Annotated in this window: 60 protein-coding genes (2 of these 60 cut by a window edge); 36 read left to right on the top strand and 24 right to left on the bottom strand. The window is 65.4% G+C overall.

The genetic code is table 11. The features are described from left to right. On the bottom strand, positions 1–644 hold the 5' portion of the coding sequence (gene fabB, locus DRB17_RS02465) for a beta-ketoacyl-ACP synthase I (protein ID WP_114580584.1). The gene continues 577 nt to the left of window position 1, outside the view; 644 of the gene's 1,221 nt are visible here — the first part of the coding sequence; the start codon lies at positions 642–644; its stop codon lies off the left edge, out of view. Between the two features lie 25 nt (positions 645–669). Beyond that, a complete protein-coding gene (fabA, locus tag DRB17_RS02460; RefSeq protein WP_114580583.1) occupies positions 670–1,200 on the bottom strand; it encodes a 3-hydroxyacyl-[acyl-carrier-protein] dehydratase FabA in 531 nt (176 codons plus the stop codon). Positions 1,201–1,539: 339 nt separating this feature from the next. On the opposite strand from fabA, the gene irrA reads away from it, so the two are divergent. From irrA to DRB17_RS20110, 3 genes are all read left to right on the top strand, one after another. Then, the gene (gene irrA, locus DRB17_RS02455) at positions 1,540–1,959 is read left to right on the top strand and encodes an iron response transcriptional regulator IrrA (protein ID WP_114580839.1); all 420 of its coding nucleotides are present in this window, start codon (positions 1,540–1,542) and stop codon (positions 1,957–1,959) included. Positions 1,960–2,127: 168 nt separating this feature from the next. Beyond that, entirely contained in the window at positions 2,128–3,249 is a 1,122-nt protein-coding gene (locus DRB17_RS02450) for a polyamine ABC transporter substrate-binding protein (RefSeq protein WP_206607760.1), read from the top strand. A 146-nt stretch (positions 3,250–3,395) separates the two neighbouring features. Next, entirely contained in the window at positions 3,396–3,533 is a 138-nt protein-coding gene (locus DRB17_RS20110; protein WP_153242351.1) for a hypothetical protein, read from the top strand. 14 nt (positions 3,534–3,547) lie between these two features. On the opposite strand, the gene DRB17_RS02445 is transcribed toward DRB17_RS20110, so the two are convergent. Next, complete coding sequence (locus tag DRB17_RS02445; RefSeq protein WP_241503719.1) at positions 3,548–4,090, bottom strand: SH3 domain-containing protein; 543 nt, start codon at positions 4,088–4,090, stop codon at positions 3,548–3,550. A 237-nt stretch (positions 4,091–4,327) separates the two neighbouring features. Between DRB17_RS02445 and DRB17_RS02440 the strand changes: the two genes are divergently transcribed. The 3 genes from DRB17_RS02440 (at position 4,328) to DRB17_RS02425 (ending at position 7,757) form a co-directional block, all read left to right on the top strand. Beyond that, positions 4,328–5,317: a 2-hydroxyacid dehydrogenase gene (locus DRB17_RS02440; protein WP_114580582.1), complete on the top strand. Its 990-nt coding sequence runs from the start codon at positions 4,328–4,330 to the stop codon at positions 5,315–5,317. A gap of 359 nt (positions 5,318–5,676) precedes the next feature. Then, positions 5,677–6,453: a glycine zipper 2TM domain-containing protein gene (locus DRB17_RS20505; protein ID WP_206607759.1), complete on the top strand. Its 777-nt coding sequence runs from the start codon at positions 5,677–5,679 to the stop codon at positions 6,451–6,453. A 113-nt stretch (positions 6,454–6,566) separates the two neighbouring features. Continuing rightward, on the top strand, positions 6,567–7,757 hold the full coding sequence (locus tag DRB17_RS02425) for a YbfB/YjiJ family MFS transporter (protein WP_114580835.1): 1,191 nt from the start codon (positions 6,567–6,569) through the stop codon (positions 7,755–7,757). Here the strand turns inward: DRB17_RS02425 and dapB are convergent. The 3 genes from dapB to dnaK all read right to left on the bottom strand — a co-directional run bounded on the left by dapB (position 7,754) and on the right by dnaK (position 11,893). After that, positions 7,754–8,551 (bottom strand): 4-hydroxy-tetrahydrodipicolinate reductase, encoded by a 798-nt coding sequence (dapB, locus tag DRB17_RS02420; RefSeq protein ID WP_114580834.1) that lies wholly within the window; start codon positions 8,549–8,551, stop codon positions 7,754–7,756. The genes DRB17_RS02425 and dapB overlap by 4 nt on opposite strands. Before the next feature lie 164 nt (positions 8,552–8,715). Further along, positions 8,716–9,852 (bottom strand): molecular chaperone DnaJ, encoded by a 1,137-nt coding sequence (gene dnaJ / locus DRB17_RS02415; RefSeq protein ID WP_114580580.1) that lies wholly within the window; start codon positions 9,850–9,852, stop codon positions 8,716–8,718. Between the two features lie 103 nt (positions 9,853–9,955). Beyond that, positions 9,956–11,893 (bottom strand): molecular chaperone DnaK, encoded by a 1,938-nt coding sequence (gene dnaK / locus DRB17_RS02410; protein ID WP_114580579.1) that lies wholly within the window; start codon positions 11,891–11,893, stop codon positions 9,956–9,958. A 296-nt stretch (positions 11,894–12,189) separates the two neighbouring features. Between dnaK and DRB17_RS02405 the strand changes: the two genes are divergently transcribed. From DRB17_RS02405 to DRB17_RS02395, 3 genes are all read left to right on the top strand, one after another. Then, positions 12,190–12,528: a hypothetical protein gene (locus tag DRB17_RS02405; RefSeq protein ID WP_114580578.1), complete on the top strand. Its 339-nt coding sequence runs from the start codon at positions 12,190–12,192 to the stop codon at positions 12,526–12,528. Continuing rightward, positions 12,525–13,436, top strand: coding sequence for a DUF1848 domain-containing protein (locus DRB17_RS02400; protein ID WP_114580577.1), 912 nt, complete (start codon positions 12,525–12,527; stop codon positions 13,434–13,436). Before DRB17_RS02405 ends, DRB17_RS02400 begins: the two co-directional genes overlap by 4 nt. 323 nt (positions 13,437–13,759) lie before the next feature. Then, on the top strand, positions 13,760–14,026 hold the full coding sequence (locus DRB17_RS02395) for a hypothetical protein (RefSeq protein ID WP_147274779.1): 267 nt from the start codon (positions 13,760–13,762) through the stop codon (positions 14,024–14,026). A 111-nt stretch (positions 14,027–14,137) separates the two neighbouring features. Here the strand turns inward: DRB17_RS02395 and DRB17_RS02390 are convergent, their stop codons facing one another. Then, the gene (locus DRB17_RS02390; protein ID WP_114580575.1) at positions 14,138–15,433 is read right to left on the bottom strand and encodes an MFS transporter; all 1,296 of its coding nucleotides are present in this window, start codon (positions 15,431–15,433) and stop codon (positions 14,138–14,140) included. A gap of 572 nt (positions 15,434–16,005) precedes the next feature. On the opposite strand from DRB17_RS02390, the gene ccmA reads away from it, so the two are divergent. The 10 genes from ccmA (at position 16,006) to DRB17_RS02340 (ending at position 22,789) form a co-directional block, all read left to right on the top strand. Further along, entirely contained in the window at positions 16,006–16,671 is a 666-nt protein-coding gene (gene ccmA, locus DRB17_RS02385; protein ID WP_421778309.1) for a heme ABC exporter ATP-binding protein CcmA, read from the top strand. Positions 16,672–16,730: 59 nt separating this feature from the next. After that, a complete protein-coding gene (gene ccmB / locus DRB17_RS02380) occupies positions 16,731–17,408 on the top strand; it encodes a heme exporter protein CcmB (RefSeq protein WP_114580833.1) in 678 nt (225 codons plus the stop codon). Between the two features lie 100 nt (positions 17,409–17,508). After that, complete coding sequence (locus tag DRB17_RS02375) at positions 17,509–18,231, top strand: heme ABC transporter permease (protein WP_114580832.1); 723 nt, start codon at positions 17,509–17,511, stop codon at positions 18,229–18,231. A gap of 6 nt (positions 18,232–18,237) precedes the next feature. Continuing rightward, positions 18,238–18,438, top strand: coding sequence for a heme exporter protein CcmD (gene ccmD, locus DRB17_RS02370; protein ID WP_114580573.1), 201 nt, complete (start codon positions 18,238–18,240; stop codon positions 18,436–18,438). A 3-nt stretch (positions 18,439–18,441) separates the two neighbouring features. Beyond that, positions 18,442–18,909 carry a cytochrome c maturation protein CcmE gene (gene ccmE, locus DRB17_RS02365; RefSeq protein ID WP_114580572.1) on the top strand — a complete coding sequence of 156 codons (468 nt, stop codon included), beginning with the start codon at positions 18,442–18,444 and terminating at the stop codon, positions 18,907–18,909. Beyond that, on the top strand, positions 18,906–19,529 hold the full coding sequence (locus tag DRB17_RS02360; RefSeq protein ID WP_241503717.1) for a DsbE family thiol:disulfide interchange protein: 624 nt from the start codon (positions 18,906–18,908) through the stop codon (positions 19,527–19,529). Before ccmE ends, DRB17_RS02360 begins: the two co-directional genes overlap by 4 nt. Before the next feature lie 98 nt (positions 19,530–19,627). Beyond that, on the top strand, positions 19,628–20,395 hold the full coding sequence (locus tag DRB17_RS02355; protein WP_114580571.1) for an ABC transporter ATP-binding protein: 768 nt from the start codon (positions 19,628–19,630) through the stop codon (positions 20,393–20,395). A 73-nt stretch (positions 20,396–20,468) separates the two neighbouring features. Then, complete coding sequence (locus DRB17_RS02350) at positions 20,469–21,263, top strand: transporter substrate-binding domain-containing protein (RefSeq protein WP_114580570.1); 795 nt, start codon at positions 20,469–20,471, stop codon at positions 21,261–21,263. A gap of 94 nt (positions 21,264–21,357) precedes the next feature. Next, on the top strand, positions 21,358–22,047 hold the full coding sequence (locus DRB17_RS02345; protein ID WP_114580569.1) for an ABC transporter permease: 690 nt from the start codon (positions 21,358–21,360) through the stop codon (positions 22,045–22,047). A 4-nt stretch (positions 22,048–22,051) separates the two neighbouring features. Next, entirely contained in the window at positions 22,052–22,789 is a 738-nt protein-coding gene (locus DRB17_RS02340) for an ABC transporter permease (protein ID WP_114580568.1), read from the top strand. Positions 22,790–23,040: 251 nt separating this feature from the next. On the opposite strand, the gene rocD is transcribed toward DRB17_RS02340, so the two are convergent. Beyond that, positions 23,041–24,240, bottom strand: a complete 1,200-nt coding sequence (gene rocD, locus DRB17_RS02335; protein WP_147274778.1) for an ornithine--oxo-acid transaminase — start codon at positions 24,238–24,240, stop codon at positions 23,041–23,043. A 19-nt stretch (positions 24,241–24,259) separates the two neighbouring features. Further along, a complete protein-coding gene (gene rocF, locus DRB17_RS02330; protein ID WP_114580566.1) occupies positions 24,260–25,228 on the bottom strand; it encodes an arginase in 969 nt (322 codons plus the stop codon). A gap of 145 nt (positions 25,229–25,373) precedes the next feature. Between rocF and DRB17_RS02325 the strand changes: the two genes are divergently transcribed. The 5 genes from DRB17_RS02325 (at position 25,374) to DRB17_RS02305 (ending at position 30,485) form a co-directional block, all read left to right on the top strand. Continuing rightward, positions 25,374–25,937, top strand: coding sequence for an Lrp/AsnC family transcriptional regulator (locus tag DRB17_RS02325; protein WP_114580565.1), 564 nt, complete (start codon positions 25,374–25,376; stop codon positions 25,935–25,937). Continuing rightward, on the top strand, positions 25,934–26,731 hold the full coding sequence (locus tag DRB17_RS02320; RefSeq protein ID WP_114580564.1) for a hypothetical protein: 798 nt from the start codon (positions 25,934–25,936) through the stop codon (positions 26,729–26,731). The genes DRB17_RS02325 and DRB17_RS02320 overlap by 4 nt, the downstream gene beginning before the upstream one ends. Positions 26,732–26,799: 68 nt before the next feature. After that, positions 26,800–27,177 (top strand): response regulator, encoded by a 378-nt coding sequence (locus tag DRB17_RS02315; protein ID WP_114580563.1) that lies wholly within the window; start codon positions 26,800–26,802, stop codon positions 27,175–27,177. A gap of 63 nt (positions 27,178–27,240) precedes the next feature. After that, the gene (locus DRB17_RS02310) at positions 27,241–28,701 is read left to right on the top strand and encodes an RsmB/NOP family class I SAM-dependent RNA methyltransferase (RefSeq protein WP_114580562.1); all 1,461 of its coding nucleotides are present in this window, start codon (positions 27,241–27,243) and stop codon (positions 28,699–28,701) included. Between the two features lie 53 nt (positions 28,702–28,754). Then, complete coding sequence (locus DRB17_RS02305; RefSeq protein ID WP_114580561.1) at positions 28,755–30,485, top strand: ABC-ATPase domain-containing protein; 1,731 nt, start codon at positions 28,755–28,757, stop codon at positions 30,483–30,485. On the opposite strand, the gene DRB17_RS02300 is transcribed toward DRB17_RS02305, so the two are convergent. Beyond that, a complete protein-coding gene (locus tag DRB17_RS02300; protein ID WP_114580560.1) occupies positions 30,382–31,359 on the bottom strand; it encodes a DMT family transporter in 978 nt (325 codons plus the stop codon). The two genes, DRB17_RS02305 and DRB17_RS02300, sit on opposite strands and share 104 nt — an antisense overlap. Positions 31,360–31,559: 200 nt before the next feature. Between DRB17_RS02300 and DRB17_RS02295 the strand changes: the two genes are divergently transcribed. Beyond that, on the top strand, positions 31,560–33,089 hold the full coding sequence (locus DRB17_RS02295) for a YifB family Mg chelatase-like AAA ATPase (protein ID WP_114580559.1): 1,530 nt from the start codon (positions 31,560–31,562) through the stop codon (positions 33,087–33,089). A 3-nt stretch (positions 33,090–33,092) separates the two neighbouring features. Here the strand turns inward: DRB17_RS02295 and DRB17_RS02290 are convergent, their stop codons facing one another. From DRB17_RS02290 to DRB17_RS02280, 3 genes are read right to left on the bottom strand one after another with little or no spacing between them, the layout of a single operon-like run. Next, on the bottom strand, positions 33,093–34,538 hold the full coding sequence (locus DRB17_RS02290; RefSeq protein WP_114580558.1) for an SLC5/6 family protein: 1,446 nt from the start codon (positions 34,536–34,538) through the stop codon (positions 33,093–33,095). Positions 34,539–34,559: 21 nt separating this feature from the next. Then, positions 34,560–35,426 (bottom strand): metallophosphoesterase family protein, encoded by an 867-nt coding sequence (locus DRB17_RS02285; RefSeq protein WP_114580557.1) that lies wholly within the window; start codon positions 35,424–35,426, stop codon positions 34,560–34,562. Between the two features lie 2 nt (positions 35,427–35,428). Then, positions 35,429–36,376 carry a radical SAM protein gene (locus tag DRB17_RS02280; RefSeq protein ID WP_114580556.1) on the bottom strand — a complete coding sequence of 316 codons (948 nt, stop codon included), beginning with the start codon at positions 36,374–36,376 and terminating at the stop codon, positions 35,429–35,431. Positions 36,377–36,594: 218 nt separating this feature from the next. On the opposite strand from DRB17_RS02280, the gene DRB17_RS02275 reads away from it, so the two are divergent. After that, positions 36,595–37,434, top strand: coding sequence for an ion transporter (locus DRB17_RS02275; protein WP_241503716.1), 840 nt, complete (start codon positions 36,595–36,597; stop codon positions 37,432–37,434). A gap of 95 nt (positions 37,435–37,529) precedes the next feature. Further along, positions 37,530–39,989, top strand: coding sequence for a DUF3772 domain-containing protein (locus tag DRB17_RS02270; RefSeq protein ID WP_147274777.1), 2,460 nt, complete (start codon positions 37,530–37,532; stop codon positions 39,987–39,989). 43 nt (positions 39,990–40,032) lie between these two features. Here the strand turns inward: DRB17_RS02270 and DRB17_RS02265 are convergent, their stop codons facing one another. The 8 genes from DRB17_RS02265 to hisB all read right to left on the bottom strand — a co-directional run bounded on the left by DRB17_RS02265 (position 40,033) and on the right by hisB (position 45,775). After that, on the bottom strand, positions 40,033–41,370 hold the full coding sequence (locus DRB17_RS02265) for an OmpP1/FadL family transporter (protein WP_161958670.1): 1,338 nt from the start codon (positions 41,368–41,370) through the stop codon (positions 40,033–40,035). Positions 41,371–41,578: 208 nt separating this feature from the next. After that, entirely contained in the window at positions 41,579–41,953 is a 375-nt protein-coding gene (locus DRB17_RS02260; protein WP_114580553.1) for a histidine triad nucleotide-binding protein, read from the bottom strand. A gap of 42 nt (positions 41,954–41,995) precedes the next feature. Continuing rightward, complete coding sequence (locus tag DRB17_RS02255) at positions 41,996–42,334, bottom strand: phosphoribosyl-ATP diphosphatase (protein WP_114580552.1); 339 nt, start codon at positions 42,332–42,334, stop codon at positions 41,996–41,998. Positions 42,335–42,387: 53 nt separating this feature from the next. Next, on the bottom strand, positions 42,388–43,161 hold the full coding sequence (hisF, locus tag DRB17_RS02250) for an imidazole glycerol phosphate synthase subunit HisF (RefSeq protein WP_114580551.1): 774 nt from the start codon (positions 43,159–43,161) through the stop codon (positions 42,388–42,390). 3 nt (positions 43,162–43,164) lie between these two features. After that, positions 43,165–43,896 carry a 1-(5-phosphoribosyl)-5-[(5-phosphoribosylamino)methylideneamino]imidazole-4-carboxamide isomerase gene (gene hisA / locus DRB17_RS02245; protein WP_114580550.1) on the bottom strand — a complete coding sequence of 244 codons (732 nt, stop codon included), beginning with the start codon at positions 43,894–43,896 and terminating at the stop codon, positions 43,165–43,167. Further along, positions 43,893–44,465 carry a GNAT family N-acetyltransferase gene (locus DRB17_RS02240; RefSeq protein WP_114580549.1) on the bottom strand — a complete coding sequence of 191 codons (573 nt, stop codon included), beginning with the start codon at positions 44,463–44,465 and terminating at the stop codon, positions 43,893–43,895. The genes hisA and DRB17_RS02240 overlap by 4 nt, the downstream gene beginning before the upstream one ends. A gap of 1 nt (position 44,466) precedes the next feature. Then, positions 44,467–45,114, bottom strand: coding sequence for an imidazole glycerol phosphate synthase subunit HisH (gene hisH, locus DRB17_RS02235; RefSeq protein ID WP_114580548.1), 648 nt, complete (start codon positions 45,112–45,114; stop codon positions 44,467–44,469). A 73-nt stretch (positions 45,115–45,187) separates the two neighbouring features. Then, complete coding sequence (gene hisB, locus DRB17_RS02230; RefSeq protein WP_114580547.1) at positions 45,188–45,775, bottom strand: imidazoleglycerol-phosphate dehydratase HisB; 588 nt, start codon at positions 45,773–45,775, stop codon at positions 45,188–45,190. A gap of 164 nt (positions 45,776–45,939) precedes the next feature. Between hisB and DRB17_RS02225 the strand changes: the two genes are divergently transcribed. The 5 genes from DRB17_RS02225 (at position 45,940) to DRB17_RS02210 (ending at position 51,342) form a co-directional block, all read left to right on the top strand. Next, positions 45,940–47,283: a S1C family serine protease gene (locus tag DRB17_RS02225; protein ID WP_114580546.1), complete on the top strand. Its 1,344-nt coding sequence runs from the start codon at positions 45,940–45,942 to the stop codon at positions 47,281–47,283. Positions 47,284–47,314: 31 nt separating this feature from the next. Continuing rightward, positions 47,315–47,875 (top strand): ATP-dependent protease subunit HslV, encoded by a 561-nt coding sequence (gene hslV, locus DRB17_RS02220; protein WP_114580545.1) that lies wholly within the window; start codon positions 47,315–47,317, stop codon positions 47,873–47,875. 19 nt (positions 47,876–47,894) lie between these two features. Next, positions 47,895–49,241, top strand: coding sequence for an ATP-dependent protease ATPase subunit HslU (gene hslU, locus DRB17_RS02215; RefSeq protein ID WP_114580829.1), 1,347 nt, complete (start codon positions 47,895–47,897; stop codon positions 49,239–49,241). Positions 49,242–49,636: 395 nt separating this feature from the next. Beyond that, positions 49,637–49,996: a 4-fold beta flower protein gene (locus DRB17_RS20925; RefSeq protein WP_421778299.1), complete on the top strand. Its 360-nt coding sequence runs from the start codon at positions 49,637–49,639 to the stop codon at positions 49,994–49,996. 218 nt (positions 49,997–50,214) lie between these two features. Continuing rightward, a complete protein-coding gene (locus tag DRB17_RS02210; RefSeq protein WP_161958669.1) occupies positions 50,215–51,342 on the top strand; it encodes a protein kinase family protein in 1,128 nt (375 codons plus the stop codon). Between the two features lie 30 nt (positions 51,343–51,372). Here DRB17_RS02210 and DRB17_RS02205 read toward each other — a convergent pair whose 3' ends face one another. Then, the gene (locus tag DRB17_RS02205; protein ID WP_277738560.1) at positions 51,373–51,579 is read right to left on the bottom strand and encodes a helix-turn-helix domain-containing protein; all 207 of its coding nucleotides are present in this window, start codon (positions 51,577–51,579) and stop codon (positions 51,373–51,375) included. Positions 51,580–51,736: 157 nt separating this feature from the next. Between DRB17_RS02205 and DRB17_RS02200 the strand changes: the two genes are divergently transcribed. The 4 genes from DRB17_RS02200 (at position 51,737) to DRB17_RS02185 (ending at position 54,904) form a co-directional block, all read left to right on the top strand. Further along, complete coding sequence (locus tag DRB17_RS02200) at positions 51,737–52,153, top strand: hypothetical protein (RefSeq protein WP_114580543.1); 417 nt, start codon at positions 51,737–51,739, stop codon at positions 52,151–52,153. Between the two features lie 214 nt (positions 52,154–52,367). Continuing rightward, on the top strand, positions 52,368–52,781 hold the full coding sequence (locus DRB17_RS02195) for a rubrerythrin family protein (RefSeq protein ID WP_114580542.1): 414 nt from the start codon (positions 52,368–52,370) through the stop codon (positions 52,779–52,781). A gap of 120 nt (positions 52,782–52,901) precedes the next feature. Beyond that, the gene (locus DRB17_RS02190) at positions 52,902–54,245 is read left to right on the top strand and encodes a (Fe-S)-binding protein (protein WP_114580541.1); all 1,344 of its coding nucleotides are present in this window, start codon (positions 52,902–52,904) and stop codon (positions 54,243–54,245) included. Positions 54,246–54,313: 68 nt separating this feature from the next. Continuing rightward, positions 54,314–54,904: a DUF3501 family protein gene (locus DRB17_RS02185; protein WP_114580540.1), complete on the top strand. Its 591-nt coding sequence runs from the start codon at positions 54,314–54,316 to the stop codon at positions 54,902–54,904. A 7-nt stretch (positions 54,905–54,911) separates the two neighbouring features. Here the strand turns inward: DRB17_RS02185 and DRB17_RS02180 are convergent, their stop codons facing one another. Together DRB17_RS02180 and DRB17_RS02175 are read right to left on the bottom strand one after the other, a co-directional pair. Continuing rightward, a complete protein-coding gene (locus DRB17_RS02180) occupies positions 54,912–55,322 on the bottom strand; it encodes a helix-turn-helix domain-containing protein (RefSeq protein WP_114580539.1) in 411 nt (136 codons plus the stop codon). Between the two features lie 65 nt (positions 55,323–55,387). Further along, positions 55,388–55,535: the final stretch of a GFA family protein gene (locus DRB17_RS02175; RefSeq protein WP_114580538.1), read on the bottom strand. It continues 344 nt past the right edge of the window; 148 of the gene's 492 nt are visible here — the last part of the coding sequence; the start codon falls outside the window, past its right edge — the gene reads right to left on this strand; it ends in the stop codon at positions 55,388–55,390.

Genomic DNA, 55,535 nt, shown 5'->3' with positions numbered 1-55,535 from the left:
TTCTCCGGCTGGTCGTTATAGTGGCTGGAAAGCGCGCCCATCGCGTCGAACAGCATCGACAGCGTCCAGTGCAATTCCTCCCCGCCGCCGGCAAACATCACGTCCTGCTTGCCAAGCTGGATCGCCTCGGCGGCGTTGCCGATGCAATGCGCGCTGGTCGAGCAGGCAGAGGAGATCGAGTAGCTCATCCCCTTGATGTGGAACGCCGTCGAGAGGTTGGCCGAGTTCGTCGAGGACATGCAGCGCGGCACCATGTAGGGGCCGATGCGCTTCACCCCCTTCTCCCGCGCGATGTCGGCGGCCTGCACCTGGTTCGACGTGGACGGCCCGCCCGAACCCATGATGAGGCCCGTGCGCTCGTTGGAGATGTCGCCCGGCTCCAGGCCGGCGTCGGCGATGGCCTCGGTCATCGCGACATAGTTGAAGCCGGCGCCGTCGCCCATGAAGCGACGCAGCTTGCGGTCGATGTGGGCGTCCAGGTCGAGATTGATCGAGCCGTGAACGTGGCTGCGGAAGCCACGCTCGGCATAATCGCCGCAGTGCTCGACGCCGGAGCGCCCCGCCTTGAGGGACTCGACGACTTCCTGCTTGTTGTTACCGATACTGGAAACGACACCCAGGCCGGTTACCACGACGCGTCGCATATCTGGCCTCGTTCTCTAACTTGCGTCAGGCGCCCTGCACCTGCGCTTCGGGCGCCGTGAACAGGCCGACGCGCAGGTCCTTGGCCTCGTAGGCGGTGGTCCCGTCGACCTCCATCGTCCCATCTGCGATGCCCAGCACCAACTTACGCATGATGACGCGCCGGAGGTTGAGACGGTAGACGACGTTCTTCGCGGTGGGGAGGACCTGATCCTTCATCTTGACCTCGCCCACGCCGAGCGCCCGACCGCGCCCGGGTGCACCCATCCAGCCCAGGAAAAACCCCAGCAACTGCCACATCGCATCCAGGCCCAGGGCACCTGGCATCACCGGATCGCTCTCGAAATGGCAGTCGAAGAACCAGAGGTCCGGCTTGATGTCGAGCGTGGCGACGACCTCGCCCTTGCCGTTCGCACCGCCTTCCTCCGCGATGTGATCTATTCGATCGAACATCAGCATCGGCGGCAGCGGCAGGCGCGCGTTGCCGGGCCCGAACAGCTCGCCGTGCGCGCATCGAAGCAGATCGTCGTAACCGTAGCTGGTCTTGCGTTCGGACACCTATGCCCTCATCACCGACGTCATATAGTAAAGAATCCCACCAGTCAGGGCGCGCTCGCCCACCGGACAAGCCGCAAAGCGCGCCCGGGCGCGGGACTATAACACAGCCGCCGCGCAGCGAAACTACCGCCTACACCATCGTCCGGCTCTCGGCAAGCGGCAGAGCGGTTCCGGGGACCGGCGAATGGGGCCGCGCCTGACCCTGCGCGTTTTTGAAGCAGTTCCAAAGAGGGCGGCACGACCCTGTTAACCCTTTATTTCACCCTCCCGTACGTTATATACAGGGTCGAGTTGTTGTAATGGCCGGACGGCTGGATGGGAAAGGATCCGACTCCGCAGATGACGCAATCGCGCCCCTTCAGCGAGGTGATAGAACGTGTGCGCCGCGCGGGACTCCGCCCGACGCGCCAGCGCCTTGCGCTCGCGCGCCTGCTTTTCCAGGGCGGCGACCGCCACGTCACAGCCGAGCAGTTGCACGGCGAGGCGAAGTCGGCCGACATCCCGGTTTCGCTGGCAACGGTCTACAACACCCTGCACCAGTTCACCGGCGCCGGCCTGCTGCGCGAGGTGGTGGTGGAACCCGGTCGCTCCTATTTCGACACCAACATCGACGACCACCATCACTTTTACTACGAGGACAGCGGCCAGTTGCAGGACATCCCCGGTGAGGAGATCCGTCTGGCCGAGCTCCCCAACGCGCCCGAGGGCACGCACGTCGACCGGGTGGACGTCATCATCCGCGTCCGCGACGACGGGTGACGCAGTCGTTTCCCCGAGACTTCCCTGACAATTGATGGCGCAAGGCCATCGTGGCTTGGCGCGATGCCAGTCTTTTGCGCTCTGGTTGCCGAACTCCCTGCCACAAGGCATCATTCGTGGCAGGGGTGATCCAGGGGGCGTAAGCGCATCAGCAGTGGGAGGTCTTTCATGATTGGACCGATGCGGCATCGCCTTGCCGTGGCAGCCGTCGCGGCGTTTACCGCGGTCGGCCTTCGCCCGGACGCCGCCGAGGCGCAGCAGGCGCCGCTGACAATCGTAAGCTGGGGTGGCAGCTACACCGCCAGCCAGATGATCGCATACGTGAATCCTTACCGCGAACGCACGGACCGCTGGGTGCGCGTCGTCGACTACAACGGCGGGCTGAGCGAGATCGAAGCACAGGTTACCGCCCTGAACGTCACCTGGGACGTCGTCGATCTTGGCCTGTCGGATGCAGTCCGCGGCTGCGAGCAGGGGCTTCTCGAAGAGATCGATCCGGCCATCCTGGAGCCGGCGCCGGACGGCACGCCCGCGACCGAGGATTTCCTGGAAGAGGGGCTGCGCACCTGCGCCATCGGCCAGAACGTCTTCTCGACCGTCGTCGGCTACGATAAGGGTCGCTACGCGAGCCCGCCCCAATCCATCGCCGGTTTCTTCAACCTTGAGCGCTATCCGGGTAAGCGGGGCCTGCGCAAGAACCCGCGGGTCATCCTGGAATGGGCGCTAATGGCCGACGGCGTCGCGCCGGCCGAGGTTTATGACGTACTGTCCACCGGGGAAGGGGTCAACCGCGCCTTCGCCAAGCTGGACACGATCAAGCGCCAGATCGTCTGGTGGGACAACGCCGCAACGCCGCCGAAGCTGCTGGCCGAGGGCGCGGTGGCCATGACCCAGACCTACAACGGCCGCATCCAGGATGCCATCGACGGCGGTGCCGATCAGGCCATCCTCTGGGACGGCCAGGTGCGCGATATCGAGCTTTGGGGCATCCCCAAGGGCACGCGAAACAAGGCGGCGGCGCTCGACTTCATATCCTTTGCCACCCAGAGCGAGCGGATGGCCGAGCAGTCGCGCCATATAGCCTATGGCCCGGCACGGAAGTCAGCGCTGGCGATGCTGTCGGACGAGGTAACGGCCAAGCTACCGACGGCCGAGGCGAATTCGCAAAACGCGATCTGGAGCAACCATGGCTGGTGGGCGGAAAACCAGGAGCGGCTGAATGCCCGCTTCACGGCGTGGCGGACGTCGGAGGCCGGGCAGAAAGCCCCGACCGAGGGCACGGCCCGCTGACCCTGGCGTTTCCCGGCGTGCGGCGGGCCGTCGCCGCGCGCCGGATCCGCCACGGACCGCTCACAGCCATTACGATTGCGAAACGGCTGGGGCGACCGTATCTGGCCAGTCGGTTTGGGATTGAATGCAATCGAGGGTGTTTCGTCGTGAAGAGAGTGATCGCCGCCCTGCTCGCCGCTGCCCTGCTTGGCACAAGCGGCTGTGCCGTCGTTGTCGGCGCGGCGGCGGGCGGCGCCGTGGGCTATACCGCCGCCGCTTCCAGCAAGGACAATAACGAGGACTGAGGTTCCGGCCGCGTCTAATCCAGCGTCTCGCCCGGCAGCACGCCATAGAAAGCCTTGCGCTGCAGCCAGCCGATCAGGCCGGCGAACTCGATCCGGCACCAATCGCGCTTGCAGCGGTCGAGCTTCCCGATCGCGCCGGGCTCAAGCATCGCCACGGGATCGCCGTCCGGGTTGGCGCGGGCCCGCAAGAGGCGGATATCCGAGCCCGTCACGCGCGCCGTGCGCTTGCTTTGCAGCATCACGCCGTGCACCCAGCCGACCGTGCCGTCCCAACCGCGGATGCGCCGCCAGGCCTCGAATTCCTCGATCACCTCGACGGGCAGGTCCTGGCGCCTGTAGACCCATTCAATGGGATAGCGCAGGCCGGGTCCGGTGCGCAGGTTCACTTCGTCCGCGCGCAGCGATACGAAGCGGGGAATCGGCAGTCCGGTGCTTCGCCCCGTCTGCTGCGCCAGGGCAGCGCCCGACATCGAGAGCAGCAGGCAAGCCACCGCCAGCACGAGCGCTGGCCGAAAGACGGCGAGTCTCCCACTTTCCTTCGCCTGAAACGTCATCATCGCCGGCTTTGCCCCGCCCCCATGCACCGCATCGCCGCGTTCGCGACTCCGATACGATTTGTTGCGTCCCGGTACTAGCTAAGCCGTGCGATGACAGGCGGTCAAGGCGCCGCGAAGAAGCGCGTCACACGGGGGCCGGCGGCTCTGGACAACCAATCACCGGGCTGGTATGGCAACCCGCGCAGCGCGCTCCGGAGGGCGCCATGATTCACCCGCCCATCCGATAAGGAGTCGTGGATGGCGCAGAAGAAAAAGCCCGTCGTCGTCGTAACCCGCCGGCTCCCCGACGTCATCGAGACGCGGATGATGGAGCTGTTCGATACCCGCCTCAACGTGGACGACCGCCCGATGTCGCAGCAGGAGCTGATCGAGGCGGCAAAAACGGCGGACGTTCTGGTGCCCACGGTCGTCGACCGCATCGATTCCGGCGTGCTGTCGCAGGCCGGCCCGAACCTGCGCCTGATCGCGTCGTTCGGGACGGGTGTCGACCACATCGACATCAAGACGGCGCGACAGCGCGGCATCACCGTCACCAACACCCCCGGCGTCCTCACCGAGGACACGGCGGACATGACGGTTGCGCTGATCCTCGCGGTCGCCCGCCGCCTTGTCGAAGGCGAGCGCATGGTCCGCGCCGGCGAGTGGGGCGGGTGGAGCCCGACCCACATGCTGGGCCACAGGCTGTGGGGCAAGCGTCTCGGCATCATCGGCATGGGCCGTATCGGCCAGGCGGTGGCGCGTCGGGCCCGTGGATTCGGCCTGTCGGTGCACTATCACAACCGTCGCCGCGTCCACGAGGACATCGAAACCGAGCTGGAGGCCACCTACTGGGACAGCCTGGACCAGATGCTCGCGCGCATGGACATCATCTCGGTCAACTGTCCGCACACGCCGGCGACCTTCCACCTGCTGAACGCCCGCCGCCTGAAGCTGCTGCAGCCCCACTGCATGATCGTCAACACCTCCCGCGGGGAGGTTATCGACGAGAACGCGATGGCCCGCATGATCGAAAAGGGCGAGCTGGCGGGCGCCGGTCTCGACGTCTTCGAGCACGAGCCCGCCGTCAACCCGAAGCTGTTGAAGCTGAACAACGTCGTCCTGATTCCGCACATGGGCTCGGCGACGATCGAGGGCCGCATCGCGATGGGCGAGAAGGTCATTATCAACGTAAAGACCTTCGTCGACGGCCACACGCCGCCCGACCGCGTGCTGGAAACGATGTTCTAAAGCATCTTCAGACGAAGTGGAGACCGGTTCGTCCTCCGAAAGAACTTTAACGGCCAAGCCTATCCACGGATGAGATAGGCGCCCGGCGGCACCTGATATTCCAGGTAATGGCAGGGGCCGGGCGGAGGCTGCTGTCCCGGCGGACGGTCGGGGAACCAGATCCTGCATTCGCCCGGCGGCGGCATATGGCCGGGCGGAACCTTAGGGGCGTGCGGCCGATAAGGTGCGCCGTAAACCGCGCAGCCGGCAAGGCCACATGCCGCACCCAGTGTGACAAGTGTGTGCAGTGTTTGCCGAATCTTCAAACCTGGCCTCCAGTCTGCGATGTCATGGTCTTCGGTCAGGACAGGAGCAGCCCGATGTTCGATGCGAGACACATCCTAGCATGCCTTGCCATGGCGACGATGTTCGTCTCGCCAGCGACCGGGTTAGCCGATCCCTGGAAGGACGAGTCCGGTCATGGCCGCGGCCACGGCAAAAAGGGCGGCTATGAATACGAGGAGAATTACGAACACGGGGGCCGGGTCAAACGCGAGTGGAAATCCGGCGACTGTAAGTACGAATACAAGGCTGGTCCGGACGGTGTGAAAGAGGAGTACAAGTGCGGCGGCCCGGGCCATCGCGCGGGCCCGCCTGCCCATGCCGGTCCGCCCCCCTGGGCGCCGCCCGGCCGCGGGGGTCATACCTACGCGACAAGCCTTCCCCAGGCTCCCCTCGATCTGGATGTCGGCCGCTGCAATCGCGAGCTGATCGGCCAGGTGCTTGGCGGGGCGGCCGGGGCTGCCGCGGGTTCGCAGATCGGTGACGGGCGCGGACGGATCGCCGCGATCATCGGCGGTGCCGTCGCGGGCGTGTTCCTGGGTGGCGAAGTCGGACGCACGATGGACCAGGCCGATCACCTCTGCCTCGATCAGGCGCTGGAGCACGCCCCGGATGGACGAACCATCGAATGGCGGAATCCCGATAACGTCGGCGGCCATCAGGTGACGCCACGGGACACTTACCGCACGGGCGACGGAAGCTATTGCCGGGAGTACACGGCCACGTCCACGGTCCGCGGGGACAAGGTGCAGACGTACGGCACCGCCTGCCGGCAGCCCGACGGTTCCTGGAAGATCGTCAGCCAGGACTCATGACTGGTCTGCGTTAAACCGGCACGACAAAAGGCTCCATCTGGGCTATTCCGAGGAGAAACCGGGGCGCGTTGCGTAACCGGTCAATGGGGGATATCCGGGTCGGGGAGCCCTGCATGGACGCGTCGGATCGCGTTTCCGCGTACAGAATTTTCGCCGGCACGGCCAGCGTCCTGATCGGAATCGGCCTTGCCCGCTTCGCGTACACGCCGCTAATCCCTGGCCTGGTCGAGAATGGCTGGTTCACCGGGACGCAGGCAGCCTATCTGGGTGCCGCGAACCTGTTCGGCTATCTACTTGGCGCCTTCGCGGCCCATCGCCTTTCCGTCATGGCCGGAGCGGGCCGCGTCGTACGGGCCGGTCTGTTCGTTGCCATCCTGAGCTTCGTGGCCTGTGCCTGGCCGCTTCCCTTCGTCTGGTTCTTCTTCTGGCGCTTGCTGGCCGGTATCGCGGGCGCCGCGCTGATGGTCGTCGGGCCGTCGACGATCCTGAGCCAAGCCCCGCCGAGACAGCGGGCGGCGGCAGGGGCCTATGTTTTCACGGGCGTCGGCCTGGGTATCCTTCTCTCGGCTACCATCGTCCCGGCGCTGGCGGCCACCGGGCTGACAGCAACCTGGCTTTCGCTGGCCGGGACCAGCCTGCTCCTGACAGCGGCCACATGGCGAGCATGGCGGCCGACAGCGGGTGGAAGCGACAACGATCAAGGCAGCCGCGCGCCGCGCGCGCACGTGCAGGTTCCACTTGCCGCGATTCCCGTCATCCTGGCTTACGGCTTCGATGCCATCGGCTTCGTGCCGCACACTGTCTTTTGGGTCGATTTCCTCGCGCGCGAGCGGGAACTCGGAATCGAAGCGGCGAGCATACAATGGGCCGTTTTCGGTACGGGCGCGGCGCTGGGACCGTTCCTGGCCGGCAGGGTGGTGGCGCGCCTGGGCTGGCACGTCAGCCTGAGCCTTGCCTACCTGCTGAAGGCCATGGCGGTCGGGCTGCCGCTGGTCGCGGTCTCGATGACGGCGACGACGATTTCATCCTTTGTCGTTGGCGCGCTGGTGCCCGCGCTTGTGGTGCTCACCTCGGGACGGCTCGTCGAGTTGGTCGGCCCGCACCTGCAGACCCGGATATGGGGCTGGGCGACCGGCGTCTTCGCCGCGGCGCAGGCGGCTGCCGGTTATGGCCTTGCGGGGCTGTTCGGCCTTTGGGGCAGCTACCGGCCGCTTTACGAGATCGCCACGGTCGCGCTGGCCGTCGCACTGGCGCTTGCACTGGTCTCGCCCCGCCTCGCCGGCCAGCGGACCTTCTCTGGCTAAAGTCCCAGTACGTCCTTCATCGAATAGAGACCCGGATCCTGCCTGTTCGCCCACACGGCCGCCTTGACCGCGCCCTGGGCAAAGATGGCGCGGCTGCCAGCCTTGTGCGTCAACTCGATCCGCTCGCCGGCACCCGCGAAGACGACCGTGTGCTCGCCCGCGACATCGCCGCCACGCAGGACGGCGAAGCCGATATCGCCTTCCCGGCGTGCGCCGGTGTGGCCGTCGCGACCCCGGTCCGCGACCTCGTCCAGGTCGACGCCACGGCCCGCCGCCGCTGCCTTGCCAAGCGCCAGCGCGGTCCCGGAGGGCGCGTCCACCTTGTGGCGGTGGTGCATTTCCGCGATCTCGATGTCGAAGCCGGGGTCCAGGGCCCGCGCAACCTGCTCCACGAGGTCGAGAAGCAGGTTCACGCCCAGGCTCATGTTCGGGGCCTGCACGACCTGCGTATGCCGCGCGGCGCGGTTCAGCGCCTCCTGCTCCGCCTCGCCGAGGCCCGTGGTCCCCATAATCAGCGCGACCTTCGACTGTGCCGCAAGATCGGCATGGCGGGCGGCAAGTTCCGGCTTCGTGAAGTCGATCACGGCATCCGACGCTGCGAACAACTCCACCGGGTCCGTCAACACCTTCGCGCCCGTCTCCCCCAGGGCGAACAGCGTTCCGATGTCTTCTCCCGCCGCCGGGTCGCCTTCGCGCACGGTTCCACCAGCCAATTCACAGTCGGGATTCTCCACGACCGCCTGCACCAGCATCTTGCCCATCCGGCCCTTGCAGCCGGCAATCCCGATCCGCAGCGCGCTCATGACTGTCCTCCCCAGGCTTGCAACCGCTGCCGTTTACCACGCCGTCGCCGCCGCGTGAATGCGCGATGGGAAGAGGCCGCGCGCGCCCGACGGCCGGCGCCGGGCGCGTGAATGAAACCTGAAATATGCCGCGGTAAGAAGCCCTGGCGACCTCCCTACTCCGTCAAGTCTTCCCAGAACTCCTTGATCTTCTTCAGGAAGCCCTCGGACTCGGGGTGGGTTCCGCCATTCTTGCTTTCCTCGTCGAACTCCCGCAGCAGTTCCTTCTGGCGCTTGGAGAGGTTCTTCGGCGTCTCCACCTGAACCTCGACATACATGTCGCCGCGGGCGTTGGAACGGACAACGCTCATGCCCTTGCCCTTGAGGCGGAACTGCTGGCCGGTCTGCGTGCCCTCGGGCACGGTAATCCGGGCGCGAGAGCCGTCGATCACCGGTACCTCGACCTGACCGCCAAGCGCGGCGGTGCTCATCTTGATCGGCACCTGGCAGAAGATATTGGCGCCGTCGCGCTGGAACAGGCGATGCGGCTGCACCGTCAAGAAAATGTAAAGGTCGCCCGCGGGCGCGCCGCGCATCCCCGCCTCGCCCTCGCCGGCAAGGCGGATACGCGTGCCGTCCTCGACGCCGGCGGGAATGTTCACCTGCAGCGTGCGTTCCTTGTGCTGCCGGCCGGTGCCGTCGCAGGCCTTGCAGGGATCCTTGATCATCTGGCCGACACCGCCGCAGTGGGGACAGGTGCGCTCGATGGTGAAGAAGCCCTGCTGCTGGCGCACGCGGCCGTCACCGCCGCAGGTGGTGCAGGTGGTGGGCTTGGTCCCCGGCTCCGCGCCGCTGCCCTGGCATGTTTCGCAGTTAACGGCCGTGGGGACGCGGATCTGCTCTTGCTTGCCCTGGAAGGCTTCTTCCAGGGTGATGTCCATGTCGAAGCGCAGGTCGGCGCCGCGACCGGTCGGGCCGCGCCGGCGGCCGCCCATCATGTCGCCGAACATCTCGTCGAAGATGTCGGCGAAACCGCCGCCGCCGAAGCCGCCGAAGCCACCGGGACCGCCGGCACCGCCGCCCGCGCCGTCGAAGGCGCCGTGGCCGAAGCGGTCATAGGCGGCGCGCTTCTGCTCGTCGCTGAGGACTTCGTAGGCCTCGCCGATTTCCTTGAATTTATGCTCGGCCTCGGGATCGTCCGGATTGCGATCCGGGTGGTATTGCATCGCCAGCTTGCGATAGGCCTTCTTGATCTCGTCCTTGCTGGCGCTCCGCGACACCCCGAGTGCTTCGTAGTAGTCCTGTTTGGCCATTGCGTACGTCGGCCTTTATCGTTCGGGTCTTAAAACGTCCAAGGGACGGAACGAAGCGGGCGGGAGCTCCCCTTGCCCCCGCCCGCTTGCCGTTCATACGGTATCAGGACGACGATTGACCGCCGCGCTTCTGGTCGTCGTCGACTTCCTCGAAGTCGGCATCGACGACGCCTTCCTCGGCGGACTGGCCGCCGGCGGCCTCGCCAGCCTCCGCGCCGCCATCGCCGGCACCCTCCTGCTGGGCCTTGTAAAGGGCCTCGCCCAGCTTCGAGGACGCCTGAGAGAGCTGCTCGGTCTTCTGCTTGATGTCTTCGAGGTCTTCGCCCTCGTTCGCAGTGCGCAACTGGGCAACAGCATCCTCGACGGCCTTCTTGTCCTCGTCGGAGACCTTGTCGCCGACCTCGCCGAGCGTCTTCTCGGTGGTGTGGATCAGAGCCTCGGCCTGGTTCTTGGCGTCGACAAGCTCACGCCGCTTCTTGTCCTCCTCGGCGTGCGCCTCGGCGTCCTTCACCATCTGCTCGATGTCCTCCTCGGACAGTCCGCCCGAGGCCTCGATACGGATGGCCTGCTCTTTGCCGGTGGCCTTGTCCTTCGCCGAAACGTTGACGATGCCGTTCGCGTCGATGTCGAAGGTCACCTCGATCTGCGGCACGCCGCGCGGTGCGCCCGGAATGCCGACAAGGTCGAACTGGCCCAGCATCTTGTTGTCCGCGGCCATCTCGCGCTCGCCCTGGAAGACGCGGATGGTGACGGCCGTCTGGTTGTCCTCGGCGGTGGAGAACACCTGCGACTTCTTCGTCGGGATCGTGGTATTGCGGTCGATCAGCTTGGTCATCACGCCGCCAAGCGTCTCGATACCAAGCGACAGCGGCGTGACGTCGAGCAGGAGCACGTCCTTGACGTCGCCCTGCAGCACGCCGGCCTGGATGGCGGCGCCGATGGCGACGACCTCGTCCGGGTTGACGCCCTTGTGCGGCTCCTTGCCGAAGAAGTTCTTCACCGTCTCGGCGATCTTGGGCATGCGGGTCATGCCGCCCACCAGGATCACCTCGTCGATCTCGCCGGCGGACAGGCCCGCATCCTTCAGCGCCTGCTTGCAGGGGCCGACGGTCTTCTGCACCAAGTCGTCGACCAGCGCCTCCAGCTTGGCGCGGGTCAGCTTGATGTTCAGGTGCTTCGGACCGTGCTGGTCGGCGGTGATGAACGGCAGGTTCACCTCGGTCTGCTGCGCGCCGGACAGCTCGATCTTGGCCTTCTCCGCGGCCTCCTTCAGGCGCTGGAGGGCCAGCTTGTCCTTGCGCAGGTCGATGCCGTTCTCTTTTTTGAACTCGTCGGCGAGGTAGCCGATGATCTTCTGGTCGAAATCCTCGCCGCCCAGGAAGGTGTCGCCGTTCGTCGCCTTCACCTCGAAGACGCCGTCACCGATCTCCAGGACCGAGATGTCGAACGTACCGCCGCCGAGGTCGTAGACCGCGACCGTGCCGGTCTTCTTCTTGTCCAGGCCATAGGCCAGCGAGGCCGCCGTGGGCTCGTTGATGATGCGCAGTACCTCAAGACCCGCGATGCGGCCGGCATCCTTGGTGGCCTGGCGTTGCGAGTCGTTGAAGTACGCGGGAACGGTGATGACCGCCTTCTCGACCGTCTCGCCAAGATAGGCCTCGGCCGTTTCCTTCATCTTCTGCAGGATGAAGGCGGAAACCTGCGACGGGCTGTACTTCTCGCCGTGCGCCTCGACCCAGGCGTCCCCGTTATCGGCCTTGACGATGTTGTAGGGGACCTGCTCCATGTCCTTCTTCGTCATCGGGTCGTCGAAGCGACGGCCGATCAGACGCTTGATGGCGAAGAGCGTATTTTCCGGGTTGGTGACGGCCTGGCGCTTGGCGGACTGGCCGACAAGCCGCTCATTATCCTCGCCGAAAGCCACCATCGAGGGCGTGGTGCGCGTGCCCTCGGCGTTCTCGATGACCTTCGCCTGCTTGCCTTCCATGACCGCGACGCACGAGTTCGTCGTGCCGAGATCGATTCCGATAACCTTGCTCATTACCCCTCTCTCCTTTCAGCAGACCTGCCGGCGGCCTCATGAAGCGCCGCCAGGGTCCCTGGTGCGTGGAGACATCCAATGCGTGGCGTTCCGCGGGATATATAAGTACACCTCAAACACCATCAAGCCATTGAAATGCCCGATTGCGGACCGTTCGTGGCCTTGACCGCGATATTTTCCGGCGCCCGGCCGGCGAGGCAGCTTCGCGAAACGCAACGCCAAGGCTTGCTCCCGTGGCGCGTGAGCCACCACATAGGTGTTTTCGCCCGGACAACAATGCATGGACCCGCAAAACGATGAAGCAATCCGACAGGCCCGGCTGGGCGCACGATGACCCGCGCAACGACCGGGTCTACCTCGGCATCCTGATCGCCCTGATGGCCACCGTCGCGATCGGCGCCGCGGTGGCGATCGCCGGCGAGATGTTCTTCGCAAGCACGGCGATGAAGGATGTCGGCTTCGGCGCGGCGGTGGTGGCCGGCGTGCTGTATTTCGCCTTCCGCTTCTGGGGCCGCTTGCGCGCGCAGCGCTACATGCAGGAGAAGCGGCGGCGGGAGCTGACGCGCGGGTTCGACGACACGGACGACGATGACGATGGCGGCAACGGCGGCGGCAACGGCGGCGGGGCGCGATGATCGTCTCCGCCAGCTATAAAACGGATATTCCGGCCTTCTACGCCGAGTGGTTCCGCCGCCGGCTGCGGGCCGGCTTCGCGCGCATGACCAATCCGTATAGCGGCCAGGTGCACGAGGTCGACCTGTCGCCGGCCGGATGTGACGGCTTCGTCTTCTGGACGCGCAACGCGCTCCCGTTCCTCGATACGCTGGCGGAGGCGCAGGCGCGCGGCTTTCCTTTCATCGTGCAGTACACGGTCACCGGCTATCCCCGCGCCCTGGAGGCTTCCGTCGTCGCGGCCGAACACTCCCTGAAGGCAATGCACGAGCTCGCGCGAACCTACGGCCAGGAAGCCGTTGTCTGGCGCTATGACCCGGTGATGCTCACCAGCCTGACGCCGCCCGACTGGCACCGGGTAAACTTCGCGCGGTTGGCGCGGGAACTTCGCGGCGCGTGCGACGAGGTCGTGTTCTCCTTCGCCCACATCTATGACAAGACCCGCCGGAACACCGACCGCGCCGCCGCCCGGCACGGCTTTTCCTGGTGGAACCCGGCGGACGGCGAGAAGATCGGGCTGCTGGAGGAACTGGCCGGCATCGCCGCCGAAGAGGGCTTCACGCCGACGCTGTGCGCCCAGCCCCAGCTTCTGCGCGAGCCGCTGTTCACCCCGCTCTCCGCCGCCCGCTGCATCGACGCCGGACGGCTGTCGCGCGTGGCGGGGCGGGAGATCGCCGCGCCGACCAAGGGCAACCGTCCCGGCTGCCTCTGTGCCCGCGCCCGCGACATCGGCGCCTACGACACCTGCCCGCACGGCTGCGTCTACTGCTATGCCGTCCAGCGCCCGGACACGGCCAAGCACCGCTACCGGAAGCACGACCCCGAAAGCGAGTTCCTGGTAACGCCAGGGCGTGGCGTCGAAAAGGCGTAGCGCAGCCTCCAAGGGTGCCGCGATTCCGGCTTTGCCGCTTGCAAAGCTCGCCGATCTTTCCCGTTTTGGTCAATCCGCCTTCAGACCTCGCCGATACCACTTCCTATCGTGTAATACTGCCCTCCATTCTCTACAAATAGCATAACCAATAGTGTTATAATAATAATCAATATTTTAACATTATTATATTTATGCGAACGTTTGACTTACCCAAATTGACGTCGATCAAGGCACCACAGTTTCTGTGCTGTTGTTTTTGAGATCTCGGTTCGAAAACGGCTTCGTCGGCATGGCGGGCCGAATGACAAGGGAGAACTGGTCTCATGAGTAAATCGGTGGGAATTGCAGTCGCGGTGATGCTCGGTATGGCCTCCGCGACGGCCTTGGCTCAGAACGGCGGCTACAAGGCTGAATACTGCGAGCAGGTCATGACCGAGCAGGAAATGAAGGCTCTCCAGGAGCAGCTTGCCGAAGCGCAAAGCGACGAGGAAAAGACGAGGATCCTCTGGGAAAACATGGATAAGGCCATTCAGCGCGCACAGGAGATGCCCGAGGGTACGGGCGGCAAGGCCTGCGAGTTCGGCAAGTAGCCACGGCTTCTCATGCATAGCGGGGGATCACCCCGTCGTGCCGCGTGAGGCCGAAGAGCGGACTCGGGTCAAGTCTGGAGCGGTGTGGCCCCCAGGATGGGGCCGCACCGTTTATCTTGCGGCCTCGTCCCCGCCTCCTTTCGGCGCCGGAACAGGCAGAAGCAGAAGCAGCCCCACCAGGAAGAACACCAGGATCGTCGCCATCCCGGCGCGCTGGCTGCCGGCGGCGAGGCTGACCCAACCCACGATGGCCGGGCCGATGAAGGCGGTCATCTTGCCGCTCAGTGCATAAAGGCCAAACATCTCGGTCTTGACCTCTTCCGGCGCCAAACGCGCCATCAGGGACCGGCTGGCCGCCTGGGCGGGGCCGATGAAGATGCCAAGCGCGCAGCCGGCGATGTAAAGGCCGGTCTTGGTTTCCACCAGCAGCGCCACGACGCCGAATACGATCAGGGAAACCAGTGAGATCACAATGGTCGGTTTTGGCCCCAGCCAGTCGTCGACCCACGCGAACAGGAGCGCCCCCAGCCCGGCGGCGATGTTGAGCGCGATCCCGAACAGCAGGATCTCCCGGAAGCCCATGCCGAAGGTCCCGGCTGCATAGATGCCGCCGAAGGCGAAGAGCGTGTTCAGCCCGTCGGTGTAGATCATCCGGGCCAGCAGGTAGCGGGCGATCGTGCGGTAACGCGGCAGCAGGTCGCGAAGGGATTGCACAAGCTGCCGCGCGCCTGCCCTCGCCGCCGCCCGCAACGACAGCCCGGTTGGCGGATTATCCGGAGTCAGCAGGAAGAACGGCAAGGCGAACAGCGCGAACCACAGCGCCACAACGATGCTGGTCGCGCGCACGGGCTCGGCCGCGGCTGCGTCGAGGGACAGCAGCGGCGGGTCCGGCAGCACAAAGAGCGCCAGACTGGTCGTCAGGCACATCAGCCCGCCGGCATAGCCCAGCGCCCAGGCCCACCCCGAAACGCGCCCCAGCATGCGCGGCGGCGCCACGTCCGAGAGCATGGCGTTATAGAAAACCTGGCTGAACTCGAAAGCGGCACTGCCCAGGGCGGTCAGCACGGTCGCGCGCAACAGATGGTCGGTGCGCGGCTCCACGCTCCACAGCGCCAGGCTGATCGCGACAGTGAGCAGCGTGAAGACTCCGACCCACGGCTTCTTCCGCCCGGACCTGTCGGCAATGGCGCCGAAAAGCGGGCTGAAGAGCGCGATCGTAATGCCGGCGGCGGCCGTGCCGGCGCCCCACCATGCGGTGCCGATCTCTGGCGTGGGCGCCACCTCGCGCGTGATATAAGCGGCGAAGACGAAGCTCGTGATCACGGTGGGCCAGGCATTGCTCGCCCAGTCGAAAAGGCACCACGCGGCCACCGCGAGACGGCCGGGAAACGGTGGGCGTGGGTCCATGCGGCGGCTTACCCGTGCCGGTGCAGGCGATGGCAAGAGGATACGGCGCTGGCCGGGCCATTGAAAGAGCCGTTCGACACGATGACGAAATCACATTTCCGCCCGATTTCCAACGCCAACACACCACATTCCGCCGCAAAATATGGAAAGTACGGAGATCCCCCTCTCTGTCCGAGGCCAACCAGCCGGCCTCGATATGCCCCCATTTAGGCTGGTGGGTGGCGCCGGCTCCCGACCCCGGCGCCACCGCCTTTCCTTTGCGCAACGCAAACGGAAAAGTACCCGCGGCCTGCTCCCCCCGCAGGCCGCGGGGACAATCCCGCACGAAATCCGCCACCACCGCGTTGACGCCGCTGAATGCGGCATGCTTTCTCCCGTCCGCCGCTGGAGGAAGATGACGCGAATGTGGGAGCTTGCGCTCGGGGCTGGAGGACGGAGCGGTTTCCTGGCACCAACGACGGGAAAACGGCTCGATGAGACAGGTTAGACTCCGCCGCCGACGACCGGCCTTGGGTCAGGGGGGAGGCTGTGCTACAGCGCTTACGGCACGCGAAAAGCGGGAACGGGACATCTTGGCACCCTTGGCCAGCAACGGCGCATTCGAGGGACGCGGACTTGGCTGCATCCGGGGCGAGCGGCCGGTCTTCGCGGCGCTGGATTTCCGTCTGGAGCCCGGCGGCGCCCTGGTGCTGACGGGACCGAACGGCAGCGGCAAATCGTCGCTGCTGCGCGTGATGGCGGGACTGCTGCCGGCGGCGGCGGGAACGCTGGCCTGGAACGGAACGCCTGTGGACGACGCCCCGGAACTGCACCGGCAAAGGGTGCATTACCTTGGACATCACGACGCCTTGAAGCCGGTGCTCACGGTCGCCGAGAACCTGGGCTTCTGGGCCAGCCTGCGCGGGGCGAACGACGATGGCGTGGCCGCCGCCCTGGCAAGGGTCGGTCTGGATCACCTGGCCGAAACGCCGGGACACCTGTTGTCGGCCGGGCAGCGTCGGCGGCTGTCGCTGGCCCGCGTGCTGGCCGCGCAAGCGCCGCTGTGGCTTCTGGACGAGCCCAGCGTCGGCCTCGACGCCGCCTCGGTTCGCACGCTGGCCGAGGTGATCGCCGAACACCGCGCCAATGGCGGGCTGGTGGTGGTCGCGACGCATCAGGCGCTCGACCTGCCGGACGCGGCATGCCTCGCGGTCGACGATTACCCGCCAGCCAGACCGGACCCGGAGGATGTCTGGTGAGCACCGTGCACGAACGAATGCCCGAGGCGAAGACCCTGGGTGGGTCGCAAGCGCCGGCGATGCCCGGCGTGCTGGCAGGTTTCCGGCGGATCGTGCTGCGCGACCTGCGGCTTGCGATGCGCCAGCGCGGCGACGCGGCCCTGGCGGTGCTGTTCTTCGTCCTGACGGCAATGCTGTTTCCCTTCGGCGTCGGGCCGGAGCCCAACCTGCTGGCCCGGATCGCGCCGGGCGTCGTCTGGGTGACGGCGCTTCTGGCGGTGCTGCTGTCGCTGGAGCGGATGTTCCTGACGGATTACGAGGATGGCTCGCTGGAGCTTCTGACGCTGTCGCCGGTTCCGCTGTCGGTGATCGTGTTGGCGAAGGTGACGGCGCACTGGCTGACCACCGGGTTGCCGCTACTAATCGCCGCACCGGTGATCGCCGGAATGTACGGTTTGCCGGCGGATGGCTATAAGATGCTTCTGGCGGCCATGATCCTGGGAACGCCGACGCTGAGCCTGCTTGGCGCGGTGGGAGCGGCATTGACGCTTGGCGCCCGGCGTGGGGGCGTATTGATCCCGCTGCTGGTGCTGCCGCTTTACATCCCCGTGCTGATTTTCGGCGTCTCGGTGATCGACGCGACGCTGGCAGGGCTGCCGGCGCGGCCCCATCTGCTGTTCCTGGGCGCCCTGCTGCTGGCTGCCCTGCCGCTGGCGCCGTGGGCCGCCGCCGCGGCGTTGCGTCAGGCCGTGCAGTGAGGAATCTTATGCGACGCGACGAGACCACATCACGCGCCTTCGAGAAGGACCCGCAGCCGTGACCAGCCAGGCCGCCAGCAACCCACCGGGCAGCCGCAGCCTGCACCGATTCGCCAATCCGGGCCGCTTCCTGCGGCTGGCCGATGCCGTGCTGCCGTGGTGCGCGGGGCTCACCGCCATCGCCCTGGCCGTGGGGCTGGCGGCGGCCCTGTTCGTCGCGCCGGCGGACTACCAGCAGGGCGAGAGCGTGCGGATCATGTACGTCCACGTGCCTGCCGCGTGGATGGCGCTGTTCGCCTACACCTGCATCGCCGTGGCGAGCGCGGCCGCGCTGATCTGGCGTCATCCGGTCGCGGACCTGGCGGCGCGCTCCGCCTCACCGCTGGGTGCGGCGTTCACCTTCCTGGCGCTGGCGACCGGCTCGCTGTGGGGCAAGCCGATGTGGGGCACCTGGTGGGTCTGGGACGCGCGGTTGACGTCGGTCCTGGTGCTGTTCTTCCTCTACCTGGGTCACATGGCGATCTCGAATGCGTTCGAGGATCCCGGGCGCGGGCGCAAGGCGGCGGCGATCCTGGCACTGGTCGGCTTCGTCAACGTGCCTATCATCAAATTCTCGGTGGACTGGTGGAACACCCTGCATCAGCCCGCCAGCGTGACCCGGATCGGGGTGCCGACGATCCACCCGAGCATGCTTTGGCCGCTGCTCTTGATGGGTGTCGGCTTCACCCTGTTCTTCTTCACCGTGCTGCTGCTGCGCATGAAGAGCGAGCTGCTGGCGGCGCGGCTGCGCAATCTGCGGATGTTGAGCGTCGAAGGAAGATAGACCGCGATGCAGGCTGTCTCGGAATTCCTGACGATGGGCGGCTACGGCGTCTATGTCTGGCCGTCGTACGTGCTTGCGGTCCTGATCATGGGCGGGATGTTGGGCCTCACGCTGGCCCGCCTGCGGGTCACGAAGCGGGAGCTGAAGGGCTATGAACAGGTCCATGCCGCCCACCGCAAGCGCCGCGGCCGCGGCGGGGAGGATTAGGCGATGACCTCGCGCAAGAAGCGGCGGATGACGCTGATCGGTCTCGGCATGCTGGCGCTGGCCGGGGCGACGGCGATGGTCCTGACGGCGTTCCAGGAGAATGTCACCTTCTTCTACTCGCCCAGCGACCTGCAGAACAAGGACGTGCCGAAAGGCCGCAACTTCCGCGTCGGCGGACTGGTCGCCGAGGGGTCGGTGGAGAAGATCGGCGACGGCGCCACGGTGCAGTTCGTGGTGACCGACGGCGGCGGCACGGTCCCGGTGCGCTATCGCGGCCTGCTGCCCGATCTGTTCCGCGAGGGTCAGGGCATCGTGGCCGAGGGCAAGCTGAACGGCCAGGGTGTGTTCGTCGCGAACGAGGTGCTGGCCAAGCACGACGAGAACTACATGCCGCCCGAGGTCGCCGACGCCCTGAAGCGCAGCGGCGAGTGGCAGAAGGGCCAGGCAACGGCGGACGGCGCCGTGCAATGAGCAGCGATGGCGACAAGATGCAGCGGGAAACCGCCGAGGGAGAGCGCAGCGGCGGCGGCCTGGGCAAGCGCCTCATCTTCCTGTTGCCGGCCCTGATCTTCCTGGTGATCGCGGCCTACTTCCTCTGGGGCCTGCAGCCCGAGCGCGATCCACGCAAGGTGCCGACCGCCCTGATCGACAAGCCGGTGCCGCAATTCCAGCTTCCGGCCATCCCGGGGCTCGACCTGCCGGGGGTCGCAACGGCGGACCTGACGGGCGCGGGAGAGCCGGTCCTGTTGAACGTCTTCGCGTCGTGGTGCGTGCCGTGCCGGGTGGAACACCCCATCCTGATGCGCCTTGCCAAGGAAGAGGGCGTGGCGATCTACGGCGTCAACTACAAGGACCGCCCGGCCGACGCGCGCCAGTGGCTGGCAAACTTCGGCAACCCGTATTCGCGCATCGGCCGGCTGTCGCAGGAGCGCGCCGAGGTCGGCATCGAGCTTGGCGTCTATGGGGTGCCGGAGACCTATGTCGTCGGGCCGGACGGGCGCATCCGCTACAAGCACGTCGGACCGATCCAGCCGAAGTCCCTGCGCGAGGATATTCTACCCTTGCTGGAGGAGCTGCGCGGTCGGATTTGACGTGGTTTTGTTTTGCATGGAGACAAAAAGCCGTCTAGCCTCCGCCAAAAGGTTCGTGCACGAACGAAAAACAAGCGCCGGGGAGGCGCCGCTGCGCGGTGGGGCAGGACGCACTCAACATCAAGGACATCCATAAGAGCTTCGGAACGCTGGAAGTTCTCAAGGGCATTTCGCTCAAGGCCCAAACGGGCGACGTGATCGCGCTCATCGGCTCCTCGGGCTCGGGAAAGAGTACGTTCCTGCGGTGCATCAACCTGCTGGAAATCCCCGATTCCGGCACGATTACCGTCGGCGACGAGGAAATCAAGCTGACCCGCAACCGGCGCGGAGAAAGCGTGCCGGCGAACCTGCGCCAGGTGGACCGCATCCGCACGCGTCTCGGCATGGTCTTCCAGAACTTCAACCTGTGGACCCACATGACGATCCTCGAGAACGTCATCGAGGCGCCCGTGCACGTCCAGAAGGTGCCGCGGAAAGAGGCGGTGGAGCTGGCGAAGGAACTGCTGGACAAGGTGGGCATTGCCGACAAGGCGGATGCCTTTCCCATCCACCTTTCCGGCGGACAGCAGCAACGCGCCGCCATCGCCCGTGCGCTGGCCATGCAGCCCGAGGTTCTCTTGTTCGACGAGCCGACCTCCGCTCTCGATCCGGAACTGGTGGGCGAAGTGCTGCGCGTCATGCGACAATTGGCCGAGGAAGGGCGGACGATGCTGATCGTCACGCACGAAATGGGTTTCGCACGGGAGGTCGCCAGCGAGGTGATCTTCCTGCATCAGGGGCGGGTCGAGGAGCAGGGCCCGCCCACGCAGGTGTTCGACAATCCGAGCTCGGAGCGGTGTCGGCAGTTCCTGCAAACCAACTATTGAGCCGGCCGGAAAGGCGGAAACGCAATTATCGGCGGCTGGCGAGACGGGGAAACGAGACAGGGAGACGACGGACATGAAGAAACAGTTCATGACGGCAATGCTCGCGGCGGCCACGCTGAGCTTCACCGCCACGGCATCGATGGCGGCGATCGAAGGCTGCCCGGACAGTATCGTGGTGGGCACCGAGGGCGCCTACCCGCCGTTCAACTACATCGACGAAGGCGGCAACCTGAAGGGCTTCGACGTCGACATCGCTAACGCGCTTTGCGACGAGATTGGCGCGGAGTGCACGTTCCAGACGCAGGACTGGGCCGGCATCATCCCCGGCCTGCTCGCCAACAAGTACGACGCGATCATCGCGTCCATGTCGATCACGGCCGAGCGCGAGGAGAAGGTCGACTTCACCAAGAAGTACTACCAGAGCCCCGCGCGCTTCGCCGGCCCGAAGGGCATGGACGTCGAGATCTCCGAGGACGGCCTCGACGGCATGATCGTCGGCACGCAGCGCGCGACGGTGTCCGAGAATTTCCTGCGCGACAACTTCGGCGACGTCATCGACATCAAGACCTACGACACCCAGGAAGAAGCCTCGCTCGACCTGATCAGCGGCCGGCTCGACCTGGTGTTCGCCGATGCCATCAAGCTGCAGGAGGGCTTCCTCGCCTCCGACGACGGCGAGAGCTACGAGTTCAAGGGCCCGAGCTTCAGCGATCCGGAATGGTTCGGCGAGGGCATCGGCATCGCGGTGCGCCCCGGCGAAGACACGCTGCGGCAGTGCTTCAACGAAGCCATCGATAACATCCTCGCCGATGGCACGTACGAGCGGATCAGCAACGAGCACTTCGGCATGAACATCTACGGCGAATAAGCCATCGGATGCTTGACGTGCCGGCACACGCCGCCGCCGCCCGACGGGTGGCGGCGGCCGCCCGCACCGGGAACCAGAGCGGGGAACCCAGGCAGTGATCGACCTGAAAGGATACGGTCCGTTCCTGCTCGACGGCTTCAGGCTGACAGTGATGGTGGGCGTCACCTCGATGGCGGTGGCGGTCCTCCTCGGCCTTCTCGGGGCCTGGGCGAAACTCAGCCACTCCCGAAGCGTGCGCGCCATTGCGGAGGTCTACACGACCGTGGTGCGCGGCGTGCCGGAACTGGTGCTGATCCTGCTGGTGTACTACGGGGTGCCGACGCTGGTGCAGGACCTGCTTGCCGGGTTTGGTTTCGAGGTTCGGGTCGATCTGAACCCGTTCCTGGCCGGCGTACTGACCATCGGCTTCATCTACGGGGCCTTCTCGACAGAGGTATTTCGCGGCGCCTACCTCGCCGTGCCCAAGGGCCAGATCGAGGCGGCGCGCGCCTGCGGCATGAGCCGCGCGTTGATGGTGCGCCGCGTGCTGCTGCCGCAGATGTGGCGCTATGCGTTGCCGGGTCTCGGCAACGTCTGGATGGTGCTGTTGAAGGCAACGGCGCTGATCTCGGTGATCGAGCTGCACGAGTTGATGCGCGCGGCGCAGGTGGCCGCGCAGGCAACGCGGCTACCCTTCACCTTCTTCTTCATCGCCGCGCTGATGTACCTGGCACTCACCATTGTCTCCATGCTGGTGCAGCAACGGCTGGAAACCTGGGCCAACCGCGGCGTCAGGAGGGCCTGAGGCGATGGATTTCTCGATCATCCTGAAGACCCTGCCCGACCTCATCGACGGCGCGTTCCTGACCATCCAGATCACAGCGCTTTCGGTAGTGATCGGCCTGTGTCTGGCGATGCCGCTGGCAATCCTGCGCCTCAGCCGCAATCCACTGATCCAGGCGCCGGTCTACAGCTTCATCTTCTTCTTCCGCGGCACGCCGCTTCTGGTGCAGCTTTTCCTGATCTACTACGGCAGCGGCCAGTTTGTGCAGGAGCTGCGCGCGGTCGGCCTGTGGGGCATGTTCCGCGAGGCCTATTTCTGCGGCGTGCTGACACTGACGCTGAACACCGCGGCGTATACGGCGGAAATCCTGCGCGGCGCCATCCAGGGCGTGCCACACGGCGAGGTGGAGGCCGCCCGCGCCTGCGGCATGCGCGGCTTCCTGCTCTACCGCCGGATCGTCATGCCCAAGGCCTTCCGGCTGGCCTGGCCGGCCTATACGAACGAGGTGATCTTCCTGCTGCAGGCGACCTCGCTCGTCTCCATCATCACGCTGATGGACATCACCGGGATCGCCAGCAAGGTCGCCGCCCGTTCCTTCGCCTTCTACGAGCTCTACCTGACGGCGGCGGTGATGTACCTGATCCTCGTCTACGCCCTCCTTTACGTCTTCAAGCGAATCGAATACCGCATCAGCGGCCACCTGCGCGAAGCAAAGAGCCAGTCCTCAAGCGCGATGATGCGCGATACGGCGGCAGCGGAGTAACGGGGCGACGGTCGTTTAGCCACGGGATGCCAGGGCCTAAGCCCCGACTCCCGGATTGCCAGAATTCACACCTTGGCGTGATGACCAGGATTGCCGGCATTGCCCTATCGTTATGCCTGCAAAAATTTTTCCGGGCATAACGACAGTGTTCCCGCCGCGTGGCTTGCGCCCCGTTGCGCCGGACCATCGCTCATCCAAGGGCAGGCCGCCCCCGGCGCAAAGCGATTGCCGGCTTTTGCGGAACCTGCCCTTTACAGGATCGCCGCCATCTGGTCGCCCAGCCAGTCGATCTCGCTTTCCTGGATCACCAGCGGCGGGGCCAGGCGGATGACCTGTTCGTGGGTTTCCTTGCACAGCACGCCGCGGCGCATCAGGGCCTCGCAGATCGGACGCGCCGGACCATGCGCCTTGTCGATCTCGACGCCGATCATCAGGCCACGCCCGCGCACTTCCTTGATGCGGGGGCTGTTCAGGCTGCGCAGACGCTCGTACAGGCGCGCGCCAAGATAGCGGGAACGCTCGGCCAGCCCCTCGTCCAGAATGACGCGCAGGGACGCCCGCGCCACCTCGCACGCCAGCGGATTGCCGCCGAAGGTGCTGCCGTGGTCGCCGGGCTGGAACACGCCCAGGATTTCCCGCGAGGACACCACGGCCGAGACCGGATAGACACCGCCGCCCAGCGCCTTGCCCAGGATCATCATGTCCGGGTCGGCGCCGTCCTCGTGCTGGTGGCAGAACAGCGCGCCGGTGCGGCCCAGTCCCGTCTGGATCTCGTCCACGACGAACAGGGCATTGTGCCGGTCGCAGATCCGCCGGCACTCGCGCAGATAGCCGTCGGGTGGCACGTTGATGCCGGCCTCGCCCTGGATCGGCTCCAGGATCAGGGCCACGGTGTTCTCGGTCATGGCCTCGGCCAGCGCCGCGGCATCGCCGAAGGGAACCCACTTGAAGCCCGGCGTGAATGGGCCGAAGTCGCGGCGCGTGTCCGGATCGGACGAAAGGCTCACCGCCGTCGTCGTGCGGCCGTGGAAGTTCTCGTTGCAGACGATGATCTCCGCCTGGTCCTGCGGGACGCCCTTGCGGGTGTAGCCCCACTTGCGCGCCGCCTTGATCGCGGTTTCCACCGCCTCCGCGCCGGTGTTCATCGGCAGCGCCATTTCCATGCCGGCGGTCTTGCACAGCAATTGCAGGAACTTGCCCATGCGGTCGTTGTGGAATGCCCGGGAGGTCAGCGTGATCCGCCCCGCCTGCGCGGTCAGCGCATCGATGATCGCGGGATGGCGGTGGCCCTGGTTCAGGGCGGAATACGCCGAAAGGCAATCCAGATAGCGCCGTCCCTCGACGTCCCAGACCCAGACGCCCTCGCCCTTGGTCAGCACGACCGGCAGCGGATGGTAGTTGTGCGCGCTGTAGGTCTCCGTCAGGGAAATGATGGTGTCCTGCTGGTTCATCGCTCGTGCCTCCCTCATGTCAGAGAACGCGGGCGAGAATGCGCTCGCCGAACAGGCTCTTGACCAGGTCCACGGCCAGCTCGGCCGTGCTGTTCCGCCAGTCCAGCGCCGGGTTCACCTCGACGATGTCGAGCGATCCCAGCAGCCCGCTGTCGTAGATCATCTCCATGCAAAGCTGCGCTTCGCGGTAGTTCGGCCCGCCCGGGACCGGCGTCCCGACGCCGGGTGCCGCGCTGGGGTCGACGAAGTCGGCATCGAAGCTGACGTGCAGGTGCCCGCCGACCCGGCCGACCGCCTCCAGCGCCTCCTCCATCGCCGCGCGCATGCCGATCTCGTCGATGGTGCGCATGTCGAAGACACGCAGCCGCCGCTCCACCACCATCCGCTTCTCGACCATGTCGACGGAGCGCACGCCGACCTGCACCAGATGGTCGGGATCCAGCATCGGCCGCGCGTGCCCCAGGCTCAGCAGTTCCTCCGGCCCGTCGCCGCAGAGAACGGCGACCGGCATGCCATGAATGTTGCCCGACGGCGAGGTTTCGGCCGTGTTGAAATCGGCGTGCGCGTCCAGCCAAAGCACGGACAGCGGCTTTCCCGCTTCGTGACAATGCCTGGCCGCCGCCCCTATGGAGCCGATACTGAGCGAGTGGTCGCCGCCCATCAGGATCGGCAGTTCCTTCGCCGCCAGCGATGCGGCGACCTCGTCACGCACCAGCCGGACCCACTCGGTCGTCTCCGCCAGATGCCGATAGCCGTTGCCGCGCGGCCCGCCGGGGTTAACCGGGCCGGACAGGTTGCCACGATCATTGACGCTGTAGCCCAGCCCCGCCAGGACGTCGCCAAGGCCGGCGACGCGCAGCGCCTCGGGCCCCATGGTGGCGCCACGGCAGCCGGCGGCGACATCGCTGGGCGCACCGATAAGGCCGAGCGTCCGCGTCCCGGCCGCGCCCGGCTTGTCATGCTGCTGCGCCGCTGTCGTCACGTTCATGAATCGCCCCGTCCATCGCGGTTTTCCAGTGCGTTCAATAAGCTTTAGTGTGTCACGGACGACGCAAAATTTGCTGTGAAGTTGCCGGCCCTCGGCCGCAGACTATGCGTTTGAGGCGCGGCTTCGTGAAAAGGCGTGCGGTTGCATGGAGATGCGCCGGTACGCGGCGGCGGGAATCGGCGTCAACGGCGGGAGCGCGGGCGGAGACAGGATGGACGAGAAACTCAAGCTTGACCGGATCGACCTCAAGATCCTGACGACGCTCCAGGACGAAGCGCGTATCAGCAACCACGACCTGGCCGAACGCGTGGGGCTTTCGCCCTCGTCCTGCCTGCAGCGCGTGCGCAAGCTGGAAAGCCGGGGTGTTCTCGACGGCTACCGCGCCCGCATCGACCTCGACCGCATCTGCCGCAGCGTGACGGTGATCGCGACGGCGACGCTGGCCAACCACGACCAGAAATCGTTCAGCCGCTTCGAGCAGGCCGTCGCCGATATCCCTGAAGTTGTCGAGTGCCTGAAGGTCAGCGGCACCTTCGATTACATCCTGCGCTTCGTCTGTGCCGACATGGCACAGTACCACGCCCTGTCCGAACGCCTGCTCGACATCGGCCGCGGCGTGGCGCAGCTCAGCAGCCATGTCGTCCTGGCCTCGACGAAGCAGGCGGGCGGCTATCCCCTGGACCATCTCCTGCAAGGCGCGTCGGAGTGAGAGACGGCGACACCGATTCATACCCGGCCACGGTCGTCGTCCAGTCGTTCCACGCGAATCCGCCGGACTGGATCGGCCAGTGCATGGAGTCCGTCCGCGCCTGGTCGCAGCAGGCCGGTTTCGCGTACCGCTTCGTCGGCGACGAGTTGTTCGACACCCTTCCGGACTGGGTCCGCGCGAAAACGGTCGGCCGCCCGCAGGTCGCCAGCGACCTGGCGCGGCTGAACGTGCTGGCTGATCTGCTGGACGAGGGCTGGGAGAGCGCCGTATGGCTGGACGCCGATGTCCTGGTCTTCGATCCCGAGGGCCTGAGCGCGGCGCTGGACCTGTCCGACGGCTATCTGCTGGGACGCGAGGCGTGGGTGCAGACGGATGCCAAGGGGCGCCTGCGCGCGCCGCGCGGCATCCACAACGCGCTGTGCGCGATGCGTCGCGGCAATCCTTTCCTGGCTTTCTACCGGGATGCCGCCACGCGTATCCTGGCGCGCCACAATGGCCCCATGGTGCCCCAGCTCATCGGGCCGAAGTTCCTGAAGTCGCTGGACAACATGCTGGGCTTGCCGGCCACCTGGGCAGTGAACATGGCAAGTCCACGCCTGCTCAGCGACATTGCCGGAGGCCGGGGACCGGCGCTGCGGCTTTTCAACGCCCGCAGCGGGAACTCACCATCCGCTCTCAACCTCTGCCTGTCTTATACTGGCCGCGAGGTTGATGATATCGCCGTCGATACAAACCTGATTGATGTAGCAATCGACCGTTTACTAGCAGATTTTAACCGAACATTCCCCTGCTAGTAGCATTGCCACTCTTTGGACACGGAGCGGACGCATCATCGCCTTGTCCAAAGAGCAACATTGGTGTCATGAAACCTCGCATCCTGCTCGTTGAAGACGATTCGGACTTTGCGGAGTCGGTCGCCCTGAACCTGGAAGAGGCCGGTTTTCATATGATCGGCCCGGTCGCCGGGGGATTGGAGGCGTTCGCCGCCTGTGAACGTGAGCAGCCCGATGTCGCCCTCATCGACATCAGCCTCGAAGGCATGATCGACGGCATCTTCCTGGGCGAGCAGCTGGCCGAGCGCGGGGTGGCCGTCGTCTACCTGACCGGCCGATTCGAGCGTGCACTTCGCGAAGGCCGTTCCCACGCCGTCGCTCTTTTGGCGAAGCCGTGTGGCAGCGACGAGCTTATTGCCACACTGAACCAGGCGATGTCGGCCAAGCAGCCGGCAAAGACCGGCTAGGCAAGGCAGCTTTCCAACCTATTCTCGTCAGGGCGCGCCTGCTTGGTTATAACCGCGGGCGTGATGACGCATGCAAGCGCGACAGCACGGGCGACAGGCCAACCGGATCCGGCGACGGCACTCGCGCGCTACGCCTCGCTCGTCGGTGATTGGGATGACTTTACGGCGGCCATGCGGCGGCCCGCCCCGGCATGCGTCGTCGCCAACACAAGCCGGTTAACCGCCAGCGAACTCGCAGGCCTTCTGTGCGCCGAAAATCATGGAACCGTCCCCGTACCGTGGTCGCCCGGCGCCTTGCGATGCGCCGGCGAGGCCCGGCCGGGCCTCTGGTGGCCTTACCGGGCCGGTCTTTACAGCGTTCAGGAAGAAGCCTCGCTGCTGCCCGTGGCCCTGCTGGACCCACGGCCGGGCGAGCGTGTGCTGGACCTCTGCGCCGCACCCGGCGGCAAGACGGCACAGGTCTGCATGGCGTTGAGGAACCGCGGCACGGTCATCGCCAACGATCGCGACTCGCGGCGTCTGGCGGCCGTGCGCGACCGAATGAAGCGATTGGGCCTGCTGAACCTCACGACGACCGCGTTCGACGGCCGCGACTACCCGCTGGCAGCCGGACCTTTCGACCGTGTCCTGGTGGACGCGCCGTGCAGCGCCGAGGGAACGAACTTCCGCAAGGGTGCCACGTTTGACGGTTCAAGCGACGGCTTCCGGCGGCGTGTAACCGACCAGCAGCGCGCCCTCCTGCGCCGCGCCGTGGCGCTGACCCGGCCCGGCGGGCGGATCGTCTATTCGACCTGCAGCCTGGCGCCGGAAGAGAACGAGGCGGTTCTCGACGCCATTCTGCAGGAGGACGGGAGCAGAGTCCGGGTGGCCCCGCCGCCCGTCGATGACGCCGCCTTCTCGCCCGGAATCGCCGAATGGGAAGGCCGGGCGTTCCATCCCGACGTCCGCCACGCCATACGCCTGTGGCCGCACATCTCGGGGACCAGTGGCTTTTTCGCCGTCGTGCTGGAGCGTATCGGCCCCGCTGAAACATCGCAAAGCACGCCAGTGGCGGAATTGGGTTCGGCTCTCCGGCACAAGGAGGTATTGGCGGCCATCGGCAGGCGCTACGGCTTCCCGGACGACGCATTCGAGGGCTTGGCGTTCGCGCACCGTGGCGACCATGTCCAGGCCATCGCATCCGACCATTGCCCGCCCGCTTCGCCACCGCCGGTGGCCTCGGGCGTGCCGTTCCTGCGCGCGGAGGCACGGATTCCGAAGCCGACGACGGCGGCGGCCTTCCTGATCGGCCGGCAGGCCACGCGCAACGTCGTCGAGCTGGACCGGGCACAGCGCGACGCCTACCAGACCCGGCAGGGCTTCGCGCCGACACCCGGGCAGCTTGCGGCTTGCGACGGCCATGGTTATGTGATCCTGAGGTATCGGGGCCAGCCGCTCGGCGTCGGCCTGCTGCGGCCCGGCCCGCCGGCAAGAATCGACAGCCAGTTTCCCCGCGCCTGGGTTCCACGCGCTCACCGCACCTAGCCATTGCCCGAGAAACGCACCGAACCGCCGGACGACGACCGGAAGGAGCCGACATGCGAGCACCGCGCCCGCAGACCCGCAACGACCTTGCCGCCGCGCTGCGCCGGATCGATCGCAAGGGCTACAAGGCCTACAAGGACATTGCCGGCCGCTACGCCTTCGACGGCTTCGAGTTGCTGATCGACCATGTGCAGGGCGACCCCTTTGGAAGTCCCTCGCGCCTGCGCGTGCGTGTCCCGGCCGAGGTCGCGGCGTTTCCCGGCGACACTTACGCCGGTGACAGCCGGGCCATTGCCCTTCGCGACGCCCTGGCGCGGGCCTTCGCCCGCCGCGCCAAGCAGCTTTCCAAGCCGCGCGGCGTCGGCTCCAGTGGCCTCATCGCAATGGATATGCCGGGCCAGGAGATCCTGGAGCGCAGCGCCGTCCTGCTGACGGACGCCGGTGATGTGGAGGCGCGCTTCGTCGCCGGGCTACCGGCGCAGGGTCGCACCATCGACGGCGGGCAGGCCGAGCAGATGCTGTGCCGCGACGTGCCAACGCTTGCGGAAGAGACGCTGCGCTGGGCGACGGCCGACCGGGACAGCCTCCGACGTCATGTCCTGACGGCGGAGGACGCCGATGCCCTTCGCGGCCAGCTTGCCGCGAAGGGGCTGGTTGCCTTCGTTGCCGATGGCGCCATCCTGCCCCGGCGCAGCGGCGTGGACGACCGGCCGATGAGCGGCGGCGCGATCCCGTTCGAAAGCCCGGAGAGCCTCCGCGTGACACTGGAAGGGCCGAACGGCGGACCCGTGTCGGGTCTTGGCGTGCCCTGCGGCATCACCCTGATCGTCGGCGGCGGGTATCACGGCAAGTCTACGCTGCTGCAAGCCATCGAGCGCGGCGTCTACAACCACGTGCCGGACGACGGGCGCGCGTTTGTCGTGGCGGACCCGGCGGCCGTGAAGGTCAGGGCGGAAGACGGGCGCGGCGTCGCGGGGGTCGACATCTCGCCGTTCATCAACGACCTGCCGGGCGGCCAGCGCACCGATGTCTTCTCCACCCCGAACGCCAGTGGCAGCACCTCGCAGGCGGCGAATATCGTGGAAGCGCTGGAAGCCGGCGCGCGTGTTCTGATGATGGACGAGGACACCTCGGCCACCAACTTCATGATCCGCGACCGGCGGATGCAGGCCCTCGTCGCCAAGTCGCAGGAGCCGATCACGCCCTTCGTCGACAAGGTGCGTCAGCTCCATGACGACCTGGGCGTTTCGACGGTGCTCGTCATCGGCGGCAGCGGCGACTACCTGGACAAGGCCGACACCGTCATCGCCATGCAGGCCTTCCACCCGGCCGATGTAACCGCCGAGGCTCGCCAGGTTGTCGAGACCCATCGCACGGAACGCACTGCCGAGGGGGGTGACGGATTCGGGAAGCCGCGCGCACGGCACCTCGCAGATACCGGCATTCGCGGCAAAGGGCCGAAGCCCCCGAAGGTGAAGGTGCAAGGCCGCAACGTAATTCGTATCGGTGACGAAACGATTGACCTTGCTGCCGTGGCGCAAATCCTGGACGAAAGCCAGACCCGCGCCGTGGCAGAAGCGCTGATGACGCTGTCGAACGACGGACAGGCTCGCGACCAGACACTTCCCGAATTACTCGACCGGATCGAGAAGGCCGTCGAACGGCAGGGGCTGGACGCGCTCAGCCGGACGCCGCGGGGCGATCTGGCGCGCTTTCGCCGGTTCGAGCTTGCCGCGGCGCTGAATCGGCTTCGCAGCCTTCGGGTGCGGGAGGCGCCGGCTTGACTTGCGTTTCCCGGTCACGCGTCGTCGTACGGTTCACCGCATAGGTCGACACCAACACGATGGCGCCACCGACAAGCGTCTGCAGCGTCGGCGTTTCGGCGAAGATGATCAGTGTCAGGCCGATCCCAAAAACCGGCATCAGCACGTAGTAGGGAATGACCTTGGCAACCGGGTAGTGCCGGTACAGCGAGAACATCCAGACGTGGCCGATCAGCGACACGACAAGCGCCGCGTGGAGAACGATGGCCCATTCGAACAGGCCGGCATGGCGTATGGCGGCAATCTGCCTCGTTTCCGTGAAGGCGGAGAGCAGGGCAAGCGCGGGCACGGCGCTGAGAGCCATCCAGCCATTCATCTCGAACGGCCCGACATGCCGCAGTGAGCGCGCCAGCATCGTCGCCAGCGCATAGCAGAAAGCGCTGAGCGCAATCACGCCAAGCGCCGGCAGGTCGCTGAACAGCGCGGGATCGAAAGCGATCACCACGACGCCGCCGAACGCGGCCGCGATAGCCAGCCATGTCACAAGTCGCACCGGCTCGCGCAGGACGACGCGGCCGAGCAAAACGGCGAACGGCACACTAAGCTGCGTCCCGATGATGATCGGCGAGACGGAGCTCGTCAGCTTCAAGGCAAGGTACATCGTAGCATAAACGCCCGTGCCCATCGCGGCACAGAACCCGGCGAACGGCAACAGGCTCTCGCGCGGCGGCAGGCGAAGGCGCCACAGCGGCAGCAGGGCCACGGCCAGGATCGCGCTTCGAAGCGCGGCGAACGCGAAGGGCGGGATGTTGTCCACACCCAGCTTGCCCACAGCGAACGCGCTGCCGAACATGGCCATGATGATGACGACGGCAAGAAGGTGTCTGGGACTCATGGGCTCGGACCATACCAGGAAATGCGCTTTTCCGACCCCCGCAAATTACGCGGGTCAGACGCTGCGGGAGCACAACCGTGGACCGTCCAACCTTCTCGTCGCGGGACTTCAAGCGATACCCGTAATCGCTATGAAAACAACACGTGAATAGTGTAGCCTCCTGCATACTATCGTCCGTGAGTGAGGGGGGCAGGAGGCTTATGGTCGCGCGCGTTGCGACGGTTGCGTATCACGGCATCGATGTCGTCGATGTCGATGTCCAGGTGCAGGTATCGCCCGGCATGCCGGCATTCCAAATCGTCGGGCTGGCGGACAAGGCCGTCGGTGAAAGCCGGGAGCGGGTACGCGCCGCGCTGGGTGCGCTGGGTCTGGCCCTACCGCCCAAGCGCATCACGGTGAACCTGGCGCCGGCGGATCTGGCGAAAGAGGGCAGCCACTTCGACCTTCCCATCGCGCTGGGTTTGCTGGTGGGCATGGGCATCCTGCCGGCGGAGGAGATCGCGAACTACCTCGCACTCGGGGAATTGAGCCTGGACGGCCGCGTCGGCGGCGTGGCGGGGGTGCTGCCGGCGGCGATCCATGCGCTGTCTTGCGAGAAAGGACTGATATGCCCGGCCGCGCAGGGCAGCGAAGCCGCCTGGGCGGAGGGCTTGGAGGTGCTGGCGCCGGCGACGCTGATCGCCCTCGTGAACCACTTCAAGGGCAGCCAGATCCTCGCTCGCCCCGAGCCGCGCATCGCCGTGGCCGATGGCAGCATCCCCGACCTTGCCGACACCAAGGGACAGGAAACGGCCAAGCGCGCACTGGAAGTCGCCGCGGCCGGAGGCCACAACATGCTGATGATGGGGCCGCCCGGTTCCGGCAAATCCATGCTGGCCGCCCGCCTGCCGGGTTTGCTGCCGCCACTTGACCCGGCGGAGGCGCTGGAGGTCTCGATGATCCATTCGGTGGCCGGAGAGCTGGAGGGCGGCAAGCTGTTGCGTCAGCGGCCCTATCGCGACCCGCACCACTCGGCCTCCCTGCCCTCCTTGACCGGCGGCGGCCACAAGGCGCGGCCCGGAGAAGTCTCGCTAGCGCACCTCGGCGTGCTGTTCCTGGACGAGCTGCCGGAGTTCAACCGCCAGACGCTGGAAGCGCTGCGGCAGCCATTGGAAACCGGGCGCGTCTCCATCGCCAGGGCAAACGCGCACGTCACCTATCCAGCGCGGGTGCAACTGGTGGCGGCGATGAACCCCTGCCGTTGCGGCCATCTGGACGATGCGGGCCTCGCCTGCAAGCGGGCGCCCAAGTGCGCGGCGGATTATCAGGCGCGCATCTCCGGCCCGCTGTTCGACCGTATCGACCTGCATGTGGAGGTTCCGGCCGTCAGCGCCAGCGACCTGACCCTGCCCCCGCCGCGCGAAGGCACCACGGAGGTCGCGGCGCGCGTCGCCGCCGCCCGCGAAATCCAGCGCGCCCGCTTCGCCGGAATACCCTCCGAACGCCGCCCGCGCACCAACGCCGAGGCCGAGGGCACACTGTTGGAAGAGGTCGCGACCCCGGACGATTCCGGCCGCAACCTGCTTGGCCGCGCGGCGGAGCAGATGCGGCTTTCCGCCCGTGGCTACCACCGGGTCCTGCGTGTGGCGCGGACCCTGGCCGACCTGGAAGGCAGTGATACGGTCCGCCGCATGCACGTGGCCGAGGCGCTGAGCTACCGCCGCGTGGCGCCGGGTGCGAAGGCGGCGTGAGGCTCAGTCCGCCGCAGGTGCCGCCACCGGCGCCGTCCGGCGGATCGTCGCATCGACCGCCGCGCCCGCGAGATAACCGACGGTGCAAAGGATCACGCCCCAGGCATTCACGCCCAGGTCGTCGGCGTACTTGCCGACGCCGAGGTCCATCCAGGCGGGCACAATGGCGACGCCGGCGATTCCTTCCAGCGTCATGACGACACCCAGCACGATGCCGGTCCAGAACGCGGTGTGGAAGGCGACCGCGCCCGCCGGACGGATCCAGGCCAGGAAGAAGATCGGCGCCAACCCCATCACCATCGTGCCGCTGATCGTCGTCGCGGCGATGATGGCGGGGCCGATCTGGTCGCCCATGTAGATCGACAGCAGCGGCAGGTTGCCCAGGACCGCGATGGCCAGCATGAACCGCCGGCCGAGGGTCAGGTGGCGTGCCTCCGGCTCGGCCGTGTCCTGGCGCCAGTCGCGCGCGCCCAGCTTGGCGGACGACGCGAAGGTGGAATCCAATGTCGAGCCCGCGCTGGTCAGCATGATCGCGTTGAAGAGAAGAAGCGCCGGCAGGCCCAAATGCATCGGCACAACCACCGCCGCATCGCCCTCCAACCCAAGGACATTTGCATAGAGGCCGACGCCGGAGAACGCCAGGATGAAGCCGCCGGAGAGCAGCCCGGCCAGGACGAAGGCCTTCAACGTCGTGCGCGGCGAGGCGATGAACGCGCGGTCCGTCATCACCGGGTCATGAAAGCCGTAGGACAGCGCCTGCACCAGCGCCAGACCTGTGAACGTCATGCCGGCACTTCGCGCCGCGTCCGGCACCCGCGGCAGGCCGGAGGTGGCAAGCTCCGGCCCGATCAGTGCCAGCACCACGGCCAGCAGAGCCAGCGCCAGCAGCATCTGCGGCATATCTGTCAAGAGGCTGGAGCGCAGGCCGCCACGCCAGGAATAGGCCAGCGTGAACCCGGTGATCGCCAGCACCGCCAGCCAGTACGCGCCGCTGCCCTCGTCGCCGAAGTAGAGGGCGCCCACCTTGGTATTCGACCAGACCTCGTTGAACAGCCGGATGGCAATCGCCGCCAGGAAAAGCTTGGCACAGAGGACGCCGTACTTGCCGGCCAGGAACTGCGCCAGCGAGCCCGCCCCCGTACGCGTACGGATCAGATAGGCGGTCACGGCCACAACGATGAAGCTTAGATAATAGCCCGCATAGCCGATACCGCCCCACACGCCGAAGGCCGCGCCAAGGCCGGCGGCATTGGAGACCGACTTGGCGAATACCCAGGTCACGGCCGCGCTGGCCGCCAACAGGGCCAGCCCCGGCGCACTGCCGGCAACTCCCGAACCGTTGAAGAAGCCGGCCGGGCCGGTGTTCCGGGGCGCCCAGACCAGCGTCAGGCTGGCGTAGGCGAGCAGAACCACCCACGGGCCGTAGATAACGACGTCCACCGTCTGCATTCGTCTACCTTTGTCTACAATTCAGACGCGCGCCCAGTGCAGGCGCTGGACATCCGGCAACGGCGTTCCCGCCCGCGCGCGCTCGGCATCGGGCAGAATGTCCCAGCTTGGCCATATGCCGGTGCGCAGCGCAGCCTCGTAACCTTCCGGCAGGCCGGCCTCGCGCATACGTGCAGCTGCCGCAGCGTGGTCGTACGTCAGCGCATGCAGCTCAACCGCCAATCCGTCGTCTCCGGCACGCAGCAGGGCGTACCAGCCGCGCGGCGTCCCGTCGTTCGCGGGCAGGCCCACGCTGCCGGCATTCAGCCAAAGCCGGCCGTCAACCGTTTCGGCGAACGGCAAGCCGGAATGGCCGCCGATCACGCCGTCCGTACCCACCAGGTCGAGCTCGCGCCGCTTGTCTTCCGCTGACGTCGAGGGGAAGACCCAGGCGTTGATCTGGGAGGGCGCGCCGTGCACCGCCGCTAGCGTGCGGCCGCCCAGGGAGAAGCCGATCCGGCGTGGCAGGCCCCGCATCCACTCGCGCGAATGCTCTGACAGACACTTGACCGAATAGGCGTACCAGGACTGCGCCAGCACCTCGCAGGTGCTGCCGGCGCCGAAATTGCAGCCGCAGTCGTCCGCCGCCGCGCCCAGCGATTCCTCGCAATTGCCCATGACGACGTGAATGCCAGCCTCGCGGACGGCCCGCACGGTTTCCTCCGGGTCGGCGCAATAGGCCACGACGTCGCCGGTGCAGATCACGCGCCCCGCCGGAATGGACAGTTCGCGCGCACGCGCCAATACCGCGCGGGTCGCCTGCAGGTTGCTGACGGGTCCGCCGAAAACCACGACCGGACCGCCGTCAAGAGAACCCAGATCGACCGTGGAGCCCGCGCCGGCCGCCATCGTCACTTGGCGCTGCAGGACGCACCGCCAAGGACGCAGAACTTGGCGCAGTGCTGATGGTTCAGCTTCACGGTGCGCCGCATGTCGGCCAGCCGCTCACCCACCTCGAACGCCTTGTCGTAGGCCAGCAGCGTGCAGGCCAGGACGGCGGGCCGCGCGGCACCCTTGCGCTTCACCACCATCCGCGAGCTGGCGCACATGATCTCGTCGGGCGACTTGCCAAGCTTGCCCCAGCAGGCCGTCGTGATCTCCGGCACCTCGGCCTCGGGGTCCATTTCGGGGAAGAGGACCAGCGCGGCCGGGTCGTCGGCATCGATCGCCACGCCGAGTTCCGCGAAAAGCCGGCGGTATCCGGCGCGCAGTTCGGCCTCGGCCTCGCCCCAGCGGGTGCGTCCCGCGACGTCGACGTTGAAGCCGTTGTCCGCCAGCCACTTCATGCCGTCGATGGTCTTGGCCCAGGTGTTCTCGCCGCGCTCTTCCTCATGCAGCGCCTTGTCGTAGTGGTCGATGGAGATACGAAGCGTCAGCCGCTCTCCATACCGTTCCCGGATCCGAAGCAGGGCGTCGGCCTGCTTCATCATCGGGCGCATGGCGTTCGTCAGCACCAGCACCCGGTATCCCCGCGCCAGGGAGTCTTCGAGCATGGCCGGGAGATCGGGATTCATGAACGGCTCGCCGCCCGTGAACCCGATCTCCTCCGTCTCCGGCCAGGCGTCAAGTTCGTCGAGGTATTCCGCCACCTCCCCCGCGGTCAGGTAAACCAGACGGTCGTTGCGCGGGCTGGATTCGATATAGCAGTTGACGCACGTCAGGTTGCACAACGTGCCCGTGTTGAACCACAGCGTCTTCAAGCCGCGAAGCTCGACACTGGCACGGCGCTCGCCCGTCGCGGTAACGTCCGGATCACCAAACTTCGCCGGGGCGGCCTGCTTCTCGGCAACGGCGGTCATGGCGGCGGATAGCCTCCTTCTCATTGATGGCACGACCCACTTGGTGGCGCACAATATGGGGCAAGCATGACAGAAGCCAGCGGGACCACGGTCAAGGCGTTGTCAAAAGACCGTGAAATCGCCGCCCGGCCGGACTTCTTCAACCACACGAATACCCGTGCAAGCGGCGTCAAATCGCCTATCTAATACGCGTCCGCCAAGCCAAGGGAGCATCATTCGTGAGCGACGTTTCTCTGCCATCGACGGCTCGCAACCGCCTGCTGGCCCTGGTCGAGGCGCCGCGATTCCGGCACACCGTCACCGTTCTCATCATAATCAACGCCGTGACCCTTGGGCTTGAAACCTGGGACGCGGCCATGCGCGCGGCCGGTCCCGTCCTCTACGCGCTGGACCGGGTCATCCTTGGCGTCTTCGTGGCCGAGCTGGCGATCAAGATGGTCGCTTACGGGGCACGCTTTCCCCGCGATCCCTGGAACATCTTCGACTTCACGGTCGTGGCCATCGGCCTTGCGCCGGCAACCGAGGGATTCTCAGTCCTGCGTGCCCTGCGCATCCTCCGTGTCCTGCGGCTGGTCTCCGTCGTGCCGTCGATGCGCCGCGTGGTGCAGGCCCTGCTGTCCGCGATTCCCGGGATGGCATCCATCGTGCTGCTGCTTGGCCTGATCTACTACGTCTCGGCCGTGATCGCGACGAAGCTGTTCGGCGCCGCGTTCCCGCAGTGGTTCGGCTCCATCGGCGGTTCGATGTACTCGCTGTTCCAGATCATGACGCTGGAAAGCTGGTCGATGGGTATCGTCAGGCCGGTGATGGAGACCTATCCCTACGCCTGGGCGTTCTTCGTGCCGTTCATCCTGCTGACCAGCTTCGCCGTGCTGAACCTGTTCATCGCCATCATCGTGAACGCCATGGAATCGCAGCACCGCCAGGACTTCGAGGTGCTGGAGGCCGAGCGCGTACAGGCGCAGGAAAACCAGGCCCGCAAGCTGGATGACGAATTGGCGGAGGTGAAAGGGGAACTGCGCCGCCTGCGCGAGCTGCTGGAACGCAAGGACACGTGACTGCATCGCACGGCCATGAATTCGCCATACGCTTCGCTGAAACGAACGCGTATGCTGGCGCCGTCGAGCGCCGGCACAGCATCCCGGGAGGCTTCGTGCAGCGTTTGCGTTTTTTCGCCCTCGTCCTTTTCGCCCTTTCCGCGCCACTGGCGGCGCTTTCGCCTGTCCCCATCCACGCGCAAGAGCAGCCCCAGCAATCGCAGCCGGCTGAAGCCAAGGCGGAAGAGCAGGCTGAAAAGCCGGACCTGCCCCAACTCGTCGAACAGGTCGAGCAGGCCACCAAGGAGATCGAAAGCGGCCTGGTGACCGACGTCCGGCTTGAGCACTGGCAGGCCCGTCTTCCCGAAATTCGGCAACGCGTGCTGGAAATAGGGCAGGCAGCGCAGGAAAAGGTGGCCTCGCGACGCACGCTGCTTGAGGCGCTTGGGCCGGCGCCGAAAGACGGCATCGAACCGCCCGCGGTAGAGGCGCAGCGCTCAAAGTTGACCTCGACCGTCGAGAACCTGGAAAGCAGGGCGAAGCGGGCCGACGTCCTGGCGGCGCAGTCGCAGCAACTGTTGCGGACCGTTTCGGAGCGCAGCCGCGCCCGCTTCGCGGGCAAACTGACGGTTCGCGGCCCCTCGCCCATCGATCCACGGACGTGGCTGAAGGTTGGACCCCAGCTTCAGGAGGCGCTCAGCCGTCTGGCCAATGGGCTGAAGGCCGTCGTGACGAAGGACGCCAACGGCCAGCACGCCACCCGTGTGCTTGTCATCTCCGCCGTCATCGCAGCATTCGCCGCGGGCGTCGCGATGCTGCTGCGCCGCTGGCTGCGCCGCCGCTTTCTGCACAAGCGCGACCCGGCGCCGAGCTATGTGCGCTGCCTGTGGGTGGCTGGGCTGGATACCGCTTTCTACCTCGTGGTGCCCGCCATGGTGCTGGGGCTCGTCGTCGCCTATATGGGCAGCGTCGGCCTGTTGCAGGGGTTGCTGGAACCCGTTGTCGGAACGGCAGCGTTCTCCATCGCGTTCTTCTTCACGGCGCGCGGACTGACCCGCGCGGTCCTGGCCGTGGACGCGCCGCGCTGGCGCATCCTGCCGTTGACCAACTCGGGTGCGGCGCGTCTCAGCCGCCTTTTGACCCTGGCGGCGGCAATTTACGCGATCGATATACTGCTGGTGCGCACCGGACGGGCCATCGATTCCGGCGAAGCCCTGCGCGCAATGCATCAACTGGGCTTCAGTATCCTCATCACGCTGCTGCTCGCCCGGCTTATCCGCCGCGACATCTGGACCGACCCGGAGTCGGAGACGCAGAGCCGTTATGACAGCCTGCGCGGCTGGCTGGTCGTCGGCGTCGGTGTGTTCGGCCTCATGACGGTGGTGTCCGTCCTGTTCGGATACATCGAGCTGTCGCGCTTCTTCGCCACGCGAACCGTCCTGAGCGTACTGCTGGCCAGCCTGTTGCTATTGCTTCATGCCCTCGTGCGGGAGGCCATCACCGCATGTTTCGGCGCCGTCCGCACGGGATCACCCGCCGCCGGCGACCAGATGGCGTCGATGCTGCAATTCTGGCTGGGCGCGGCGCTGGATATCTTCGTGCTGGGCATCGGCATCCTGCTGGCGCTGCCGCTTTGGGGCCTGCCGTGGCAAGAGCTTTGGACCTGGATCGTTAGCGCCGCGGCTGGCTTCACCATCGGTGAGATCCGGATATCCCCGCTGGACCTGGTGCTGGCCGTCCTCGTGTTCGCCGCCATCCTGGGTATCACGCGCGCCCTGCAGCGCGCGCTGGACACCCGGATCCTGTCGCGTACGCGCCTGGATATCGGCGTAAGGGATTCGCTGCGGACGTTCACCGGGTATCTGGGCCTGGTGCTGGCGGCGCTGATCGGTCTGTCGACCGCCGGCCTGGATTTCTCCAACCTCGCCATCGTCGCAGGCGCGCTGTCGGTCGGTATCGGTTTCGGCCTTCAGGCCATCGTCAACAATTTCGTCTCCGGCCTGATCCTGCTGTTCGAACGCCCCGTGAAGGTGGGCGACTGGATCGTGGTCGGCGGGCACGAGGGCACGGTTCGCCGCATCCGCGTGCGCTCCACCGAGATCGACACCTTCGACCGTTCCACGGTGATCGTGCCGAACTCGGACCTGATCTCGAACGCGATCACCAACTGGACGCACGGCAACCGTGTATGCCGGGTGATCGTGCCGGTGCGCGTGCCCTATGGCAGCGATACACAGCACGTGCATGACCTGCTTCTGGAATGCGCACAGCAAAACCCGTACGTCACCAGCGCACCGATGCCGTATGTCCTTTTCAATAACTTCGGGGAGAGCGCGCTGGAATTCGAGTTACGGGTGTACGCGCGCGACACCGACTATTACCTGGATGTCCTGAGCGACCTGCACTTCGCCGTCGACAAGGCGTTGCGCAAGGCAGGCATCGCCATTCCCTTCCCGCAGCGCGACCTGCACATCCGCACGACGGGCGAGACAACGACGCGCCCGCGTCCCGGCGACGGGGCGGACCACCCAGGGCCAGCCCTTGGTCGGGACGCGCCGGAGGGCGATCCGGACTGAGCGGCGGGGCGCGGCGCGGGCAGCCGCAGCGCACCCGGTCGTCTTAGTACCGGTACGTCACGCCGATGGTTGCGGAGAACTCGCTCAACTCGACCTCGACGTCTTGCGCCGGGTCTGTCGCATTCGCGCCCGAGACGTCCACCTTCGGCGCGTAGAGCGCGGAGGCGTCGACGCTCCAGCTTTCGCTGAACCGATAGCCGAAGCCGGCGGTGAAGTGGTCCTCGACCACGCCGGGTGCCAGGATGTTGAACAGAAGCTGGTCGTCGGGGATCGGCTGGTCCGTGGTGGAATAACCCGCACGCAGCGTCAGCTTCTCGCTCGCCCGCCACTGCAAGCCCAGCTTGACCACGTTCATCGTCTCCCAGCCAAAGCCGGGCCCGTTCTCCGCACCAAGCTGTGTGCCCGCCGGAAACTCGTTCGACACGGCGGCGACCTCGTCGTACTGAATCTGCTGGAAGTCGGCCAGGATCCACAGACCCTCAACCGGCCGGAGAGCGGTGCCGACCGTCCAGCTTGGCGGGATATCGAAGTCGCCGTCCTCGGCGAACAGGCCGTCGTAGTCGTCGAACTTCGACATCTCCACGCGCGTGCGATAGCTGGCGCCGACGCGCAGCCAGTCGGTGACGGCGCCCTGGATGCCAAGGCGCACGCCCGCGCCATAGGACATATCGTGGCCGTTGTCGCTCAGACTGGCGGGATCCTTGGACATCGGCGCGAAGGCACCGAGACCCTTGGCCTCGAAGCTCTGCGCCGCGAGGATCGGACTGACGCCCACCGCCCAGCCGTCGAGGAACTCGTAGGCCGCCGTGGGGCTGAGGAACACCTGCGTCAGGTCCACCCCGGCCTCGCCGCCGCAGAACACGCCCTTGCCCGGAACCGCCGGACCGCCCAACGGGTTCGGGCAGGTGCGGCCGAAGGCGGGATAGTCGGTATTGATGCCGCCGTTGCCGTAGAGCGCCAGACCGAGAGCAAGACGGTCGTCGACCCGATAGGTGATTCCGCCGTTGGGAATGGGAAACCAGGGCCGGTCGCTTTCCACCTTGCCCGGCGTCAGGAGGTTCGCCGGCTGCGTCGGCGCGCCCTCGACGTCGACGCTGCGTTCCGGATTGAAGGCCGTGAGGCCGAAATCCACACGGTTGCCAAGGAATGCAATGCCGGCCGGGTTCACGGAAGGTGCCACTGCATCCAGCGACAGCGCCGCGCCCGCGCCGGCAAGCGCCTTCGATGCCGTGCCGTAGCCGTGCTGGAAGTAACCGTTCGTCGCCTGCGCGCCGCCGGCGCCGGCAAGCGCGAAAGCCCCGGCGACGCCGGCGATGAGCCGCGCAATACGGCGCGCGGGCCGATGGGCGGAAAGCCCATCCCCACCATGCGAAGTCTGCACGATCGTTCCCCTTCAAGCTCGGACCGGCACCCGCGCTGCACGGGACGGCCCTTTAACCTTCTAGCTGTTGGGGAACATCATAATTTACTTATACAGCGTGTGCTACCAAAAATTTACACACTGCTATGAGTTATTCATATTTATTTTGCATTATGTGACTGTTGTTTAAATCCGAAGCTGCCGAGTGCCATTGACGGCCACCGCCCGGCTAGGCGCCCGCCGGCTTGATCATGCGGCCAAGGTCGGTGCCCGCGAAGATATGCAGGTGGAAATGGGGCACTTCCTGATGCGCGTCCGCCCCGGCGTTCGCCAGGATCCGGTAGCCGCGATCGACCACGCCGAGGTCACGGGATATCTTGCCCACAGCCCGGAAAAAGGCCGCGATCTCGGCCTCGTCCGCCTCGTTGAAGAAATCGTCCGACGACACATACCTGCCCTTCGGGATCACCAGAACATGCGTCGGCGTCTGCGGGTTGATGTCGTGGAAGGCCAGGACATGGTCGTCCTCGTAGACCTTGTTGCAGGGAATCTCGCCGCGCAGGATCTTGGCGAAGATGTTGTTATCGTCATAGGGCTGCGCCATCGCGTGAACTCCTCCTGTCAAACCGCTGGCGGACGGCAGGTCTCAAGCCAGCTTCTTCCGCGCCTTCTTCTCCTCGATGCCGGAGGTTCCCATACGCGCCTCCAGCGCCTGCCAGACGTCATCCGGGCGAACCCCCCGCGCCGACCACAGCACAAGCAGGTGATAGAGCATGTCGGCGCTTTCGGCCGCCAGCCGCTTCGTGTCGCCGCGAACGCCCTCGATCACGGCTTCGACGGCTTCCTCGCCCAGTTTCTTGGCGATCTTCTCCGGCCCCTGGTCCAACAGCTTGGCCGTGTAGGACGTCTCCGGATCGCTGCCATGCCGGCTGTCGATGACAGCTTGCAGGCGATCGAGGACGTGCGTTTCGCTGTCCGTGGCCATCGTTACTCCTTTCCCGCCGTGGTCGGAAGCGACCCGTGTGGCGCGGTCAACGATCAGGCCGGGCGTGCCGGTACGCCCGCATCGCGCAGATAGGTCTTGGCTTCCGCAATCGTATAGTCGCCGAAGTGGAAGATGGACGCGGCCAGCACGGCGGACGCGTGCCCGTCGCGCACACCGGCGGCCAGATGCTCCAGCCCCCCGACGCCGCCGGAGGCGACCACCGGCACGCGCACCGCGTCGGCCACCGCGCGGGTCAGCTCGATGTCATAGCCTTCGCGCGTGCCGTCGCGGTCCATCGAGGTCAGCAGTATCTCGCCCGCGCCCAGCTCCTCCATCTTGCGTGCCCAGGCGATGGCATCCAGGCCGGTGGCGTTGCGCCCGCCGTGCGTGAAGATCTCGAAGCCGCTGGCAATGTTGGGATCGTCGCTGCGCTTGGCGTCGATGGCGACAACGATGCACTGCCGGCCGAACTTCTCCGCCGCCTGGCGCACGAAGTCGGGATTCTTCACAGCGGCGGTGTTGATCGAGACCTTGTCCGCCCCGGCCAGGAGAAGCTGGCGGATATCGTCCAGCGTGCGCACGCCGCCGCCGACGGTCAGCGGCATGAAGCAGGCCTCCGCCGTGCGCCGCACCACGTCCAGCAGGATGCCGCGGTCCTCGTGGCTGGCGGTGATGTCCAGGAAGCAAAGCTCGTCCGCCCCCGCCTCATCGTAGACGATGGCCTGCTCCACCGGGTCGCCGGCATCGCGCAGGCCGACGAAGTTGACGCCCTTGACGACGCGGCCGTCCTTCACGTCCAGGCAGGGGATGATGCGCGCCTTCAGCATGGCCTATGCGTCTCCCTTCACCAGGGCCAGCGCGGACTTCGGATCGATCCGGCCGTCGTAGAGCGCGCGGCCCAGAATGGCGCCCGCCACGCCCTGGTCCTCCACCGCGCGCAGCCGCGCCAAGTCGTCCAGGCTGGCGACGCCGCCCGATGCGATGACGGGCAGCGACACGGCCCGCGCGAGATCGACCGTCGCCTCGACGTTGACCCCCTGCAAGGCGCCGTCGCGCTCGATATCGGTGTAGACGATGGCTTCGACGCCCGCATCCTCGAAGCGTTTGGCAAGGTCGCGGGCCATGATTTCGCTGGTCTCCGCCCAGCCTTCCACCGCCACGCGGCCGTCGCGCGCGTCGATGCCGACGACGATGCGGCCCGGAAAGCGGCGGCAGGCTTCTTCCACCAGCGCCGGGTCCTTCACCGCGACCGTGCCCAGGATCACCCGCGCCACGCCGGCCTCAAGCCAGCGCTCCACCGTTGCGAGGTCGCGGATGCCGCCGCCGAGCTGCACGGGCAGGTCGACCGCTGCCACGATGGCTTCCACCGCGGGCGCGTTCAGCGGACGCCCGGCGAAGGCGCCGTCCAGGTCGACCAGATGCAGCCACTCGAAGCCGGCCTCGGCGAATGCGCGGGCCTGCGCGGCCGGATCGTCGTTGAACACCCGCGCGCTCTCCATCTCGCCGCGCAGCAGGCGAACGGCCTTGCCTTCCTTCAAGTCAATGGCGGGAAACAGAATCATTTCGCGGCAATGCCTTCCATCGAACCCGTGTCCAGGGCCTTGTGATAGTAATAGCCGGTGACCCAGGCCCCCTCGACCAGCGCGTAATAGCGGTTCTCCCCCCAGCGTGTGTAGCCCAGGTGCTCGTAAACCTGGATGGCGCGCTCCTGCGTCGCCCGCACATCCAAGGTCAGCACCTTCAGGCCGTACTCGCGGGCCAGGCCCTCGACGCCCTCGGTCAGCTTCCGCGCCAAGCCGTAGCCGCGCGCCCAGGGCGCCAGGAACGAGGTTGTGAGCTGGCCGACATAGCCCTGCGCCTCGTTGTTCCGCGAAGCGCGCTGAAGCTGGGCGGAGCCGGCGATCACGCCGTCCAGGCGTGCCACCACGAGATCGCGCTCGGGCACCAGCAGCACGCCCTTCCAGTAGGTTTCCATGACATGGCGCTGCGGCGGATGCAGCCAGCCGAACCCGCCGCCCTGCTCGATCGCGGCCTCCGCCGCGTCGCAGAGGTCGTGCAGATCGGAGCCCTGCAAATCAGTGACATGTTCTACCGCCGTGGTTGGAAGATGGCTGCCGTCACCCGCGGTCAAATCAAGGCCTCCAGCGCAAGAAGTTGCCAAGCAGGCGCAGGCCGGTGGCCTGGCTCTTTTCGGGATGGAACTGGGTGCCCACCAGGTTGTCGCGCCCCACGACCGCCGTCACCTCGCCGCCGTAATCGGTCACCGCAAGCACGTGCTCCGGCCGCCCGGCGGCGAACTGGTAACTGTGAACGAAATACGCGTGCGCCCCGCTTTCGATCCCCGCCAGGACGGGATGATCGGGCTGGCGGATGGCAAGCTCGTTCCATCCCATATGCGGTATACGCAGATGGGGATCGTCGGGGGCCAGCGCCACCACCTCGCCCGGAATCCAGTCCAGGCCGGGCGTGGTCCCGTATTCCCGCCCGCAGGTGGCCATGAGCTGCATGCCCACGCAGATACCGAGGAACGGGCGTCCGCCCTCCAGCACCGACGCGCCAAGCGCTTCCACGACGCCGGGAAGGGCGTTCAGGCCCTGCCAGCAGTCGGCGAAGGCGCCGACGCCCGGCAGCACAAGCCGGTCCGCCGCGGCGGCGACCTCCGCGTCATTGGAAACGTCGATCTCCGCGGGGATGCCGTTATCGCGCGCGGCGCGCTCCAGCGCCTTGGCCGCCGAGTGCAGGTTGCCCGAGCCGTAATCGATGACGACGACGCGTTCCATCCGCTGTTATGCCCAAACTGTCGGCGGGCACGAAAGTGGCCGCGCCCGCCTGCGTGAATCCAGTACCGAGTGACTAGAGCGAGCCCTTTGTGGAGGGCACCTCGTCCGCCTTGCGGGGATCGATCTCCACCGCCTGGCGAAGCGCCCGGGCGAGTGCCTTGTAGCAGGACTCGACGATATGATGGTTGTTGTCGCCGTAGAGGTTTTCGACGTGGAGCGTGGCGCCGGCGTTCTGCGCGAAGGCCTGGAACCATTCGCGGAACAGCTCGGTGTCGATCTCGCCCAGCTTGTCGCGGGTGAATTCCACCTTCCAGACCAGATACGGCCGGTTCGACAGGTCCAGCGCGACGCGCGTCAGCGCCTCGTCCATCGGAACATAGGCATGGCCATAGCGCGTGATCCCCTTGCGCGCATCCAGCGCGCGCGCCACCGCCTGGCCGACGACGATCCCGCAGTCCTCCACCGTATGGTGGAAGTCGATGTGCAGGTCGCCCTCCGCGCGAAGCGTCAGGTCGATCAGGGCGTGCCGGGCAAGCTGATCGAGCATATGGTCCAGGAAGCCGATGCCGGTGGCGACATCGCTCACACCCGTGCCGTCCAGGTTCACCGAAACCCGGATGTCGGTTTCCTTCGTCTTCCGCTCGACCCGCGCTTCGCGCATCGGTGGTTCTCCAAACCGTCCAATTATCGAGAGCGGACTTTTAGCAGGCTGTGACGGGTCTCGCCAGTGCAACCGTTCGCGCCCTGTTTGACGCACCACACGATTGCATTCATTGGCTGGATGCATACGATGTGGCGAGTTTCGGGTCTGCACGGGCATCGGGAATGCTGTTTCGTCGATTGGCATGGGTATTGGCGGTCCTGCTGGCTATCACCGGCTGCGCGCCGGAAGATCCGCTGGACACGCCGGCGCATGCGCCATTGCTGCGGGACAAGCGGCCGACGGAACCGATCGAGCTGAAGGAATTGCGGATCGACCTGCGCCCCGGCGAGGCGATTGGCGAGTATCGATGGAGCCTTGGGCTCTGCCGCGATACCGATGACCGGCTGCTGTGGGGCTCAAAGGTCCAGGCTGATGTCGCGGACGGCTGGCCGCTTCTGGCCGAGCGCGCGTTTCGCGACAACGGATATCGGATGAGCGGCGATCCGGACAATCTCTTCGCCGGTGTCAGCCTCTACACCCGCGACCCCACCTATCAGCTTGGCGCCCGCGTCGTCGATCTGCGCATGGACGTCTGCGACCATCAGGGGTGGCTCAGCGGCGCGCAACTCAATGTCCAGAGCGGCAAGGCGTGGATGCGGGTCGAATGGAGCGTCTTCTCCGTCGTGCAAAGGCGCGTGATCTTCACCAAGACCCTGACGGGACAGGGCATCCTCGAAAGCGGCCGGCTTGAAGGCTTGCAGAGGCTGGTGGATTACGCCTTCGAGGATTCGGCGCGCCGGCTGGCCGCCGACGAGGAATTCTATGCGACCGTGACGCAGGCGCCGCCGCGCCCGGACGAAGTGCGTACCTCCTGGATCCCGCTCCATATCCGCAAGTGGCCGCCGTTCGAAACGCCGCTGACGACGCGGAGCGAGATCATCCGGGAGTCCGTCGTATCGATCGGCAGCGAATCCAGCGGACACGGCAGCGGCTTCTTCGTCGCGCCGTCGCTGATCCTCACCAACGCCCACGTCGTCAGGGGCAACGAGCGCGTCCCCATCATCTTTCCATCGGGCCGACAGGTTGCGGGCGACGTGCTGCGGGTTCACCGGCCGCGCGACGTGGCACTCGTCCGCGTCGAGGAGGCGGGCTATCTGCCGCTGCCGATCCGCACCCGTCGGGTGGAGCCCGGCGAGGACGTCTTCGCCGTGGGCTCGCCGTTCATGACCCAACTGAAGGGCACGATCAGCCGCGGCTCGGTCAGTGCGTACCGCCAGAACTCGCGGGGGCTGCGCGACATCCAGGCCGACGTCGACACGCACCCCGGCAACAGCGGCGGGCCGCTGCTGGACCGGCACGGCAATATCGTCGGCCTGACCTACGCGGGCTTCGCCGATACGCCGCGCCGGTCGTCCATCGGCATCAACCTGTTCATCCCCATCGACGACGCGCTCAGGAAGCTGCGGGTGCGCCTTGGCCTGCCCGACAGCGAACTCGGGGAGAAACGCGGCATCGTCATGCCTTGAACGCGGCGATGCGATCCGCCATTTGTCTGGCATGTCGGAGCAGCAGAACAACACGTGGCACGGCACGACAATCCTCTCCGTGCGCAAGGGCGGCAAGGTGGTGGTGGCCGGCGACGGCCAGGTCACCTTCGGTCAGACCGTGATGAAATCGAACGCCCGCAAGGTGCGGCCGCTGGGCAGCAAGGGCGACGTGATCGCCGGCTTCGCCGGCGCGACGGCGGACGCCTTCACGCTGTTCGAGCGCCTGGAAGGCAAGCTCGAACAGCATCCGGGCCAGTTGACCCGCGCATGCGTCGAATTGGCGAAAGACTGGCGCACGGACCGCTATCTCCGCCGGCTTGAGGCGATGATGGCCGTGGCCGACGGCACGACGTCGCTGGTCCTGACCGGCACCGGCGACGTGCTGGACCCGCAGGACGGGCTGATCGGCATCGGCTCGGGCGGGCCCTATGCACTTGCCGCCGCCCGCGCGCTGCTCGACCGCGACGACATGGACGCCGAGACAATCGCCCGGCGCGCCATGGACATCGCCGCCTCGATCTGCATCTACACGAACGACAGCCTTACGCTTGAGAGCCTCGATGCCCGCTGAAACCGCCGAAGATCAGGTCATGAACCGCGACACCCGTAAGCCCGTGCGCGACGCGGGCGGCACCTTCTCCCCGCGCGAGATCGTCTCGGAGCTGGACCGCTATATCGTCGGCCAGCGCGATGCCAAGCGGGCGGTCGCCATCGCGCTGCGCAACCGCTGGCGCCGGCAGCAGCTTCCCGAGGAGTTGCGGGAGGAAGTGCTGCCGAAGAACATCCTGATGATCGGCCCCACGGGCGTCGGCAAGACCGAGATCGCCCGCCGGCTGGCGAAGCTGGCCCAGGCGCCGTTCTTGAAGGTGGAGGCGACCAAGTTCACCGAGGTCGGCTATGTCGGCCGCGACGTGGAGCAGATCGTCCGCGACCTCGTTGAGATCTCTCTCAACATGACGCGCGAGCGCCTGCGCCGCGAGGTGCGGGCCAGCGCCGAGCTGAACGCGGAGGAACGTCTGCTGGATTCGCTGGTCGGCGAGAGCGCGCAGGCGGAGACCCGCACCAAGTTCCGCGGCATGCTGCGCGGCGGCGAGCTGGACGACCGCGAGGTGGAGGTGAACCTCGCCGATTCCGGATCGATGCAGATGCCCACGATGGACATCCCCGGCATGCCCGGCGGCCAGATGGGCATGATCAACCTGAACGACATCTTCGGAAAGGCCTTCGGCGGCCGCACCAAGAGCCGCAAGCTGAAAGTCGGCGAGGCCTGGAGCAAGCTTGTCGAGGAAGAGGCGGACAATCTGCTGGACCAGGAGACGCTGACGAACGAGGCGATCCGCGCGGTGGAGCAGAACGGCATCGTCTTCCTGGACGAGATCGACAAGATCACCGTGCGCTCCGAGCGTAGCGGCGGCGACGTCAGCCGCGAGGGCGTGCAGCGCGACCTGCTGCCGCTGATCGAGGGCACGACGGTCGCCACCAAGCACGGCACGGTGAAGACCGACCATATCCTGTTCGTCGCCTCGGGCGCCTTCCACTACGCCAAGCCCTCCGACCTGCTGCCGGAGCTGCAGGGCCGCCTGCCGATCCGGGTGGAGTTGCAGGCGCTCACCCGCGACGACTTCAAGCGCATCCTGGAAGAGCCGGAAAACAGCCTGATCCGCCAGTACAAGGCGCTCATCGGGACCGAGGACGTGACGCTGGAGTTCACCGACGCCGCCATCGACGCCCTGGCCGACCTGGCCGCGGAGATCAACGCCAGCGTCGAGAACATCGGCGCGCGGCGCCTGCACACGGTGATGGAACGCCTCCTGGACGAAATCTCCTTCACCGCCACCGACCGCGGCGGGGAGAGCATCACCATCGACGCCGACGATGTGCGGGAGCAAGTGGCGGAGCTGGCGAAGAACGCGGACCTGAGCAAGTTTATCCTGTAGGTGGCTGGCTGCGAATTTACATAGTTTGAGAAGCGGTCCATTATTCGGACAGTGGACTCTGATTCTCGTGCTTCACGCTTGAGGGCGTGTGGCGCGCCTTGACAGGCTAAGAGAATTAGGGTCCGTTATTTTTATGCCAAATATATATGAAATCTATGCTGATGAAGCGTGGACACAGAATGGTGTGCCTCTCAGGCTGTATTCCAACTTTTCGGTGGTATTTTTAGTGATGAGGTGTCCCTCGAGCGCCTCGATAAGGATTTACACAAGGTAATTACAAATCACGGTATATGATGTAGGGATAGCAGGGAACAAAGAATTTAAGGTTTGCTAAAGCCGTGATTTTTGTTACGTTGATTTGTAAGAATCAAAGGACTATCATAGGTCGCTTTATCATGAACACGCTCTATAATTCCTTTGGAAAGGCCGTCGCATATATCGACGATGACCAAGAGTCTGTATTTTTGTATTCTGGCAAGCCAGTCGCGTGGCTTTCCGGTCACGATGTATTTTCCTACAGTGGCCGTTACGTCGGCTGGTGTCAGGACGGCTGGTTCTATGATCGAAGTGGAAAGCCGGCATTTTTCACTGACAATGCTAGAGGCGGGCCTGCAAAACCGGCCAGAGCGGCTCGCCCTGCCAGGGGCGCGCGAGGTGCTCGCCCCGCTCGCGGCGCGAGAGAGGCGCGCCCCGCGCGACCTGCGCGCTCATTATCCTGGTCGCCGGTTTCAAATGAACAATACTTTTCGCAGTAGGCTGTGGAATAAGCACCCCAATCCCAGCTTCGCGGCCCGCAGACGAATGCGGCGGGGCTGCAGCACGGCTTCCGAGTCCAGGCCGTGAGTGTTGGCATCCTGCTTAACATCGTCCAGAAGTGGCTCGGGTACGGCCATCTTTGCACCATGGGCATTTATGCCGACGCCGTGGGAAACCCGAGGAGAAACAAATCGCAACACGAATGCCAGGAGACCACGTGACGGAGAAAATTATTAAGTTTGTTCGCCGGCGTGACCTGCAATTCATCAGAGAATTAGGGGCAGGCGCGTGCGGAAAAACCGTGTTGTTATATGATGATATAATTGATGAGTACTTTGTATGTAAAAAATATTCGCCAATCACAGATTCTCTAAAATATAAATTATTTAATAATTTTATACAAGAGATTAAGCTTCTTCATCTTATAAATCATCCCAATATAGTGCGCGTATTTAACTATTTTCTGTATCCAGAGCAATACACTGGATATATTTTGATGGAAAATGTGAATGGAACTGACATTGAAGATTTTCTCAAGCACCACCCAGAGAATACAAGTATCGTATTTAAACAACTCATTTCGGGTTTCAATCATTTAGAGCAATTGAATATTCTTCACCGAGACATAAGGCCACAAAATATTTTAGTTAACGATCAGGGAATTGTAAAGATAATTGATTTTGGTTTTGGAAAAAAAATAGCTTCTAGACAGGATTTTGACAAAAGTATATCTCTAAACTGGTGGTGCCCACCCCCACGTGATTTTGAACAATACGTGTATGATTTCCGTACGGAAATCTATTTCATTGGACGTTTATTTGAAAAAATATTAGAAGAAGTTCAAATAGAAGAATTTAGCTATAAATCAATTTTGAAGAGAATGTGTGCAACAGACCCTCAAGAACGAATAAAATCATTTGCGAGCATCGAGCAAGAGATTTTCTCTGAACAATTTTCAGAAATAGAATTCACAGATTATGAACTCGAAATATATCGAAATTTTGCTATTGCAGTGTTTGGTGCAATTTCTAAAATTGAAAATGGAACGAAATTTATTTACGATCCTGACGCGGTGATAAGAAATCTGGAGTTGTCTCATAGAAAAGTGATGCTTGAAGAAGTTGTGCCAAATACAAATCTTGTGCTAAGATGTTTGTTAGATGGTGCATATTACTATAAGAAACAATATAATATTGAGGTGACTGTATTAAAGGAGTTTTTAGATTTCTTGCGGGGATGCACCAAAGAAAAAAGAAATATCGTTATAAGCAATTTATATACTAAGCTCGATAATATAACGAGATACGATATAAACTCGGAATTGGACGATGAAATACCATTTTAAGCTATAAGGTATTTCAAGTCACGTCACAGCCTATACCCTCGGCGGCACAACGCCCCCATCTTCGGTGAAGGTCACACCTGTCGACTCGAACGCCGTACGAATTGCTACCAGTGTGCTCGCCCGTGTGTTCCGCTGCTCGTTCTCGAAATCCTCGATCGTTTGCGCCTTCACCTGCGCGGATTGCGCGAGATCATCGCGGGACCACTTCAACATGGCCCGCGCGGCGCGGCACTGCACCGCCGTTATGGGTGTTTTATTCCCCGTTTTCGGGCTATTTACCCTTGACACTGAGAACTCCGCCTGATAACTGACGGCGAACAGTTACCGCTCCGACCGTGGCCGGCGCAAGAGTTTGCGCCGAACGGGAGAGGCTTGTCCGCAGTTTGGAGGATATATGAACAAGGCGCGTTCGCTGGAAGCCAGGCGATCCGTCCTGACCGGCTTGGCGGCGCTTGCCGGCAGCGGGGTCATGACATCGCCCGCAAATGCCGCGCAGACAGGATCGGAGTGGGCCTGCGACAACGCAGCCCTCGGGCCCAATGATGTGATCCTGTTCGATCTTATGACCCAGGCACGTCGCCTGAGAGCAGATTGGCAGGCTGGAACACACGATTCAGCCTCCGTGACTGCGCTAGCGGCTCTTCTTGTCCAGATCAGCCTCACGCCCGCGGATAGCGTCCATGGCGTTCTGAGTAAATTGCGGAGCTCGTTGCGGGACGATGAGCTGTTTGACCCGACACGGCTTTGCATTGAGGGACGGATGGCAGGATCCATCGTCGACGACATCATCTCACTCTCCGCGCATTTCTGATAATCCCCCTCCAGGCCACGGCACAACAAATCCACTTTGGAATGCTTCCAAACTGTTGATCCCGCCGCCGGTTTGCGGCATACCTTCTGCGGCGCGGGTCGTACGCCGGCCAGAGGAGTTAGTCGCAACCCTTACGGGGTTCCGCGATAACTCCGACGGGCCCGGCCGACCGGCAGTCCGATACAAGCAGAGAGCGTAAACAGGAGGGATCCACATGTCGCTGAAGGGCAGCAAGACCGCAGGCAACCTGAAGGAAGCTTTCGCCGGCGAGAGCATGGCGAACCGCCGCTACCTCTACTTCGCCCAGAAGGCGGACATCGAGGGCTACAACGACATCTCAGCGGTGTTCCGTTCCACCGCCGAGGGCGAGACCGGCCACGCCCACGGCCATCTGGAATTCCTGGAGGAGGTCGGCGACCCAGCCACCGACGAGCCCATCGGCGACACGCCGACCAACCTGAAGTCGGCCATCGCGGGCGAGACCTACGAGTACACCGACATGTATCCGGGCATGGCCCGCACGGCCCGCGACGAGGGCTTCGACGAGATCGCCGACTGGTTCGAGACACTGGCGAAGGCGGAGAAGAGCCACGCTGGCCGCTTCCAGAAGGCGCTCGACGAGATCTGATCGTCCCTCGCGTCTGACAATGCGGCGCGGTCGGCCGGCGGAGCGTGAGTTGGCTCCCGTCCGGCCGGCCGCGGACGCCGTCGCATCGCCTTTCCCAGCAACCGGATCGGGCCGGCCATCATGAGCGAAGGCAGTCTGGAGGCGCCGACGCGCCATCCAATCCCCTGGAATGACCCGGATTTCTACGACGAGGAAAAGCTCGACGCCGAGATGCGGCGCGTCTTCGACGTCTGTCACTCCTGCCGGCGCTGCTTCAACCTCTGCGATTCATTTCCGCGCCTGTTCGACCTCGTCGACGAATCGAAGACCGGCGAGCTCGACTCGGTCGAATCGAAAGACTTCAAGCACGTCGTGGATGCCTGCACGCTCTGCGACATGTGCTTCATGGCGAAGTGCCCGTACGTGCCGCCGCACGAGTTCGACGTCGACTTTCCGCACCTGATGCTCCGCTACCGCGCGGTCGAGAATAGGAAGGGCGAGATTCCGACGTTCGGACAACGCCAGCTCACCGAGACCGACCGCAACGGCAAGCTGGCCGCCGCCCTGGCGCCGCTTGCCAACTACGCGGCCAAGCGCGGCAACCGGATGACCCGGCCGTTGCTTGAAAAGGTCGCCGGCGTCCACCGCGACGCGGAGTTGCCGAAGTACACCTCCAAGCCGTTCAGCAAGCGCGCCGCGCCGCCGGTCAACGCCGAGGCGCCGGCGCACGGCCGCAAGGCGGTGATCTACGCCACCTGCTTCGCGAACTACAACGAGGCCGAGGTGGGCGAGGCCGCCCGGCGCGTGCTGGCGCACAACGGTGTGGAGACGCAGGTCGTCTATCCCGAGTGCTGCGGCATGCCGCAGATGGAGCAGGGTGACCTTTCCCGCGTCGCCGACAAGGCGAAGTCCGTGGCCGGCACGCTGAAGCCCTATATCGACGACGGCTGGGACATCATCGCCCTGGTGCCCAGTTGCGGCCTGATGCTGAAGTTCGAGTGGCCGCTGCTGGTTCCCGACAACGAAGAGGTCAAGCAGCTCTCCGCCGCCACCCGCGACATCAGCGAGTACATCGTCGACATCGCGAAGAACGAGGGCCTGGCCGACGGGCTGAACGCGCTGGACGGGCCGGTATCCGTCCACATCGCCTGTCACGCCCGGGCGCAGAACATGGGCCAGAAGGGCGCGCAAATGCTGCGCCTGCTGCCGCAGATGGACCTCAACGTGGTTGAGCGCTGCTCGGGCCACGGCGGCTCCTGGGGCGTGATGAAGGAGAACTTCGAGACCGGCATGAAGGTTGGCCGCCCGGTGTTCCGCAAGGCGAAGAACAACGGCAAGGCCCGCTACGTCGCCTCGGAATGCCCGCTGGCCGGACTGCACATCGCCCAGGGGATGGAGAAGGGCCAGAGCGAGGGGGAAACCCTGCCGCAGACGGTGCCGCATCCGATCCTTCTGGTCGCCCGCGCTTACGGACTGATGGCTTGACCGCCGTGCCCGACGACATAGCCCCGACCGGGCCAATCACGCATGGGCCAAATACGGAGACGATCGCCATGGCGAACAGGAAAGAGATCACCCGCGACGACATCATCCCGATGGAGAAGTACGGGCCGATCCGCAAGCAGATGCGCATTGACCTCCGGCCGATGAAGAAGCGCCGTCAGGTCGCCCTCGGCCCCGTCGCAACCGTCACCTTCGAGAACTACGACACCATGTTCCATCAGGTGCACGAGATGCTGTTCATCGAGCGCGGCGGCGAAGAGCAGATCCCGGACGAGCTGGAAGCCTACAATCCGATGATCCCGAAGGGCAGGGACCTGGCCGCCACGGTGATGTTCGAGATCGACGACCGCGCGCAGCGTCAGGCGTTTCTGGCCAAGCTGGGCGGTGTCGAGGAAACCATGTTCCTTCGCTTTGCCGGCGAGGAAATCGTGGGCAAACCGGAGGAGGACGTCGACCGATCCACCGCCGACGGCAAGGCCTCCAGCGTGCAGTTCGTCCACTTCCACTTTACCGACGAGCAGGTGGAGAAGTTCCGCCAGCCGGGGACGGAAGTGACGCTTGGATTTACCCACCCGAAGTACGCGCACATGACCGTGCTGCCGGAAGACACGCGAACGGCGCTGGCCGAGGATTTCGACTGAGACCGCCTCAGGACGCGCTCGTATCCTCCGCAGAGTCCTCGGGCAGCCGCATGTCTTCATCGCCGCTATGGCGGCGAAGTTCCCCCAGCATCCGCTCGATCGTATCCTGAGGCAGCGTGTGAATCTGTTCGGCGAGGCGATTGGCAAGCTCCGTCGCCTCCGCCGACAGGCCGGCCGTGTCCACCGTCGCGCGTGGGTGCGAGAGATCGGCTAGGCGCTGCAGTGCCTCGGCATCGTCCCAGATGATGCCGAGCGCTTGGCATACCCGGTGTACGAAGCGGCGGTTCGGCCGGCCGCGATGGCCATGCTCAAGGGCGGAGAGATAAGCTGGCGACACCCCCAGCTCGGCGGCCATCGCCTTCAGCGTGATGCCCCGCCTCGCTCGTAACTCCCGCAGGCTTCGGCCGAATGGCGTCATTCCATGCTCCCGCGCGTCCGCCCTGGCTCAAGCAATCGATGCTATCCCCAAGGGAGATATGCGTTTCAGTCGCTTCTATAAAGACCGCTGCGACGATGCCACTCATCGATGGAGAGATCGGGATAGCCGCCGAACAGTATGTCCTCCGGCGTATCCATGACCTCCACCCAGCTTGCCTTGTAGTGCAGCATGATATGGGTCCGTTCCGGCGGG

This window comes from Ferruginivarius sediminum, assembly GCF_003344765.1.
Taxonomy (GTDB): domain Bacteria; phylum Pseudomonadota; class Alphaproteobacteria; order Kiloniellales; family Rhodovibrionaceae; genus Ferruginivarius; species Ferruginivarius sediminum.
This window is presented reverse-complemented; position numbering and strand designations above follow the sequence as displayed.

Bases quoted from the DNA above. Each gene is read 5' to 3' on its own strand.
- irrA (WP_114580839.1), top strand. From the start codon at position 1,540: ATGACGCAATCGCGCCCCTTCAGCGAGGTGATAGAACGTGTGCGCCGC.
- DRB17_RS02450 (WP_206607760.1), top strand. From the start codon at position 2,128: ATGATTGGACCGATGCGGCATCGCCTTGCCGTGGCAGCCGTCGCGGCG.
- DRB17_RS02445 (WP_241503719.1), bottom strand. From the start codon at position 4,090: ATGATGACGTTTCAGGCGAAGGAAAGTGGGAGACTCGCCGTCTTTCGG.
- DRB17_RS02440 (WP_114580582.1), top strand. From the start codon at position 4,328: ATGGCGCAGAAGAAAAAGCCCGTCGTCGTCGTAACCCGCCGGCTCCCC.
- DRB17_RS20505 (WP_206607759.1), top strand. From the start codon at position 5,677: ATGTTCGATGCGAGACACATCCTAGCATGCCTTGCCATGGCGACGATG.
- DRB17_RS02425 (WP_114580835.1), top strand. From the start codon at position 6,567: ATGGACGCGTCGGATCGCGTTTCCGCGTACAGAATTTTCGCCGGCACG.
- dnaJ (WP_114580580.1), bottom strand. From the start codon at position 9,852: ATGGCCAAACAGGACTACTACGAAGCACTCGGGGTGTCGCGGAGCGCC.
- dnaK (WP_114580579.1), bottom strand. From the start codon at position 11,893: ATGAGCAAGGTTATCGGAATCGATCTCGGCACGACGAACTCGTGCGTC.
- DRB17_RS02405 (WP_114580578.1), top strand. From the start codon at position 12,190: ATGAAGCAATCCGACAGGCCCGGCTGGGCGCACGATGACCCGCGCAAC.
- DRB17_RS02400 (WP_114580577.1), top strand. From the start codon at position 12,525: ATGATCGTCTCCGCCAGCTATAAAACGGATATTCCGGCCTTCTACGCC.
- DRB17_RS02395 (WP_147274779.1), top strand. From the start codon at position 13,760: ATGAGTAAATCGGTGGGAATTGCAGTCGCGGTGATGCTCGGTATGGCC.
- DRB17_RS02390 (WP_114580575.1), bottom strand. From the start codon at position 15,433: ATGGACCCACGCCCACCGTTTCCCGGCCGTCTCGCGGTGGCCGCGTGG.
- ccmB (WP_114580833.1), top strand. From the start codon at position 16,731: ATGCCCGGCGTGCTGGCAGGTTTCCGGCGGATCGTGCTGCGCGACCTG.
- ccmD (WP_114580573.1), top strand. From the start codon at position 18,238: ATGCAGGCTGTCTCGGAATTCCTGACGATGGGCGGCTACGGCGTCTAT.
- ccmE (WP_114580572.1), top strand. From the start codon at position 18,442: ATGACCTCGCGCAAGAAGCGGCGGATGACGCTGATCGGTCTCGGCATG.
- DRB17_RS02360 (WP_241503717.1), top strand. From the start codon at position 18,906: ATGAGCAGCGATGGCGACAAGATGCAGCGGGAAACCGCCGAGGGAGAG.
- DRB17_RS02350 (WP_114580570.1), top strand. From the start codon at position 20,469: ATGAAGAAACAGTTCATGACGGCAATGCTCGCGGCGGCCACGCTGAGC.
- DRB17_RS02340 (WP_114580568.1), top strand. From the start codon at position 22,052: ATGGATTTCTCGATCATCCTGAAGACCCTGCCCGACCTCATCGACGGC.
- rocD (WP_147274778.1), bottom strand. From the start codon at position 24,240: ATGAACCAGCAGGACACCATCATTTCCCTGACGGAGACCTACAGCGCG.
- rocF (WP_114580566.1), bottom strand. From the start codon at position 25,228: ATGAACGTGACGACAGCGGCGCAGCAGCATGACAAGCCGGGCGCGGCC.
- DRB17_RS02325 (WP_114580565.1), top strand. From the start codon at position 25,374: ATGGAGATGCGCCGGTACGCGGCGGCGGGAATCGGCGTCAACGGCGGG.
- DRB17_RS02315 (WP_114580563.1), top strand. From the start codon at position 26,800: ATGAAACCTCGCATCCTGCTCGTTGAAGACGATTCGGACTTTGCGGAG.
- DRB17_RS02310 (WP_114580562.1), top strand. From the start codon at position 27,241: ATGACGCATGCAAGCGCGACAGCACGGGCGACAGGCCAACCGGATCCG.
- DRB17_RS02305 (WP_114580561.1), top strand. From the start codon at position 28,755: ATGCGAGCACCGCGCCCGCAGACCCGCAACGACCTTGCCGCCGCGCTG.
- DRB17_RS02300 (WP_114580560.1), bottom strand. From the start codon at position 31,359: ATGAGTCCCAGACACCTTCTTGCCGTCGTCATCATCATGGCCATGTTC.
- DRB17_RS02295 (WP_114580559.1), top strand. From the start codon at position 31,560: ATGGTCGCGCGCGTTGCGACGGTTGCGTATCACGGCATCGATGTCGTC.
- DRB17_RS02290 (WP_114580558.1), bottom strand. From the start codon at position 34,538: ATGCAGACGGTGGACGTCGTTATCTACGGCCCGTGGGTGGTTCTGCTC.
- DRB17_RS02285 (WP_114580557.1), bottom strand. From the start codon at position 35,426: ATGGCGGCCGGCGCGGGCTCCACGGTCGATCTGGGTTCTCTTGACGGC.
- DRB17_RS02280 (WP_114580556.1), bottom strand. From the start codon at position 36,376: ATGACCGCCGTTGCCGAGAAGCAGGCCGCCCCGGCGAAGTTTGGTGAT.
- DRB17_RS02260 (WP_114580553.1), bottom strand. From the start codon at position 41,953: ATGGCGCAGCCCTATGACGATAACAACATCTTCGCCAAGATCCTGCGC.
- DRB17_RS02255 (WP_114580552.1), bottom strand. From the start codon at position 42,334: ATGGCCACGGACAGCGAAACGCACGTCCTCGATCGCCTGCAAGCTGTC.
- hisF (WP_114580551.1), bottom strand. From the start codon at position 43,161: ATGCTGAAGGCGCGCATCATCCCCTGCCTGGACGTGAAGGACGGCCGC.
- hisA (WP_114580550.1), bottom strand. From the start codon at position 43,896: ATGATTCTGTTTCCCGCCATTGACTTGAAGGAAGGCAAGGCCGTTCGC.
- hisH (WP_114580548.1), bottom strand. From the start codon at position 45,114: ATGGAACGCGTCGTCGTCATCGATTACGGCTCGGGCAACCTGCACTCG.
- hisB (WP_114580547.1), bottom strand. From the start codon at position 45,775: ATGCGCGAAGCGCGGGTCGAGCGGAAGACGAAGGAAACCGACATCCGG.
- DRB17_RS02225 (WP_114580546.1), top strand. From the start codon at position 45,940: ATGCTGTTTCGTCGATTGGCATGGGTATTGGCGGTCCTGCTGGCTATC.
- hslV (WP_114580545.1), top strand. From the start codon at position 47,315: ATGTCGGAGCAGCAGAACAACACGTGGCACGGCACGACAATCCTCTCC.
- hslU (WP_114580829.1), top strand. From the start codon at position 47,895: ATGAACCGCGACACCCGTAAGCCCGTGCGCGACGCGGGCGGCACCTTC.
- DRB17_RS20925 (WP_421778299.1), top strand. From the start codon at position 49,637: ATGAACACGCTCTATAATTCCTTTGGAAAGGCCGTCGCATATATCGAC.
- DRB17_RS02200 (WP_114580543.1), top strand. From the start codon at position 51,737: ATGAACAAGGCGCGTTCGCTGGAAGCCAGGCGATCCGTCCTGACCGGC.
- DRB17_RS02195 (WP_114580542.1), top strand. From the start codon at position 52,368: ATGTCGCTGAAGGGCAGCAAGACCGCAGGCAACCTGAAGGAAGCTTTC.
- DRB17_RS02190 (WP_114580541.1), top strand. From the start codon at position 52,902: ATGAGCGAAGGCAGTCTGGAGGCGCCGACGCGCCATCCAATCCCCTGG.
- DRB17_RS02185 (WP_114580540.1), top strand. From the start codon at position 54,314: ATGGCGAACAGGAAAGAGATCACCCGCGACGACATCATCCCGATGGAG.
- DRB17_RS02180 (WP_114580539.1), bottom strand. From the start codon at position 55,322: ATGACGCCATTCGGCCGAAGCCTGCGGGAGTTACGAGCGAGGCGGGGC.